Here is a 57,578-nt window from a genome sequence, read left to right on the forward strand (position 1 = left end):
CTCAATGGGGCTCCGCCCCAAACCCCTGGGTGTGCTTCGCACCCCCGGTGCTGGGAGGATGAGTGCATGTCTTTGAGCTTCGAGCGCACCCAGAGCGTCGCGATCATCGGTGGCGGCCCCGGCGGATATGAGGCCGCACTCGCCGCCGCTCAGCTGGGTGCTGAGGTCACGGTGGTCGAACGCGCCGGGATCGGCGGCTCGGCCGTGATCACGGATGTCGTTCCGTCCAAGACGCTCATCGCCACCGCGGACGCGGCAGTCGCGATCAAGGGGGCCGGTGACCTCGGGGTGCAACTGTTCGCCCGCGGTGCCGAGGGCAAGCCGCTCAAGCCCGAGATCGCGATCAACCTGGGCGCGGTCAACAAGCGGCTCCTGTCACTGGCGCGGCAGCAGTCCGACGACATGCGCGCTTCGCTCGTCGAGGCGGGCGTCCGCATCATCTCCGGGTTCGGACGACTCGACAGCGACAACGCCGTCGTCGTCTCGACCGGGCCCAAGGGAACCGACTTCGACCGGATCGAGGCGGACACGCTGCTGGTCTCGGTGGGCGCATCCCCGCGTGAGCTGCCCTCGGCGAAGCCCGACGGCGTGCGCATCCTCACGTGGACGCAGCTGTACGACATGACCTCGCTCCCCGAGCACCTGATCGTGGTCGGGTCGGGTGTGACCGGCGCCGAGTTCGCGTCCGCCTATATGAACCTCGGTGCGAAGGTCACGCTCGTCTCGAGCCGCGAGCAGGTCCTGCCGGGCGAGGACAAGGATGCCGCATCCGTACTCGAGAAGGTCTTCAAGCGCGGCGGCATGACGGTGCTCTCGAAGTCGCGCGCCGACAAGGTCCAGAACACCGGTGACGGGGTGCTGGTCACGCTGGCGGACGGGCGGACGGTCGAAGGCAGTCACTGCCTCATGGCGGTCGGATCGGTCCCGAACACGGCAGGCCTCGGGCTCGAGGACGCCGGCGTGCAGATGACGGAGTCCGGACACATCCAGGTCAACCGCGTCGCGCGCACGTCGGTTCCGAACATCTACGCGGCCGGAGACTGCACGACCTTCATGCCGCTCGCGTCGGTGGCATCGATGCAGGGTCGCACCGCGGTCTTCCACGCGCTCGGCGACGTCGTGATCCCGCTCGAGCGCCGCCGGATCACCTCGAACATCTTCACCGCACCCGAGATCGCCACGATCGGCTGGCAGGAGCAGGACATCTCCGACGGGCTCATCAACGGCGTCGTCCACAAGCTGCCACTGGCCTCCAACCCGCGCGCCAAGATGATGGGCTTCAAGGACGGCTTCGTGAAGCTCCTGGCCAGGCAGGGCAGCGGCACCGTGATCGGCGGCGTCATCGTCGGACCACGCGCGTCCGAGCTGATCTACCCGATCGCGATCGCGGTCGAGCGCCGGCTCACGGTGGACCAGCTCTCGCGCGTGTTCGCGGTGTACCCCTCGCTCACCAGCAGCATCACGGATGCCGCGCGGGCGATGCACATCGTCGACCGGGCGAACGAAGACGGCTGATCACGTCCAGGATGCCGTGCCGCGGCATCCCGCGCCCCGTTCGTCCGTCACCGGCGTACGCGAAACGGCCGTCCGCGCGAGCACGGGTGACGGATGAACCGAGGTCGTCGTGCGTCTCGGCCGCTAGCTGATCGTCAGCAGCTGGTGACCGGCCGAGACCGTCGTGCCGGCGGTCGCGTTGATCGCGCCGATCACGCCGTCCTTGTGGGCCTGGATCGGCTGCTCCATCTTCATCGCCTCGAGCACGACGACCAGGTCGCCCTTGACGACCTGCTGGCCGTCTTCGACGGCGACCTTGACGATCGTGGCCTGCATGGGACTCTTCACCGCGTCGCCGGACGCCCCGGCGACCACGGTGGGCGCGTGGGAGCGTCGTGACGGGGGAACGGCCGCGGGGCGCGCCGTCGCGCCGGGCGCGGCGACGATCCGGTCGGGCAGGCTCACTTCGAGCCGCTTGCCGCCGACCTCGACCACGACCGTGTGGCGGGCTTCGGCCGGTTTCGGTGCCTCGAGCTCGCCGTCCCACGGCGGGATGTCGTTGACGAACTCGGTCTCGATCCAGCGCGTGAACACGCCGAACACGCCGTCCTCCGCGGTGAAGGCGGGGTCGCGCACGACCTTGCGGTGGAACGGCAGCACGGTCGGCAGACCGGCGACCTCGAACTCGTCCAGCGCGCGACGCGCACGCTCGAGCGCTTCGGCCCGGTCGCGGCCGGTGATGATGATCTTGCCGAGCAGGGAGTCGAACGCGCCGCTGACCGAGTCGCCCGCCGTCACGCCGGAATCCAGACGGATGCCGGGACCGCCGAAGGTCTTGAACACGTGGATCGGACCGGGCTGGGGGAGGAATCCGCGACCGGGATCCTCGCCGTTCACGCGGAACTCGATCGAGTGGCCGACGGGCACGGGGTCCGGGTAGTCGAGCGTCCCGCCCTCTGCGAGGCGGAACTGCTCGCGCACCAGGTCGACCCCGGTGATCTCCTCCGAGACCGGATGCTCGACCTGCAGGCGGGTGTTCACCTCGAGGAACGAGATCGTGCCGTCGGCGCCGATGAGGAACTCGCACGTGCCGGCCCCGACGTATCCCACCTCGCGCAGGATCGCCTTCGACGCCTCGTACAGCGTTCGGTTCTGTTCCTCGCTGAGGAACGGTGCCGGGGCCTCTTCGACCAGCTTCTGGTGGCGTCGCTGCAGCGAGCAGTCGCGCGTGGAGACGACGACGACGTTGCCGGCCGCATCCGCGAGACACTGCGTCTCGACGTGACGCGGCTTGTCGAGGTACTTCTCGACGAAGCACTCGCCGCGGCCGAAGGCGGTGATCGCCTCGCGCGTGGCCGACTCGAACATCTCCGTGATCTCGTCGTACTCGCGGGCCACCTTGAGGCCGCGCCCGCCGCCGCCGTACGCGGCCTTGATGGCGATCGGCAGGCCGAACTCCTCCGCGAACGCGACGACCTCGGACGCGTCGGCGACGGGGCCGGGCGTGCCGGGCGCGAGCGGGGCGCCGACCCTCTCGGCCACGTGGCGTGCGGTCACCTTGTCGCCGAGCGCTTCGATGGCCTCGGGCGACGGGCCGATCCAGATCAGCCCGGCATCCATGACCGCGCGCGCGAATACGGCGTTCTCTGCGAGGAAGCCGTATCCGGGGTGCACCGCGTCGGCGCCCGAACGGCGTGCCACCGAGAGGATCTTCTCGATCGACAGGTACGTGTCGGCGCTGGTCGCGCCCTCAAGGGCGTACGACTCGTCGGCGAGACGGGCGTGGAGCGCGTCGCGGTCCTGGTCGGCGTACACGGCGACCGAGGACTTACCGGCATCTCGCGCGGCGCGGATGACGCGGACGGCGATCTCGCCGCGGTTGGCAACGAGCACCTTGGCGATCTGAGGCATGGATGCCAGCCTACCCACGCGCCGGAGACCCCTTTTGAGTCCTTCGCACAAGAAAGCCCGCCAAACGTGTGGGGAGTCTACGAGCCATCCCGAGCGGTTGTGTGCGGTTCCGAGCAGTCAGCCGCGATTCCAAAGATCCGGCCATGCGAGACCGAGCTCCACCGCCAGCCGGCGCACCGTGGAGAGGGACATGCCCACGACCGTCGAGGGGTCGCCCACCACCCGATCGATGAAGGGGCCGCCCAGGCTGTCGATCGTGAACGCGCCGGCGACCTTCAGCGGCTCGCCCGACGCGACATACGCCTCGATCTCGGCATCCGTGACGTCCGCCGCGAAGCTGACGGATGCGGCGGCCACCGCATGAGCCTCTCGATCGGCCGCGCCCGGAGTCACCCGGATCACGCTGTGGCCGGAGTGCAGCACGCCCGTGCGCCCGCGCATCGCCCGCCAGCGCCGGGTGGCGACCTCGGCGGTATGGGGCTTGCCAAGGATCTCGCCGTCGATCTCGAACATCGAGTCGCCGCCGATCACGATCCCGGCGAACGCGGCGCCCTCGGCTGCGAGTCGGGCCGCGACATCCGCGGCTTTGCGGCGAGCGAGGAGGAGCACGTGCTCGTCCGCGTCCAGCCGGCGACGTTCCGCCGCCTCGACCTGCGCGATCACCGCGTCCTCATCCACATCGGGTGCCAGCGTCCGCGGTTCGATCCCCGCCTGACGCAGCAGCATCAGCCGGGCGGGGGACGTCGAAGCGAGGCAGACCTGCATGCGTTCACGGTAGCCGCGTCCCGCCCGCCCTGTGGAATGCTCGGTGGGTGGATGATGCGACAGGCGCAGCGGCGGCCGGTGACGAGCTCGAGCTCGACATCACGAGCGTCGCGCACGGCGGGGTCTTCGTCGGACGGCACGGGGCGGTCGACCCCGAGACCGGCCGCGGCGGCAGGGTCGTGTTCGTCCCCGATGCCATTCCCGGCGAGCGCGTCCGCATCCGTCTCACCGACGTCGGGAAGAAGTCGTTCTGGCGCGGGGACGTGCTCGAGGTTCTGGATGCGTCGCCGCACCGCAGGATGCACATCTGGCGGCAGGCCGACGTCACCGTTCCGCCGCATCTGCGCCCGGGCGGCGCCGACTTCGGCCACATCGAGCTCTCTCACCAGCGCGAATTGAAGCTCGACGTCCTGGGCGACGCCCTGCACCGCTTCGGCGGGGTCGAGCCGCCCGTGGCGATATCCGGTCCGGCACCGACGGTGACCCCGGACGGCCGCGTCGTGGACGAGGAGAGCGCGGACGGCGGTGGCTGGCGAACCCGCCTCAGCCTGCACGTCGATGCCGACGGCTACGTGGGGCCGTTCGCAGCGCGCAGCCATTCGGTCATCGCGGTCGAGGACCACCCGCTCGCAACGCCCGAGGTCGAGCGCGCGGCGCTCGCGCTCGGGCACGGCCGGGCGGGCCGCATCGATCTCGTGCAGCCCTCGGACGGTCGGGTGCGCGTCATCCCTCGGCCGGATGCGGCCAAGACCGGCCCGCGGGAAGCCCGTGAGGTGGTGCACGAGCTCGTCGGGGCGCGCGAGTTCCGCGTCGACGCCGGAGGCTTCTGGCAGGTCCACCGGCTCGCTGCGGCGACCCTCGACGGCGCCGTGCGCGCCGCGATCGGCGATCTCGCACGGGACGGCGCCGCACTGGAGACCGATGCGTGGCACCTCGACCTCTACGGCGGGGTGGGGCTGTTCGCGGCCGCGATCGCCGATCTCGGTGGAACGCATGTCACCTCTGTCGAATCGGACGCCCGCGCGACGGAGCACGCGGGGGAGAACCTCGCCGAGTGGGTCGGCGCGCGCGCCGAGACCGCGCGCGTCGACCGGTTCGTGTCGCGCCTGGTCTCCGACGCGACCGCTCGTGACCGTGACCGGCTCGCACGAGGGGTCACCGTCCTCGATCCGCCGCGGTCCGGCGCCGGCCGCCAGGTCGTCGAGGCGGTCGCAGCGCTGCATCCCTCGGCGGTGGTCTACGTCGCATGCGACCCGGTCGCACTCGCCCGTGATGTGGCGACGTTCCGTGACGCCGGCTACGACCTGCGCGCGGTCGCGGCGTTCGACCTGTTCCCGAACTCGCACCACATCGAGGCCGTCGCGACCTTCGTGTGCTGAGGCCCGTTTCGAAGGGCCTGCGTGGCTAGGCTTGCGGCATGACGCGCGTAGCCCTGATCGATGATCACGAGTCGGTCCGACTCGGGCTGGAAGCCGCCTGCGCACGCGCGCAAAAGGTGGTGGCCTTCTCGGGCAGCAACGTGACCGCCTACCTGGACTGGCGTGCCTTCAGCGGCGCCGCGCCGGCCGACGTCGTCGTGCTCGACCTGACGCTCGGAGACGGGACCACCGTCACCGAGAATGTCCGCCGGCTCGTCGCCGACGGCTCCAGCGTCATCATCCACAGCGTCGCCGACCGCCCCGCCGCCGTGCGCGAGGCGCTCGCCGCGGGAGCGGCCGGCGTGGTCAGCAAGGCATCGCCGATCGGCGACGTGATCGCTGCGATCAGCACCGTCGCGGGGGGCGAGCCGCTCAACAATGTGGAGTGGGCCAGCGCCGTGGACGGCGATCGCGCGTTCGCCGACGCGCAGCTGTCCGCCCGGGAGCGCGACGTCCTGCGGCTGTACGCGGCGGGACTGCCGCTGAAAGTCGTGGCGGACCGGCTCGGAGTCGCGTACTCCACCGCGAAGGAGAACATCACACGGGTGCGGGTGAAGTACGTCGAGGTGGGCCGGCCCGCGCCGACCAAGGTCGATCTCCTGCGCCGCGCGATGGAGGACGGCATCCTCGCCGAGCCGAGCGACCGCGAAGGTGCCGGTGGTGTCGGAGGCTGAGAGCACCCGCGCCATCCTCGATGACGCGTGGGGCCACATCCCGCAGTCCCGCGAGACGACGGCGGGCCTCGGATCCTTCACGAGGCTGCGCATCGAGCGCATCATCTCGCTCGTCGTCGGCCTCGGCAGCCTGGTCCTGGGCACCCAGGCGTTCCTGACCGCTCTCCTGCCCTACCAGGAGAGCCCGGCCTGGCACGTGCCGCTCATGCTCATGACCTTCGTGCCGCTGACGGCGATGCTGATCGCGTGCGGTCTCGGCCGGGCGGTGCGGCTGTGCGCCGGCATCTTCGCGGTCGCCTATCCCCTGGCGCTCCTCCTGTGGCCCGCCGCCACGGCGGGCGGCACCGCGGACTCCACCGCCGAGCCGTGGATCTGGTACCTCGTCAACGTCGCGACCGTGGCGAGCGTCCTCGCGTTCCCCCTGTTCCTCCAGGTGGTCTGGACCGCGTTCGTCCCGATCCTGTTCGGGGTCGTCCGCCTGATCCAGGGCGAGTTCACTCCCGAGTACTGGTACAACGTGACCCTCGACGTGTCGTTCGCCCTCATCCTCGGCGGGATGCTCGTCACCCTCGGCTGGGTGTTCCGCGCGATCGCGGCGAACGTGGACGAGGCCCGGGCACGCGCCGTCGAGTCGTACGCGGCCGCCGCGGCGGCGGATGCTGCGGAGCAGGAGCGCATCGCCGTGGCGGCGCTGATGCACGACAGCGTGCTGGCCGCGCTCATCGCGGCGGAACGGGCGCACACGCCGCGTGAGCGGACTCTCGCCGTGACGATGGCCCGGGAGGCGCTGACCCGTCTCGCGAACACCGAGCAGGACTCGGAGGAGGGGAGCGACGAGCCGCGGGATGCCGCGAGCCTGGCCGATGACATCGAACGGTCCGCCGCCGAACTGGGCGTCGACATCGGCGTCCAGCGCTCGATCGTGCCGCGGACGCCTCCCATGCCCGGACGGATCGCCCGTGCCCTGGTGCTCGCGGCGACGCAGGCGATCGCCAACGCGGCCCAGCACGCCGGGGGATCCGGCCTCGCGGTCATCGTCGACGGGAGCGCCGACCCTGCGCGCGTGCGCATCACCGTGCGCGACACCGGAGCGGGCTTCGACCTGGACCGGGTCCCGCACGACCGGCTCGGCATCCGCGCATCGATCTTCGCCCGGGTCGCCGCCGTCGGCGGCACCAGTTCGATCGACTCCGACCCCCACGGCACGACAGTGCGGCTCGAGTGGCGGGAGGGGACGCCGTGATCAGCGTGCGGCAGATCATCGTCGCGCTCGGGCTCGCCTTCACGGCCTATCTCGCGGCCCGCGGCCTGTGGTGGACCGCTCCGGTGCCGCAGCCGCTCGTGGTCATCGCCGCGCTCAGCCTTTATCTGTTCACCACGTGGCTCTGCATCTTCTGGGAGGCGCGCCGGGCGGCCCCCTCCGCGGCGGACGGGTCCGCGCGGAGAACGCTCACCGCGACCCGCACCGAGCTGCCCTACTGGGCGGGCGTGCTCGCGCTCGCGTCGGCGTTCATCGTGCCGAGCGCGATCGCCGTGGCCGTGGGCGCCGAAAACCGCACCGAGCCGTTCGCCACGTGGTACCTCGGCGGAATCGGCGCTCTCATGACCATAGTGATGGTGCGCCGGCGCCCCTGGATCGCCTGGATCGGCATCGGCGCGCTGGCGGTCGCCTCGATGGCGTGGATGGGTCCCGTGGATGCGCTCGCGCTCGGGCTCGTCGGCTCGATCGTCTGGGTGGCCGCGACGCAGCTGATGCTGCGGTCGATGGACCGCGCGGCCCGCGACACGGCGAAGCTCGCACAGCTGCAGCGCGCGGCGTCGGCGTGGCAGGCGTCGCAGACGGGCCGTCAGCGGGAGCGACGCATCCAGGTGCAGCGCGCGCTCGCCGTGGCCGGTCCGGTCCTCACACGCACCGTGTCGACCGGCGGCTCACTGGACGAGGAGGAGCGAACCCAGGCGCGTCTGGCGGAAGGCCGCCTGCGCGACGAGATGCGGGGGCCGCGGCTGCTCGATGACGCCGTGCACGCCGAGCTCGAGCGGGCCCGCCGCCGCGGCGCCAACGTCACGGTGCTCGACGAAGGCGGCCTGGACGGACTGGACGAGGCGACGCTGTCGATCATCCGCACCGAGCTGGCCGAGACCCTCCGTGCGGCGCGATCGGATCGCCTCTACATCCGGACCTCGCCGGACGAGCGCGTCGCCGTGACCGTGGTGGGGCGCTCGGCATCCGGGCCCGGCCTGTCGGACGAGGACGCCGTCGATCTCTGGCGCGAGATCGGCCACCCCGGCGCAGCCTGAAAAGGTTCTCGCTCCCCGTCCCGGCGGGGGAGGGGAGCCGGGGCGGGGAGCGGAGATCGGAGGAGGTGAGGGGCGGCGAAGCCGCCCGCCCCTCACCTGGCGGACAGTTACCCGAAAACCGTCCGCGTGGCCGAACCTGAGCTCTCCACGAATGGTGAGCAGGTCAGCCGAACGCAAAGATGCGTTCCAGCTCCTCAAGTATGTGTCGGGGTCAACCCCCGCGTCTGTAGGTATTTCGGGGGACACGCATGCACGCGCATGCGATGGTGCGAAACCCCGTGTCTCGGAGCGCCGCGAGGAGCTTCCCGACCATCGGACTCGGTAGGTCAGCCCCCGAATCGACCCCACCCGAGGTCGCGCCGAAGGGGCTCGCGGAGCGAGCGCTGGGACAGCGCCCAGCCGGTGCGCTCCGAGGCGTCGTCGGCGGTCGCGCCGGCGGACTCCTCGGCATACGCCTCGGTGACGACGGCGATCAGCGCGGCCAGCTCGTCGCTCGTGGGAGAGCCTCCGAGCACGTCCACGCGCATCGCGCCCGCGGCATCCGCCGAGTCGGCCGGGCCCGTCATAGCGGGATGTTCCCGTGCTTCTTCGGCGGCAGGCTGGCACGCTTGCCGCGCAGTGCGCGCAGCGCCTTCGCGATCGCGACGCGGGTCTGCGCAGGCTCGATGATCCCGTCGAGCTCGCCGCGCTCGGCGGCCAGGAAGGGGGATGCCACGTCGTAGGTGTACTCGTTGGCCAGGCGCGTGCGCACGGCTGCGACGTCCTCGCCGGCCTCTTCGGCCTTCTTGATCTCGCCGCGGTACAGGATGTTCACCGCACCCTGCCCGCCCATGACCGCGATCTCGGCCGTCGGCCAAGCCAGGTTCACGTCGGCGCCGAGCTGCTTGGAGCCCATCACGATGTACGCGCCGCCGTACGCCTTGCGCAGGATGACCGTGACGAGCGGCACGGTGGCCTCGGCGTACGCGTAGAGCAGTTTCGCGCCGCGGCGGATGACGCCCTCCCATTCCTGATCGGTGCCCGGCAGGTAGCCCGGGACGTCGACGAGGGTGAGGATCGGCACTGAGAACGCGTCGCAGAAGCGCACGAAGCGGCTGGCCTTCTCACCGGCCTGGATGTTCAGCGTTCCGGCCATCTGCGACGGCTGATTCGCGATGATGCCGACCGTACGACCCTCGACGCGTCCGAAGCCGATCACGATGTTCGGCGCGAAGAGGGGCTGGACTTCGAGGAAGTCGCCGGAGTCGACGATGTGCGAGATGACCTGGTGGATGTCGTAGGGCTGGTTCGGTGAGTCGGGGACGATCGTGTTGAGGAAGCGATCGGCATCCGTCGTCTCGAACTCGAACCCGCTCTCGTAGATCGGCAGCTCCGACATGTTGTTGTCCGGCAGGAACCCGAGCAGGGTGCGCGCGTAGTCGATCGCGTCGTCCTCGTCCTCGGCGAGGTAGTGGGCGACGCCCGAGCGCGTGTTGTGCGTGTACGCCCCGCCGAGCTCCTCCATCCCCACGTCCTCGCCGGTCACGGTCTTGATGACATCGGGGCCGGTCACGAACATCTGGCTGGTCTTGTCGACCATGATCACGAAGTCGGTGAGCGCGGGGGAGTACACCGCCCCGCCGGCCGCCGGGCCCATGATGAGCGAGATCTGCGGGATGACGCCGGAGGCCCGGGTGTTCAGGCGGAAGATCTCGCCGTACTTGCCGAGGGCCACCACGCCCTCCTGGATGCGGGCGCCACCGGAGTCCAGGATGCCGATGACCGGCATCCCGCCGCGGAGCGCGAACTCCATGATCTTGATGATCTTCTCGCCGGCGACCTCGCCGAGCGATCCGCCGAAGGTCGAGAAGTCCTGCGCGTAGACGGCGACGGTGCGGCCGTGGATCGTGCCGACGCCCGTGACGACGGAGTCGCCGTACGGGCGGGACTTCTCCATGCCGAACGCGGTGGTGCGGTGGCGCACGTACTCGTCGAACTCGACGAAGCTCCCCGGGTCCACGAGCATCTCGATGCGCTGCCGCGCGGTGAGCTTGCCCTTCGCATGCTGCTTCGTCTGCGCGGCCTGCTCGGCGTCGACGACGGCCTCCTGGAACCGCGAGCGGAGGTCGGCGATCTTGCCGGCGGTGGTCGAGAGGTCGGGCTGATCGGTCACGGGTTCCACCCTATCGGCGGGGTTCCCGGTGAGCTTGGAGAGATCGCACAAGTGCGCGCACGATCCGCTGTCTGTCTGTGCAATCGCCGCCGGGCGTATCGTGAGCGCATGTCGATACCGCTCCAGGGATACCCGCTGGCCGCCGCCGTCTCTCCGCGCCTGCAGGTCGCCGAGTCGACCGGGTCGACGAACGCGGATCTCCTGAAGGCGGCGGCCGCCTCGCCGGAGCAGTGGCCGCACCTGTCGGTGGTCCTGACGACCGACCAGCGCGCCGGACGAGGGCGCCTCGATCGCACCTGGACGGCGCCTCCCGGCACGGGCCTGGCCGTCTCGGTGCTCGTACGCGTCGAGGGCATTCCGACGCGGTCGAGGGGATGGATCCCCCTGATCGCGGGCGCCGCCATGACACGCGCCGTGATCGAACAGCTGCGTGGGACGGGTCACAGCGCGTCGCTCAAGTGGCCGAACGACGTCCTCCTCGACGGAGGCAAGCTGTGCGGGATCCTCGCCGAGGTCGTGCCGGGACATCCCGAGGCGGTCGTCATCGGCGCCGGCGTCAACACCCTCATGACCCGCGCGGATCTGCCGGTGGACACGGCGACCTCGTTCGCCGCGGCCGGGCTCGACGTCGACGAGGACCGGCTGCTGGCCGACTATCTGGTCGCCCTCGACGCCCAGCTCGCCGCGCTCGCGCTCGCGCGCGGGGATGCCGCCGCGGCGGGGATCCTGGGGGAGATCGAGGCCCTCTGCTCGACCGTCGGCTCGGATGTCGTCGTCTCGCTCCCCGACGGCGCTCGGCTGCACGGCCGGGCGCAGCGGATCGACCCGGAGGGCCGTCTGGTCGTCGTCGCGGGCGACACCGAGACCTCCGTCTCCGCCGGAGACGTCGTCCACGTGCGCTGAGGGTGGGCGTGGCAGCCCCCGCTGTCGGCCGTGAGGCCCACAATGGGAGCATGACCCAGCCGACCACGTATGGCGGCAGGCCGCCGATGGTGGTTCCCGGCGCGCCGACGCCGGAGCTGCGTGTCGCACGCTTCCGCAGGCACGCCCGCAGGCTGGTCTGGTCCGCCCTCGTCCTGATCCTCGTCGCCGGGGCGTTCGGCTACTTCTTCGGCAACCTGCCGGCTCCGCTCGAGAACTGGATGCTGCTGACCGCCGCCGCGACGGTCGTGCTGTTCCTGGTGCTGCTGCCGTTCCTGTCCTGGTGGGCGCATGTGTACACGGTCACGACGCGACGCGTGCTCGAGCGGTCGGGGATCTTCGGGGTCCGCCGGCGCGAGCTCAGCCACGTCCGCGGCTACACGATCCAGGAGCGCCGCGGCATCCTGCAGCGCATGTGGGGGGCCGGCACCCTGGTCCTGTCCAACGGAGTCGACCAGCCGATGCGGCTGGTCGACGTCCCGAGCGTGGGGCTCGTCCACGAGGCCCTCGTCGACCAGGTCGAGGTCAATCAGATCCTGGCGCACCGCGACGCCCAGGCCCTCCCGCCCGCGCCACCGCCCCCGCCCGCGCGCTGACCCAGACGTCTCATGCCCGAGGGCGCGTGCGCGATGATGGGAGCGCAACAGGCGACGGAGGGATGTTCATGGCGCTGCGAGTCGGAGTGGTCGGGGGCGGTCAGCTGGCGCGCATGATGATCGCGCCCGCGGTCGAGCTGGGCATCGACCTGCGCGTGCTCGCCGAGAGCGACGGCATGTCGGCCGCGCTGGCTGCGACCGCCGTCGGCGACTACCGCGACGCGCAGACCGTCCTCTCGTTCGCGCGCGACGTCGACGTCGTCACGTTCGACCACGAGCACGTGCCGCAGGATGTGCTCTCGGCGCTCGTCGATGCGGGTGTCGCCGTGCGACCTGGTCCCGAACCGCTGCGCCACGCACAGGACAAGCTCGTGATGCGGGGCCGGCTGCAGGAGCTGGGGATGCCGCAGCCGGAGTGGGCTGCCGTCGCCGGCACCGCCGACCTCCAGAGCTTCCTCGACGCGCACGGCGGACGCGCGGTCGTCAAGACGCCGCGTGGCGGCTACGACGGCAAGGGCGTGCGGGTGGTCTCGTCGGCGACCGAGGCCGACGACTGGTTCGCCGCGCTCGCCGAGGACGCCCGCGGCGGTGCCCTGCTCGTTGAGGAGCTGGTCGACTTCACACGCGAGCTCGCGCAGCAGGTCGCGCGACGCCCGTCGGGAGAGCTGCGCGTCTACCCCGTCGTGGAGACCGTGCAGCGCGGCGGCGTCTGCGCCGAGGTGATCGCCCCCGCGCCGCGCGCCCGCGGCCGGCTCGCCGACGTCGCGGCCCGCATCGGGATCGGGATCGCCGAAGGCCTCGATGTGACCGGGATGCTGGCCGTCGAGCTCTTCGAGACGACTGACGAGCGACTCCTCGTGAACGAGCTCGCGATGCGCCCGCACAACAGCGGCCATTGGACCCAGGACGGAGCGGTCACGAGCCAGTTCGAACAGCACCTCCGTGCGGTGCTGGACCTGCCGCTGGGCGAGACCGAGCCTCGCGCCGAATGGTCGGTCATGGTGAACATCCTCGGCGGCCCGGCGGAGGGCACGATCGACGAGCGGTTCGAGGCGGCGATGGCGCAGCATCCGTCGGCGAAAGTGCACACGTACGGCAAGGCTCCCCGTCCGGGTCGGAAGGTCGGGCACGTCACCGTGGTGGGCGAGGATCTCGACGAGGTCGCCTACGAGGCCAGGGCCGCCGCATCCGTCTTCCTCGACTGAGCACCCCGCAGCAAGGGCCGCATCGGCGTCCGAGGCATTCGAGGTCCGGGCCGCGCCGTTGCGGGTTTCTTCCAGCCTCGCCCCCTAGCCTGGTCGGGTGACCCGGCCGCTGCATTCCTCGGACGCGCCCCTGGTCGGCGTCGTCATGGGCTCCGACTCGGATTGGCGCGTGATGAGCGACGCGTCGCAGATCCTCACCGATTTCGACGTGCCCCACGAGGTCGAGGTCGTCTCCGCGCACCGCACGCCCGACAAGCTTGTCCGCTACGGCCGCGAGGCCCGGTCGCGCGGGCTGCGTGCGATCATCGCCGGTGCAGGCGGCGCCGCGCACCTGCCCGGGATGCTGGCATCGGTCACCTCGCTGCCGGTCATCGGCGTGCCTGTTCCGCTCGCGACGCTCGACGGCCTCGACTCCCTCCTGAGCATCGTGCAGATGCCGGCGGGCATCCCGGTCGCCACAGTCTCGATCGGCGGAGCGAAGAACGCGGGACTCCTCGCGATCCGCATCCTCGGGGCCACCGACGCCGCGATCGCGGATCGCGTCGAGGCCTACGCCGGCGAGCTGGAGTCGCAGGTGGAGGACAAGAACCGGCGGCTCAAGGAGTCCCTGTGAGCGTCGCCAGCCCGCCGCGCCCCACTCAGGCGCGCCTTCCCTCGCGCAAGGTGGTCGAGGATCGACCGCTCCGGTACCCGGACGCGTCCTCGCGCGAGGTGATGACCCGCCGCGGATGGTGGCTGGTGCTGCTGAACTTCCTGCTGCCGGGTTCCGCCCAGGCGGTCGCCGGCAACCGACGGCTCGGCAAGATCGGCCTCGGCGCGACCCTGACCATGTGGGTGCTCCTGATCCTCGGCGTGCTGAGCGCGATGCTGTGGCAGCAGGTGTTCCTGACGATCGTCACCAACTGGTTCGCCCTGCTGCTGATCCAGGGGATCCTGCTGGCCTACGCGATCCTGTGGTTGGTCCTCACGGTCGACACGCTTCGGCTGGTGCGGCTGGTCAAGACCGGCACCGGCGCGCGGTTCGGCATCCTGGGCCTCGCGATCGCCCTGCTGGTCGCCTCCAGCGGGGGAGCCGTGTACGCATCCCAGGTGGCCGCGACCACGCGCGACACGCTGGGCGCCATCTTCGGCGCGAGCGGACCCTCGGTGCCGCCGAGCGACGGGTATTACAACATCCTGCTGCTCGGTGCGGACAGCGGCGAGGGCCGCGACTCCATGCGCTTCGACAGCATCTCCGTCGTGTCGGTGAACGCCGAGACGGGCGCCACCACGATCACCGGCATCCCTCGCGACATGCCGAACGTGCCGTTCTCGGCCGGTCCGATGCAGGATCGCTATCCGAACGGCCACGAAGGGCACGCGGACGCAACCTGCGGGTGGGGGAGCGGGATCAACCAGCTGCGCACCGAGGTCGAGGTGTGCCAGGACGGCAACACGCTCTACCCAGACGCGGTCGCGAACGGCTCGGAGCCGGGCATCGAGGCGACCAAGGATGCCGCTGAGGGCATCCTCGGCATCGAGATCCCGTACTACGTGTTCGTCGACATGCACGGCTTCGCCTCGCTCGTCGACGCGCTCGGCGGCGTGGACATCACCGTCGAGGAGCGCCTCCCCGAGGGTGGCGGTCCGGCCTACACCGGCCAGCCCCCCGAGGAGTGGGCCACCGGCTGGATCGAACCGGGCGCCCAGCACATGGACGGCGACACCGCGCAGTGGTATGCGAGATCGCGCTACACCACTTCCGATTTCGACCGCATGAAGCGTCAGCGCCAGCTCCAGGAGGCGATCCTCGCGCAGTTCACGCCGCAGGCCGTGCTCACTCGCTTCCAGGACGTCGCGGCCGCGGGTCAGGACCTGATCCAGACCGACCTGCCGCAGTCACTGCTGCCGTTCCTGGCAGAGCTCGCGCTGAAGGCGAAGGAGGAGCCGGTCACCACGATCGAGCTCACGCCCGAGGGCGGCATCGACGAGTACGAGCCCGACTTCGCGTACATCCAGCAGCTCGTCCAGCAGGCGCTGCACCCGCCGACGCCGACGCCGACCCCTGAGGGCTGAGCGGCATGACCGCAACGCTTCGGGTGATGCTCGACCAGCTCGTCGCGCCGACCGAGCCCGATCTCGAGACCGCAGCGCGGGAGCTCACGCGCGGACTCATCGCCGGAACACCGGCGGGCTGCGAGGTCGAGGGGATCGCGCCGGCCGGACCGGCGGATCGCTCCCCGGAGATACCCGGACTCGCGGGCGTCCGACGCACGGCGCTCGCGCGTCGCGAACTGTCCGCCGCGCTGCAGCTGGGGGTGGCGACCGGCATCGGCGGCGGAATGATCCATTCGCCGACGCTCCTGGCGCCGCTGGTCCGACACGACCGGGTGCACGACAACGACCAGACGGTGGTCACCATCTGGGACCTCGGGCCGTGGGAAGCGCCGCGCGAATGGCCGAAGTCGGTTGTCGGCTGGAACCGCGCCATGCTCAAGCGCGCCGTCAAGCACGCCGACGCGGTCGTCGTCCCGACCCACTCCATGGCCGTGCAGCTGGCCGGCCACGCGGGTCTCGGCGAGCGCATCAGGGTGATCGCCGGCGCTGCCCCGCAGGGCTTCGCCGTCCCCACGGACGAGGTCGGCAGGCGGCGCGCGCTGGATCTGCCCGAAGGGTTCGTGCTGCTGGCAGGGCGCGCCGCGCCCACCGATGCGCTCGCGCTCGGATTCGCCGCAGTCGCGCGGGCGGGCATCGACCTCCCGGTGGTCGTGATCGGCGCGGGCGAGGGCGAGGAGCCGGTGATCGCGGATGCGGCTGGTGCGGCGGGCATCCCCGAGCGGAGCGTGCATGTGCGGGGCGCGCTGGAGGCCCAGGACCGCGCGGCCGTCTTCGGAGCCGCCGTCGCGTTCGTCGCTCCTGCGCGGCGCTCCGCGCTCCCGTGGCGCGTGCTCGAAGCCCTCGCGCTCGGCGTGCCCGTCGTGGCGGCATCCTCCCCGGTGCACGACGAGGTGATCGTCGACGGCGGGATCCTCGCCGAGGCGGAAGCCGACGCGCTCGCGGACGCGCTGGAGCGCGCGCTGGCCTCGACCGCGTCGGTGGACCGGCTCGGGGTTCTGGCCGCCGACCGGGGTCGCGCGTTCTCGTGGCGGGAGTCCGCCGACCGGGTGTGGCAGCTGCACGCTGAGCTCTGAGGGGCCACTGCGCGTCGGCCTGAAAAGCGACGCGCCGATTCGGAAAAGTCCTGGCTACGAGGATTCATCTGTCACATCCGTCACACTGTTCACATGACGAGGGACATGGTCGGGGACTCGGCGTGCGTCCGGTGAGGCGCGCAGCGGCCTGGGTGACGGCCGCTCTCCTGGTCGTCGGCGTGCTCGCCGCAGGCGGTGCGGCGCGCGCCCAGCCGACATCCGACCGGGCCGCCTCGGCATCCGCGTCCATGATCGAGCAGTCGATCGTCAAGGCAGCCGACCTGTCGAAGTTCCAGGCCGGGAACATCATCAGCGACGCGGCGTTCTTCAACCGCAGCACGATGACCGAAGGGCAGATCCAGGCCTTCCTCCAGGAGAAGGTCCCCAACTGCCAATCGGGCTACGTCTGCCTGAAGGACTGGTACGACACGTCGCGCACGACGGCAGCGGACCCGATGTGCAGCGCATACTCGGGCGGCATCCGCGAGCGCGCCTCGACGATCATCTACAAGGTGGCGCAGGCGTGCGGGATCAACCCGCAGGTCCTGATCGTGATGCTCCAGAAGGAGCAGGGCCTCGTCCTGCACACCTGGCCGAGCGACTGGCGGTACACGATCGCGATGGGTCAGGGATGCCCCGACACCGCGGCCTGCGACACCCGGTACTACGGGTTCTTCAATCAGGTGTACGGCGCGGCGTGGCAGCTCAAGCGCTACGCGAACCCACCCGGGACCAGCCAATACTTCACCTGGTATGCGCCCGGCAACACCTGGAACGTGCGCTGGCACCCGAATGAGGGCTGCGGCAGCTCGCCGGTCTACATCCAGAACCAGGCGACGGCGAACCTCTACTACTACACGCCCTATCAGCCGAATGCGGCGGCGATCCGCGCCGGCTACGGCGAGGGCGACGGATGCTCGAGCTACGGGAACCGCAACTTCTACCAGTACTTCACGGATTGGTTCGGCCAGGCCGCACTGCCGGTCATCTCGTCGGTCGACACCTCCACATACGTTCAGGCGCTGGACTCGGCCGGCACCCTGTGGGGGTATCCGTTCCTGGCCGGCGGATCCTGGGGGACTCCGATCCAGTTGGCATCGATGTCCGATACGCGCCGGGTCCTTTCGGTCGGCGACCTCGACGGCGACGGGCACCGGGATGTGGTCGGCGTGAGCGCGACAGGGGCCACGACCCTCTACCGCAGTGACGGCGGGCTGATCTACTCGCAGTCCCGGCCGCTCGGCGTGGACTGGTCCGGAGCCGTCTTCGCCACCGCGGCCGGGGACTTCGACGGCGACGGCGCCCCGGACGTGTTCACGACCGACGCATCGGGCAACCTGTGGCTGTGGCGCAACACCGGAGCGGGCGGGCTGCGTGCGCCGATCCTGGCCGGAACGGGATGGGCCGGGATGGGGCTGCTGTCGGGCGGCACCGACATGGACGGGGACGGCGTGCCCGATCTCATCGCCCGGCACTCGAACGGCAATCTCTACCTGTACTCCGGCAACGGCACCGGCGGGTGGCGCGCCTCCACGCAGATCGGCAGCAACTGGGCCGGAATGACCGCGCTGCTCAGTCCCGGAGACTTCTCAGGCGACTCCGTCGCCGACATCCTCGCGCGCGACGCCGCCGGCGGCCTCTGGCACTACTACGGCACCGGCGGCGGGCGCATCGCCGGCGGGACCCGCGTCGGGACGGGCTGGCAGGGGATGCTCGGCATCGTCGGCACCGGCCCGGCGACCGCCGGCGTGCGCGTCTTCCCGGCGGGTGCAGGCGACATCGATCTCGATCGCGCACGGGATGTGGTCGCACTCACCTCCGCGGGCCAGCTGCTCGCATATCGGGGCGACGGCGCGGGCGGGTGGCGCGGATCGAGCGTGATCGACGCCGCGTGGGGAGCCGGCAACCGGTTCGTCAGCATCGGCGACTTCTCGGGCGACGGACTGGCCGACTTCGGGCGGATCCTCGCCGACGGCACCTTCGAGATGCGCAGGGGACGCGGAGACTCGACCTTCGAGGCCCCGACGGTGATCGGCAACGGCTGGAACACGCTGCAGCTGGTCACCGGCGGCATCGACTTCGACGGGGATCGCAACGTCGACGTCGTCGGCCGCGACGCCGCGGGAGCCCTTCTGCTGTATCGCGGCAACGGCAAGGGCGGGTGGATCGGCGGCGCCGTGCCCATCGGCAACGGCTGGGGCAGCATCTCGACACTGCTCTACGCCGGCGACTTCGACGGCGACGGCGCGGGCGACTTCCTCGCGCGACTGGCCGACGGCTCGCTCTGGCTGTACCCGTCATCCGGGCAGAACGGGTGGCGCACGCCGCGATCGATCGGGGTCGGATGGGGTGGGTTCACCTCGATCATCGGTCCCGGCGACTTCGACCGCTCGAACGGACCCGACGTGATCGCCCGCACCTCGGGCGGACTGCTCTACCTCTACCGCGGAGACGGTCGCGGCGGGTGGTCGGGCAGCTCGGTGATCGGTCAGGGGTGGAGCGGCATGGTCCAGCTGGGCTGATGCAGAGCGTGCCGGGCACCCCTTCGCATCTGCGGTGCAGGGCGCTGTCGTAGAATCGCAACCTGTGTGCCGAATCGGCCGCTTCGACTGACCCGATGAGTTGAGCAGTGACCCAGATCCAAGATCCCTTCGCGCAGGTGCCGCGGTCGTCGTTCGACGTTCCCGGCCGAGCCGGAGGACTGCTGGACGTCTTCCGCTGGCACTATCTGCTCCGTCTGCTCGTTCGCACCGGGGTGACCACCCGCTACCGAAACTCCGTGCTCGGCTGGACCTGGTCGTACGTGCGTCCGGCCGCCCAGTTCCTGGTCTTCTGGGTGGTGCTCGGGCTGTTCCTGAACCTCGAGCGCGGCATCCCGAACTACGCGGTGTACCTGTTCTCGGGAATCGTGGTCATCAACCTCTTCAGCGAGGCGTTCAAGAACGCCACCACCTCGATCGTGGGCAACGCCCCGCTCGTGCGGAAGGTGTACCTGCCGCGTCAGCTCTTCGCGGTCTCGGCGGTCATCGTCGCGTTCGTCCACTTCCTGCCGCAGGTGGGGCTGCTGCTGGTCGTCTGCCTGTTCCTCGGGTGGATCACGCACATCTCGGTCCTGTCCATCCTCGCGATCGTGGCGGGAGTGGTGATCGTGATGGTCTTCGGGCTCGGCCTGGGACTGCTGTTCGGCGCGATGAACGTGCGCTATCGGGATGCGGAGAACATCGTCGAGCTGCTCCTGCTCCTGGCCACATGGGCATCTCCGGTGCTGTATTCCTGGACGATGGTGCAGGACGCCTTCGAGCAGCTCGGCTGGCCGTCATGGCTGCTGGAGCTGTACCTGCTCAACCCGATCACGCAGGCCGTCGAGCTGTTCCACTACGCGTTCTGGCATCCGGTGACCGAGACGTCGCTGGCCCTCCCGCCCGGGCTCGCGATCAACACGCTCTGGACCTTCCTGATCTCGGTGGCGGTGCTGCTGATCGGGCAGGCGGTCTTCCGCCGCCTCGAGGGAAGGTTCGCGCAGGACCTATGAGCAGCCCCACCACGGCCGAACTGCGGCCCAGCATCGTCGTCGAGGACGTCCACAAGACGTTCACGCTCAACCACGCCTTCTCGCTGAAGGACACGATCGTCTCGTGGATCCGCGGTCGAAAGCTGACCAGCCAGTTCGAGGCGCTCAAGGGCCTGGACATCGTGATCAACGAGGGCGAGTCGGTCGCCATCCTCGGGCTCAACGGCTCCGGCAAGTCGACCCTGCTCAAGCTCGTCTCAGGTGTCATGCAGCCGGACGGCGGCACGGTGCTCACGCGTGGGCGGGTCGCCGGGCTGATCGAGGTGGGTGCGGGCTTCCACCCCGAGCTGTCCGGGCGGGAGAACGTGTACCTCAACGCCGCGATCCTCGGGATGAGCCGCAAGGAGATCGAGGCGCGCTACGAGGAGATCGTCGCGTTCAGCGAGATCGAGCAGTTCATCGACCAGGAGGTCAAGCACTACTCCTCGGGCATGTTCATGCGCCTCGCGTTCTCGGTCGCGATCCACGTCCAGCTCGACATCCTGCTCGTCGACGAGATCCTCTCGGTGGGGGATGCGCCGTTCCGCGAGAAGTGCCGCATGAAGTTCGAAGAGCTCATCGCGGCGCAGAAGACGCTGGTCGTGGTCAGCCACGACATGGAGATGGTGCGTGAGCTCTGCACGCGGGCGATCGTGCTCGACAAGGGCGATGTGATCTACGACGGCGACGTCGAGGGCGCGATCGCGATCGTCGAGGGCTGAGCGATGGAGTGGCTCGCGGCGTCGGGCGCCGTCCTGGCCGCGGCTGCGTGGATCCTCCTGCCCGGCGTCGCCTTCGGGGTCGCCGCCCGGATGCGGGGTCTCGCGCTGCTCGCCTTCGCGCCCGTCGCGAGCACCGCCGTCCTCGCCGTCACCGCACTGGTGTTCGGCATGGCCCGCATCCCCTGGTCCCCGTGGTCGGCCGCCGCCGCTGCGATCGTGATCGCACTCGTCGTGTGGATCATCCGTCGCCTGCTGCGCCCGTCGCCGCCGCCGCAGGCTGAATCGACGGGGCCGCGATGGCTCGTCCCGGTGGGCGTGACGATCGGGACGGTGCTGGCGACGCTTCGGCTGGCGCTGTACATCGGGGTCCCGCAGAACGTGTCGCAGACCAACGACGCGGTGTTCCATCTCAACGCGCTCAGGTACATCCTGCAGTCCGGCTCGGCGTCGTCATTCGACATCAGCGGGATGCTGGGCGTATCGAACTTCTACCCGGCCGCGTGGCACGCCCCCGCGTCGCTCGTGGCGATGTCGACGGGCGCGGATGTCGAGATCGTCGCCAACGCGATGAGTCTGGTGGTCGGCGGGCTGGTCTGGACGACCGGGATCGCCTGGCTCACGCTCGTCGCGACCCGCGGCAACAGCCTGGCCGCGGCGAGCGCGGCAGCGCTGTCCGCGGCGCTCGCGGCGTTCCCCCTGCTCATGATCCAGTGGGGCGTTCTGTACCCGTCGATGCTGGCGATCGCGCTGATCCCGGCATCCGTCGCGCTCGTGGTCGATCTGCCCGCCCGGCTCGCCGGGTCGGGGCGCACCGCGCGCGACGCCGTCTGGGGCGCCCTTCTGATCCTCGTCGGTCCGGTCGCGATCGCACTCTCCCAGCCCTCCCTCCTGATCGCGTGGGGCATACTCGCGGGGTCGTTCGGACTCTGGTGGGTGATCTCCGCGTGGCGCGCGGCCACCTCACGCCGGCGGATCGCGATGGCCTCGGCATCCGTGGTTGCGGCGCTGGCGTTCGCCGGCGGCTGGGTGCTGATGGGGCGGCTCGTCAGCAACGTGTGGCCGCCCTCGCGGGGGCGCGTGCAATCGCTGATCGACATCGCCGTCAACGGACAGCTCGGCTATCCCGCCGCATGGGGCGTGAGCATCCTGATGATCATCGGGCTGGTCGCGAGCGTCAGGACACCCTCGCTTCGATGGCTCGCCACCGCGTGGGCCGTCGTGGCCGGCCTGTACTTCGTCGTGGTCGCGGTCGGCAACCCGACGGTGCGGGCGATCCTGCGCCCGTTCTACGAGGATCCGTACCGCATCGCGGCGCTCTTCCCGCTGGTGGTGATCCCGCTCGCCGGCATCGGCGCCGCGTCAGTCGCGGCATGGGCCGGAGCCCGCATGCGCACCGGTCGCGCGGCGCCCGGCACCGGGTCGGCCACCGCGGCCTGGACGCTCGGCATCCTCGCCGGATTCGGCGTCGTGTCGCTCGCGGTTGCTCCGGTCATCCAGTGGCGTGACGTGTGGAGCGGGGTCATCGACCGGGTCACGTGGTATCAGATCGACGACTCGTCGTATCTGAGCGTCGACGAGCGCGCCCTGCTCGAACGACTGTCGGAGAGCGTGCCTGCGGACGAGCTGATCGTCGGCAACCCCTCGACCGGCATGGCGTTCGGATACGCACTCGGCGATCACGCCGTGTACCCGATGACCTGGCAGCCGCCGCAAACCGAGGCGTACGACGTGCTGGCGAGCAGCCTGAACGACGCCGCCAGCGACCCGCTGGTCTGTCCCGCGCTGGATGCGATCGGCGCGCGATACGTCCTGGACTTCGGTCCCGGGGACGGCGAATACGGACACTACGTCCTCCCCGGCTTCACCGATATCGACGGCCGGCCGGGCTTCGAGCTGGTCGACCGCGAGGGCGACGCGTCGCTCTGGCGGATCACCGCCTGCGATTAGCCGCGGGCGTCCGTGCGGTCCGGCGGGACGACGGTGTCGGACGCGTCGGTCGCCGCACCCTCCTGCGCGGAGGCTCGCTCGCTCTCACGGGCCTCCAGCAGTGCGACGTGGCGCGCGAGCTGGGTGATGCGCCGATTCTGCTCGACGTTCGTGCGGTACTGGGTCGTGATCACGACGAGCACCACCACGACGAGGGCGTACAGCACGAGGTCGGTGCCGCGGCCGACGCCGATCAGCGAGGCCACCCACGACAGCCACTGCGGGAACAGCACGGACAGCACCGCGGCGACGACGAACGCGAACAGCAGGAGTCGCCGGATGGCGAGGTGGCTGTCGCTGCCGGGGTTGCGGATCACGAGGAAGCCGATCACCACGATCGCGCCGATGAGGATGATCTGGATCAGCATCAGCGCACCACCAGGTCGACCAGGATGTTGACGGAGTTCAGCACGCTCTGCCCCTTCGCCTTCGAGTAGTCCGTGTACAGCAGCTCCACCGGATACTCCGCCCACGGCAGGCGGGTCTGCCCCAGCTGGAGCACGATCTCGGTGGCATGCGCCATCCGATCCTGCTTGAGCCTGATCCGGCCGGCGGCGTCGCGGCGGATGACGCGCAGTCCGTTGTGGGCATCGGTCAGACGCAGTCCGGTCGTCTGATTCGTGACCCACACGGCGGTCTTGAGGATCACGTGCTTCATCCACCCCGGCCGCGTCCGGTCGTCGAGGAACCGTGAGCCGAAGACGATCGCGAGATCGGAGTGACGGGCCTCGGCGACCATTCCGACGGCATCCGGCACCCTGTGCTGACCGTCTGCATCGAACGTGACGATGTACTCGGCGGTGGGATGCTCGAGCGCGTACTCGATCCCGGTCTGCAGCGCCGCCCCCTGGCCGAGGTTCACCGGGTGCGACACCACGGTCGCGCCGGCCGTGCGGGCGACCTCGGCCGAGCCGTCGGAGGACCCGTCGTCGATGCACACGATGTTGGCGAAATAGGGCCGCAGCCCCGTCACGACGTCGCCGATGACGGTCGCTTCGTTGTACAGCGGGATGACCACCCAGGCCCCCTCGTCGGGAGTCGGCGCTCCCGCGGGGCTCTCGGTGCTCATCGTTCCATTCTGACAGAGGCAGGTAGACTTGACGGTGCGCTCCGCGGTCCGATGCCGGAGTCGCGAGGAGCCCCCGAACGTGAGTGACCATCCTGCCGTGCGCGTCACGGCATCCGCCGACGTGTCCGCCGATGCCACGATCGGCGACGGGTCGTCGGTCTGGCACCTCGCCCAGGTGCGCGAAGGCGCCGTGCTGGGCCGCAACTGCGTGATCGGGCGCGGCGCGTATATCGGCACCGGCGTGGTGATGGGCGACAACTGCAAGGTCCAGAACTACGCGCTGGTCTACGAGCCCGCGCGCCTGGGCGACGGCGTCTTCATCGGCCCCGCCGTCGTGCTCACGAACGACACCTATCCGCGGGCCATCAACCCCGACGGCTCGCTCAAGAGCGCCCATGACTGGGAGCCGGTCGGTGTCACGATCGAGACCGGAGCCTCCATCGGAGCCCGTGCCACGTGTGTGGCCCCCGTCACGATCGGAGCCTGGGCGACCGTCGCCGCCGGCGCCGTCGTGGTCAAGGACGTTCCCCGATTCGCCCTGGTCGCCGGGGTTCCTGCCCGCCGGATCGGCTGGGTCGGCCGGTCCGGACACCCCCTCGTCGAACGCGACGGACGTTGGCACTGCCCCGCCACTTCGGACGTCTACGAAGAAATCGACGGCGAACTGAGAGAGGTCACGCTGTGACGTTGGAGTTCATCCCGCCCGCCAAGCCGATCATCGGAGACGACGAGCGCGAGGCGGTCGACCGCGTACTGCGCACCGGCATGGTCGCTCAGGGCCCGGAGGTCGCCGCATTCGAGCGCGAGTTCGCCGAGCACTTCGTCGACGGTCGTCCCACTGTGGCCGTCAACTCCGGCACCGCCGGCCTGCACCTCGGGCTGCTCGCCGCCGGCGTCGGCCCCGGCGACGAGGTGATCGTGCCGTCGTTCACCTTCGCGGCGACCGGCAACTCGGTCGCCCTCACCGGCGCGACCCCGGTCTTCGTCGACATCGAGCCCGAGACGTTCTCGCTCGACCCGGCCGCGGTCGAGGCGGCCATCACGGCCAAGACCCGCGGCATCCTGCCGGTGCACCTCTACGGTCACCCGGCGCGGCTGCGCGAGCTCTCGGCCATCGCGGAGAAGCACGGCGTCGCACTGTACGAGGACGCCGCCCAGGCCCACGGCGCATCCCTCGACTCCCGCCCCGTCGGCACCTGGGGCGCGTTCGCGATGTTCAGCCTCTATCCGACCAAGAACATGACCAGCGGTGAGGGCGGCATGGTCACGCTCGCCGAGGACGCGGTCGCGCGTCGCGTGCGCCTGCTGCGCAACCAGGGCATGGAGAAGCAGTACGAGAACGAGGTCATCGGGTTCAACGCCCGCATGACCGACATCCACGCCGCGATCGGACGCGTCCAGCTCACGAAGGTGGATGCCTGGACCGCCGCCCGCCAGTCGAATGCCGCGTTCCTCGATGCGAACCTTCGCGGGGTCGTCGTTCCGCCCGTCGCCGACGGCGCCGTGCACGTGTACCACCAGTACACGATCCGCGTCGCGGAGGACCGCGACGGATTCGTCAAAGCGCTGAAGGACGAGCACCAGGTCGGCAGCGGCGTCTACTACCCGATCCCGAACCACAGGCTTCCGTCGCTCGCGCCGTATGCTCCGGGACTCGACCTCCCGGTGACGGAAATCGCTGCGCGCGAGGTCGTGTCGCTGCCCGTCCACCCGTCGCTGACACAGGCTGACCTCGACCGCATCGTCGCGGCGATCGACGCCGTCGTCGGGGCGGGTGCCTGATGGTCATCCCGGCTTCCGCGGCGCGTCCCGCCGACGCGCCCATCCTGCGGGCGGGGCTCCTCGGCGTCGGCATGATGGGCCGCCACCACGCTCGTGTGCTGCGCGAGATCGACGGCGTGCGACTGACCGCGATCGCCGATCCCGGAGGCGACCCGCACGGAGTCGCCGGCGACCTGGATGTGCTTCCCGACATCGAGGCGCTCATCGAATCGGGCATCGACATCGCCGTGGTCGCGGTGCCGACGCGGTTCCATGAGGATGCTGCGCTGAAGCTCGCCGCCGCGGGCGTGCACACGCTCGTCGAGAAGCCGATCGCCGACAGCACCGCGGCAGGACGGCGGATGGCCGACGCCTTCGCCTCGCAGGGGCTGGTCGGCGCCGTCGGCCACGTGGAGCGGTTCAATCCCGCGCTGCAGGAGCTGCGGCGCCGCCTCGAAGCAGGCGATGTCGGCGAGGTCTACCAGATCGCCACGCGCCGCCAGAGCACGTTCCCGCTGCGCATCGCGGACGTCGGCGTCGCGAAGGACCTCGCCTCGCACGACATCGACCTGACCGCCTGGGTGGCGCAGAGCGACTACGCCAGCGTGTTCGCGCAGACGAGCTTCCGCAGCGGACGCGAGCACGAGGACATGATCGCGGTCTCCGGACGGCTCGCGAACGGCATCATCGTCAATCACCTGGTCAACTGGCTGAGTCCGATGAAGGAGCGGGTCACCGTCGTGACCGGCGACCGCGGCACCTACATCGCCGACACGGCGACCGGAGACCTGACGTTCTACGCGAATGGGACCATCCCGCTCGAATGGGAATCGGTCTCGACGTTCCGCGGCGTGTCCGAAGGCGACGTGACCCGCTTCTCCTTCGCCAAGCGAGAACCGCTGCGTGTCGAGCACGAGGCCTTCCGCGACGCCGTCCTGGGGCTGCCGAGCGAGGTCGTCACCATGGAGCAGGGGCTCCACACGCTCCAGGTGGTCGAGGGTGCGCTCCAATCCGCCGCGACGGGTCACTCGGTCGCGTTCTGACATGAAGGTCCTGCTCGTCACGCGGATCTTCTCACCCGAGGCCGCGGCCGCATCTTTCCGTCTCAGCGCCCTCGTGGGTGAGCTGGCGCGCAGGGCGATTCCGGTGACCGTGCTGACCTCCACCCCGCCGGCGAGGCTGAAGGTCCCGGCCGCGCCGGCCGGCGTCACCGTGCGACGCGCACGCGTGCTCCGCGACCGGACCGGCTATCTGCGGGGCTATCTGCCGTATGCGAGCTTCGACATCCCGGCGTTCTTCCGGGTGCTGTTCGCGAGGCGGAGCGATGTGGTCGTCGTCGAGCCGCCGCCGACCACGGGTTTCGCGGTCAGACTCGCGAGCGCCCTGCGTCGCACGCCGTACGTGTACTACGCCGCCGACATCTGGTCGGATGCCGCGTCGTCGACGGGTGCGCCCGGGATCGTCATCGCCTTCGTGCGATGGGTCGAGCGGCGTGCGCTGCGGGGGGCGCGCGCGGTGATCGCGGTGAGCGCCGGCGTGGCTGATCGTGTGCTCGCGCTCGCGCCGCACGCGCAGGTCGAGGTCGTTCCGAACGGGGTCGACACCGACGTGTTCACCGCGCAGGGCCCGATCGTCGAGGACGCCGCGTGGGGTGTCTACGCGGGCACCGCCAGCGAGTGGCAGGGCGCGGACGTGTTCATCCGCGCGATGCCGTCCGTGCGGCGTGCTCTGCCCGACGCGACGATCGCGTTCATCGGGCAGGGGAGCGCGTGGGCCGAACTGCGCGCCCTCGCCGATCAGGTCGCCCCCGGCGCCGTGCGCTTCATCGATGCCGTGCCGGCAGCGGATGCCGCGTCGCACCTGCGCTCGGCGCGCGCCGGCCTCGTGAGCCTGCGTCCCGGCCAGGGCTACGACTTCGCGGTTCCGACCAAGATCTTCGCGGCCGCCGCGACCGGAACCCCGGTGCTGTTCGCGGGACCCGGGCCCGCGAACGCCGTGATCGCCGATGCCGGACTCGGTGTCGCGGTCGCCTTCGACGAGGATGCCGTCGCGCATGCGATGGTCGACCTGTTCGGGGCGCCGGCATCGGCGGACGATCGCGCTCGGCGTGCCGAGCGGGTCGCGACGGAGTTCTCATCGGAAGCTCGAGCCGCCGACGCCGCGGACGCCGTGATCGACGCCGCGCGGGCGACGTGACGATGGATTCATCGAGCGCAGTGGGACGCGCGGTCCGATCGCTCCGGACCGCCGCAGGACGAGCCGTGCTGGCGATGCCCGAGTGGGTCAAGGTCCGCATCGTCCCGCAGACGATGGGGTACCGCGCCTCGGACATCCCGCCCCCGATCGTGGCGCCGGCTGAGCCGGTGCGACTCCTCATCGCGCCGGCGAACTATGCCGCCCAGGGGAGGCTCTGGGCCCGCGCTGCCGAGACGCTGCCTGGCGTCGGTGCCAGGAACCTCGTCATCACGAGGCCGGGCGCGTTCGGATTCGCGAGCGACTTCACGGTCACCGAACACGTCGCCACGGTCTCCCCGCGCTGGGCGCGCGGGCAGCGGCGCGCCGTCGGCTCGTTCACACACGCCCTGATCGAGGCCGAGCGGCCGATACTCGGAGGCGCTTTCGGGGGCGACATCGTGCGCGAGGCTCGGGCGCTGCGTGCCGCAGGGGTGAGCGTGGCGTACGTCTCCCACGGCAGCGACCTGCGGCTTCCCAGTCGGCACGCACCGCTGGAGCCGTGGTCCCCCTTCCGCGACGAGGACTGGCCGCTGCTGCCGGCTCTCGAGTCGCAGGCGGCTGCGAATGCCGAAGCGCTGCGCGCGATCGGAGCACCGGTGTTCATCGCCACGCCCGAGCTCCTCATCGACTACCCCGAGGCCACCTGGCTGCCCAACGTCGTCGACCCCCAGCGCTGGCACACCGACGCGCCGGTGCTGGCGGGTCCCACCCCGGTGGCGCTGCACATCCCGACGAGCGAAGTGATCAAGGGCACCGCCCTGATCGAGCCGGCCATGCGCGCTCTGGAAGCCGAGGGTGTCGTGCAGTACGAGCAGCCGACGGGCATTCCACCCGCCGAGATGCCCGCGCTGCTGGCCGGGGTGGACATCGTGCTCGAGCAGTTCCGGCTCGGCATCTATTCGACGACCGCGATCGAGGCCATGGCGGCCGGGCGGATCGTCGTGGCCCACGTCTCCGAACGGGTCCGCGCACACGTCGCCGAGACGATCGGCGTCGCCGTGCCGATCGTCGAGGCGACCCCCGACACCGTCGGGGCGGTGCTGCGGGAGATCGTCGCCGACCCCGACCGGTACCGTGAGATCGCCTCCCGCGGTCCTGAGTTCGTTCGTGCCGCCCACGACGGGCGATACTCCGCCGGCGTCCTGAAAGACTTCCTCACCACCACATGAAACCGTCACTGCTGATCCTCTCCTTCTCGCCGATCGCGAGCGATGCCCGAGTCCTCAAACAGGTCGAGGCGTTCCGCGACGACTACGCCGTGACGACCTGCGGCTACGGGCCGACGCCGGACGGAGTCGCCCGCCACGTGCGGATTCCCGATGACGTGCTGCACAACGTGCTCCACGACGGCCGGATCACCCGCAAGGCGTACAAGCGCGCGTACTGGAGCCTGTGGTCGGTGAAGTGGGTCAGAAAGCACCTGAAGCGCGGCGCCTACGACATCGTGCTCGCGGACGACGTCGAGGCCGTGCCGCTCGCCCTTCGGCTGCGCCCCAAGTACGGCACGCATGCGGATCTGCACGAGTACTCGCCGCTGCTGCACGAGGACTGGGAGGGATGGCGCGCCAAGATCACCCCCTACGTCGAGTGGCTGTGCTCGGAATACGTCGCCCACGCCGACTCGTGGTCGACGGTCAGCGGTGGACTGGCGCGGGAGTACGAGCGCAACTTCGGCTTCCGCCCGGTCGTGGTGACCAACGCGGCGCCGTACGTGGATGCCGAGCCGCGGCCGGTCGGGGACCCCATCCGGCTCGTGCACTCGGGCGCCGCGCTCCACGATCGCAAGCTCGAGGATCTCGTGGCGGGCGTCGCCGCATCCACCTCCGGCGCGACGCTGGACCTGTATCTGACCCCGAACCAGCCGGCCTTCGTCGAGGTGCTGCGCGGACTCGCCGCCGAGACCGACGGCCGCGTGCGCGTCAACGATCCGGTGCCGTACGCGCAGCTCTCCGAGACTCTGCAGGGATACGACGTGGGCGTGCACATGCTCGCGCCGACCAACTTCAACAACCGGTGGGCCCTGCCGAACAAGCTGTTCGACTACGTCCAGGCGCGCCTCGGGGTGATCATCGGCCCCTCGCCGGAGATGGCCGAGTACGTCCAGCGCTACGGCCTCGGCGCGGTCACCGAGTCGTTCGAGCCGGCCGCCCTCGCAGCCGTGCTCGACGGACTGACCGTCGCGGATGTCGAGCGCTGGAAGAAGGCGGCCGACGCGAGTGCGCGAGAGCTGTCCGCGGCCACGCAGGTGCAGCTGTGGAAGGACGCGATCGACGCCCTCGCCCGCAGGGGCGGGGCCTCGGCACCCAGGAATCCCGCACCCCCGGCTGGTAGTCTCGGGCCTCGATGAAGCTCCTCTGGTCGACCCTGCGCCGCCTGCTCCCGCTCCTTCCGGCCGGGGCGCGACGCTTCTTCGCCATCTACATCGTCTCCACCAGCGCGCTGACCCTCCTGGACGTCGGGGCGATGGCGCTCCTCGCCCTCGTGATCACTCCGATCGTGACCGGTGCGCCGATCACGCTGCCGATCATCGGGACCTTTCCGGCCTCGACCGCGCCCTGGCTCGTGCTCGTCGCGTGTCTCCTGATCATCATCAAGGGCGTGCTGTCGGTCCTGCTGCACTGGATCGCGACGCGCACGTTCGCCCGGTACGAGCTGGAGATCGGTCAGCGACTCTTCCGCGCGTACATCCATTCCTCGTGGGAGGAGCGCTCCAAGCGCACCGTCGCGGAGATCACCCGGATCGCCGACGGCGGCATCGCCAACACGATCATGGGGTTCATCCTGCCGCTCGCCCTGATTCCAGGGAACGTGCTGACCTTCGCGCTCATCCTCGCGATCCTCGTCGTCGCCCAGCCGCTCACCGCGGTCATCGCATTCGTCTACCTCGGCCTCGTCGCGTTCGTCGTGAACCACTTCGTGACGCGACGCGCTCTGCTGGCAGGCCGCGTCAACCGCGATGCGAGCTACCGTGTGGCGATCTTCATGACCGAGATGGTCGAAGCGCTCAAGGAGATCACCCTGCGCAACCGGCTCGACCAGGTCGCGGGCGTCGTCACTGAGGAGCGCAAGCGCGCGGTCCGGGCCAGGGCGAACTCGTCCTTCCTCGGCATCATCCCCAAGTACGCGTTCGAGGCCGCGCTCGTCGGCGGGTTCCTGCTCATCGGCGCGGGGTCGTACCTCATCGCCGGCCCGGAGGCCGCGATCGTGTCGATCGCGCTGTTCGCCGTCACCGGATTCCGCCTCATCCCCGCGATCAACGGGATCCAGAGCGGGATCGTCCAGGCATCCGCGACCATCCCCTCCGCGCTCGACGTCATCGGCGACATGACCAACGCCGAGCGCGACATCGCCGAGAAGGACATCGGCGCGGATCGCGCGCCCCTTCCCGAGCATCCCGTGACGCTGACGCTGCGCGATGTACGGTTCCGCTACCCCGACGCGCAGGCGGAGGCCCTCCAGGGTCTGGACCTGGAGATCCCGTTCGGCGGATCGCTCGGCATCGTGGGCCCGTCCGGAGCGGGCAAGTCGACCCTGATCGACATCCTCCTCGGTCTGAGCACGCCGACCTCTGGCCTCATCTCGATCGACGGGATGCCGCTGACCGACGTGCTGCGCGCGTGGCGCCACCGGGTCGGCTACGTACCGCAGCGGGTCGCCCTGTTCGACGGCTCGATCGCACAGAACGTCGCACTCACCTGGGATCACGACTTCGACGTCGAACGGGTCGAGCGTGCGATCGAGATGGCGCAGCTGACCTCGATGGTCGCCGAGCGCGAGCACGGCATCCACTCCCGCATCGGCGAGCGCGGGCGTGCCCTCTCCGGAGGCCAGCAGCAGCGCATGGGCATCGCCCGTGCCCTCTACACTGACCCCCTGATCCTGGTGCTCGACGAGGCGACGAGCTCCCTGGACACCAAGACCGAGGACGACGTGTCGCGCGCGATCCGCGACCTGCAGGGGCAGCTCACGATCATCTCGGTCGCCCACCGGCTGTCGACCGTGAAGGACTACGACCGCATCTGCTATCTCGCCGACGGCCGGGTGCAGGGCCTCGACACGTTCTACGCGCTCGCGCGATCCCTGCCGGCGTTCGGCGAGCAGGTGGCGCTCGCCGGGCTCGCCGAGTACCGGACGTCCGCGGCGTGAACGCCGGCGCTCCGGTGCCGTTCGCCGATGTGGTGATCGCGGCGCACGATCCGCAGCGTGCCGTCGGTCGCGCCGTCGCCTCTGTGCTGGATGGGGGCGGTGATGACGTGCGGGTCACCGTCGTCGCGCACGGCATCGATCCCGATCTCCTCGCGCCCGAGCTGGGCGTGCTCTCGGAGGATCCCCGGCTTCGCGTCGTGCGGTTCGACGACGGCGTGCGATCGCCCGCCGGTCCGTTCAACCACGGGCTCGGACTCGCGACCGCCGTGTACGTGGGCGTGATGGGCTCCGACGACTTCCTGGAGCCGGGAGCGATGGGGGAGTGGATCGCGCATCTCCGCGCGCGCGGATCGGACTATCTGATCGCGGCGCTGCGCAATCAGGACGGCGCCGTCTGGCGCGATCCGCTGACCCGCCGGGGGCGCCACGGCGACCTCGACCTCGTCCGCGACCGCCTGGCGTACCGGGCCGCACCGCTCGGCCTCATCCGCCGTGATCTGCTGCCGCCCGACAGGCCGGCGCTGACGCCGGGGCTCGCGACAGGCGAGGACATCGAGTGGGGCCTCGAGCTGGCTGCCCTCGACGGCAGGATCGATGTCGGCGTGGGTCTGGGTGCCTACGTGATCGGAGCGGATGCGCCCCAGCGCATCACGCTCGAGGCCCGCTCCCTGGATGCCGAACTCGAGGCGCTCCGCCTCCTTGCGAGGCGTGAGTGGCTGCATCGCCTGAGCAGCCGTCGGCGCCGGGCGATCGCGATCAAGCTCTGGCGGATGAATGTGGTCCCCGCGGTCATCGTCCGCGCCGACGCGCCGTGGTCGCCCGAGGCGCTCGCCGCCCTGGCTGAGGTCACCGCGTGGCTGGAGGCGCTCGCTCCGCGCGCGCGGCGCTCGCTGGGGCGCTCCGAGCGGTGGATCGCGGATGCCGCGCTGCAGCCCACGGCTGCGTCGCTCGACGCGTCCGTCGCCAGGGCGCGCCGGGCCGGCACGATCGACCGCGTGCTCACCCGCAACCCCCTGCGCGCGCTGGGGACCGACGCGCCGCTGCGCCGCGTGCTCCGCCTGCGCACGCCCGCCTGAGCCGCGCCGCTGCGGATGGGACAATAGGAACACCATGGGGATCGGCAGCCGCGTCACGCAGTCCATGCGGTCTGTGGTCGATGCCGTGCTCCGGCATCGCGACCGACTGCCCGGGTTCGTCAATCGCGGGATCGATCACATCGCCGACTCGCCGGACGGGTTCTTCGGGCGGCTCGCGGCCCGGTCGCTCGGATCGTTCGACGATGCGGACATCCCACCACCGACCTCTGTTCCCGACGCATCGCTCCGCGTGTACATCGCACCCACGAACTACGCGGCTCAGGGCTGGGCGTGGGCTCGCGCCCTCGACGCGGCGCCCGACGACGTCGGCGCGCGGAACATGGCGGTCGATGTGCCCGGAGGGTTCTCCTTCGAGGCGGACACCGTCGTGCCGGTCCCCGTCTACACCTCGTCGGAGCTCTGGCAGCGCGCCGAGCTCGAGGCCGTCGGGCGCTTCACGCATGCGCTCTTCGAGGCCGAGCGGCCGTTCTTCGGACGGCTCTTCTCCCGCGACGTGGCGACGGAGCTGGAGGTGCTCGCGGCGCGCGGCGTGTCGACGGCCTTCATGTGCCACGGCTCGGACATCCGCCTTCCCAGCCGCCACCTCGACTTCACTCCGTGGTCGCCGTTCGGCGAGCGCAGCGCGTCGAACGACAAGCTCGAGCGGGATGCCGCACGCAACAGGGCCCTGCTGGACGCCGCAGGACGACCGGTCTTCGTCTCGACACCCGACCTGCTCGCCGACGTGCCATACGGGCTGTGGTGCCCCGTCGTGGTCGATCCGGCACGGTGGGCCGCCGTGCGTGAGACCGGCCCGGCATCCCAGGTCAGCGTCGCGCACGCGCCGAGCAAGTCGCAGATCAAAGGCACACCGCTCATCGAGCCCGTCGTGGAACGGCTCGCCGAGGCGGGAGTGATCCGCTACCGTCGCGTCTCAGGCGTGCCGTCCGCCGACATGCCCGCGGTCTACGCGGAAGCCGACATCGTGCTCGACCAGTTCCGCCTCGGCTCCTACGGGGTCGCGGCGTGCGAGGCGATGGCGGCCGGCTGCGTCGTCGTCGGGCACGTCGTGCCCGCGGTGCGCGACGCGGTGGCGCAGGTGAGCGGACTGGAGCTGCCGATCGTCGAGGCCGACCCCGACAGCCTCGACGACGTGCTGCGCGGACTCGCCGCCGACCCCGGCCTTCGCGCGACCATCGCCGAACGCGGACGGGCGTTCGTCGCCGAGGTGCACGACGGCGGGCTCAGCGCGCGCATCATGCTCGATCGGTGGATCCTCTCGTGACGCCTTCGACCCTCGACGCCTGGCGCCGCCTGCCCCCGTGGGTGCAGGACCCGCTGTCGATCGCGATCGCCACCGCGCGCGGCGAGCGGGTTCCGCCTCCGCCGAGGCTGCGCGACGCCCGCGTGCGCCTGATGATCGCCCCTGCCAACTATGCCGGACAGGGTTTCCGCTGGGCGCGCGCCGTGGAGGCGAACCCGGATGTCGCGGCGATGAACATGGTGTACGACTCGATCAATCCGTTCGGCTACCCCGCCGACTACCCGGTGCCGGGTCGCATCGCCGGGCACTCGCACCGCTGGCAGCGCAACCAGCTCGAGGCGCTGCGGACCGGGTTCACCCACATGCTGATCGAGGCCGAGATGAAGCCGCTGGGCAGCATGCTCGGTGGGGACGTGCTTGCCCAGGCGCGCGCCATCCGCGACGGCGGGGTTCGCATCGGGATGATCTGCCACGGATCCGACGCGCGTCTGCCGTCGCGCCACGCGGCCGCCGACGAGTGGTCGCCGTTCCACAACGACGACTGGGTGCCGGTGGCCCAGCTCGAGGCTGTCGTGCAGGGAAACCTCGATGTCCTCGCCGAGCTCGCCGCACCCACATTCGTCTCCACTCCGGGGCTGCTGCTGGATGTCCCCACGGCGCACCTGCTTCCCGTCGTGATCGACCCCGAGGCGTGGGCGACCACGGCACCGGTCCTCGAACGAGACCGCCCTCGTGTGGTGCACGTGCCCTCCAATCCGCTGGTGAAGGGCACCGCCGAGATCACCCCCGTCCTGGAGCGGCTGCACGCCGACGGAGTGATCGAGTACGTCTCGGTCTCGGGCGTCGGCCACGCTGAGATGCCGGCGATATTCGCGGGCGCCGACATCGTCGTGGATCAGTTCCGGCTCGGCGACTACGGGGTCGCGGCCTGCGAGGCCATGGCCGCCGGCCGCCTGGTGGTCTCGCACGTCAGCGAACAGGCGCGTGAGGCCGTGTGCGCCGAGACCGGTCAAGATCTGCCGATCGCCCAGGCGACCATCGCGTCGCTCGAGACCGCGCTGCGCGGCATCCTGGAGGACCGCATGTCGTGGCGCGCGTACGCGGCACGCGGCCCCGCGTTCGTCCGCGCCGTCCACGACGGCGCCGCGTCGCGTCGCGTGCTCGAGCAGCGCTTCCTGTTTTCTGACTGATCAGCGCAGCATCGCCGCAGACGCTGCGGCGAAGCGCAGCGGCCCCTCCCGATCGAGCAGGGCGAGCGGATGCCGCGGCACGAGGTTGCCGGGAGCGGCCCGGCGCAGGCGCCGTTGCGCCAGCGAGATGAGCGTCGCCGGCGCCGAACCGCGGTCGGCGCACGCGTCGAGCAGCCGGCGGTCGATGATCGACAAGGACTGCTCTGCGCTCGGCGCGCCGCGCCGCAGCTCCTCGACCGTGCGTGCCAGGGCTGCGTGATCCTCCGGAGTCCACTCCGCAGGATCCCGCCGATTGGCGACGGCGCCGAACACGTGGATGCGGATTGTCTTGATCACGATCGCGCGCCTCGCGTCCGCGTTCAGCCCGGCGAACCACTCCCCGCCGATCAGCAGGTTCACCGCGGCGAGGTCATCCGCAACCGGACGGGTCGCGAGCGTCGCACGGGAGCGGGCATCGCCGTGCACGATGTACGCAGGCAGGCCGCCGCCGTAGGCGATGGTCCGTGCGGCGAACCAGGCGCGGACGCCGTACTCGAGGTCCTCGCCGCTGGCCAGGCCGGGCGTGAACCGCAGCGAGCCGAGCGCGGAACGATCGACCAGTCCGAGCGGTGCGGTGCGGTACGCGAGCCGGTCCGCCACCGGGAGCAATCTGCGCCGGTGGGGCACCCGCACCGGCGGGGTCGGGATCGCCCGCCCGCCCGCGTGGCGCAGGCGCGGGATCACGGCATCCGCGCCGGATGTCTCCGCCAGGTCCAGCCATGCATCCAGCGCCCCCGGCTCGAGCTCGTCGTCGGAGCCCATGACGGACGTGAAGCGTGCCGTGGCGGCGTCGAGCCCGGCGTTGAACGGGCCGGCCGGGCTGCGGATGCCGTCGTGCAGCAGCAGGATGCGCAGGCGAGGGTGGTCGACGAGCGGGCCGAGGGCTGCCGCGATCCCGTCGACCGGCGTGTCGTGCGCGACGACCGTGACTCGCACCCGATCCGACGAGCCGGCAAGGGCAGAGCCGGCAGCCCGAGGGACCGGGCGCTCCGGGTCGTGCGCGGCGATCACGAGGTCGACGCCGAGCGCGGCGCTCATGACCGGTGCCCGCTGCGCATGCTGTCACGCTACAGGGCGGTCCGGGCGGACGCCCCCCCACCTAGACTCGGTATCCGTGAAGGTGCTCAGCGTGGTCGGCGCACGACCCCAGTTCGTCAAGCTCGCCCCGATCGCGAAGGCCGCGAAGGCGGACGGCGTCGATCACGTGATCGTCCACACCGGCCAGCACTACGACCCGCTCCTGTCCGATGTCTTCTTCGACGAGCTCGGCATCCCGGAGCCGGACGTCCACCTCGGCGTCGGATCCGGTTCGCACGGCGTCCAGACCGGGGCGATCCTCGCCGCTCTCGACGGCGTGATCGACGCGCAGCGACCCGACTGGGTGCTCGTCTACGGCGACACGAACTCGACGCTGGCCGCAGCCGTGAGCGCGGTGAAGATGCACATCCCCGTCGCGCACCTCGAGGCGGGGCTCCGCTCGTTCAACCGCCGGATGCCCGAGGAGCACAACCGCGTGCTCACCGACCACGCATCCGACCTCCTGCTCGCCCCGACTGAGACGGCGATGCGCCACCTCGCGGCCGAGGGACTCGCCGACCGGGCGGTGATGGTGGGCGATGTCATGACCGACGTCCTGATGCAGGTCCGGCAGGGCGTCGCCGCGCACACAGGCGATCTCGCGGCGGAACTCGGCCTCGAGCCGGGCCGCTATCGGGTCGCCACCGTCCACCGAGCCGAGAACACGGACGACCCCGACCGCCTGCGCGCCATCATCGCCGCGCTCGCCGGCCTCGACCAGCCCGTCGTGCTGCTGGCCCATCCGCGGCTCGTGGCACGCGCGGCGGCGGCATCCATCCCCCTCACCGCCGGCTCGCTCATCGCGCACGCGCCGCTCGCGTATGCGGACCTGATCGCGGCGGTATCCGGCAGCGCGGGCGTGATCACCGACTCGGGCGGCCTGCAGAAGGAGGCGTTCCTGCTGCGGGTGCCGTGCATCACGGTGCGCGAGGAGACCGAGTGGGTCGAGACCGTCGACCTCGGCTGGAACGTCCTGGCGACGGATGCCGCGGCCATCGCTGCGGCCGTGGGTCGCACCCCGTCACCGACGGACGCGGCCCCCTACGGCGACGGCCACGCGGCCGAGCGGGTCATAGCGTCGCTTCGCCGGGCGCACTGACGACGGGCGCGGCCGCTGCGACGCGCTTGGCCTCGCGCCGACGACGCCACTCCACCTCGCGCACGCGGAGGCGGGACTCCACGGGACGTTCCAGCCACAGGTGCAGGGCGGCCGCCATCGCGATCGCGATCACCGCGAGAACGGCGAACCAGCCCAGGTTCTGCCAGCCCGCGGGCTGCAGGCCGAAGATCGTAAGCGCCGTGTAGATCACCGTCGCGTGGATCAGGTAGAACGCGAACGACCACTCGCCGAGGGCCACGAGCGGGCGCCACCGCATCCATCGCGCGGAGCCGGCCATCTCGCGCGTGGATGTCGAGACGATCAGCACGCCGAAGAGGATCGTCATCGCCGCCGGCAGCCCGGTCGCCACGATCGCGAACAGCCGTGTTCCCGGCATGTAGTGCTCGGTGAGCACGAACGTGGCGCACACCGCGGCGATCGCCAGCGTGGGGACCAACGGGTGCAGCCGCAGTCGCCACCCCTGGCGGCACGCCCATGCGAGGCACATTCCGAGGATGAACTCGTTGACGCGCAGGATCGGCAGGGGCAGCCACGCCACCCATCCGCTCGGATCCAGGAGGATGTCGATCCGGATGCCGATCGTGACGAGGGCGACGACGCCGGCGGCTATGAGTGCGCCGCGACGCGAGAGCGGCGTGAGCGCCTTGGCGAGGAACGGATGCAGTGCGTAGAAGAACGCCTCGACGGTGAGCGTCCACGCCGCGGGGTTGCCCGAGAACAGGATGACGGGATCCCTCGACCAGCCCTGCAGCAGCACGAACGAAAGCGCGAGGATGCCGATGTTGACCGGCTTCACCCACCAGTCGGCGGGATCGGGCGTGAAGCTGTAGAACACCGGGATCGCGAGCAGCAGGGTGACGAAGTGCAGCGGGTAGATGCGCGCGAACCGTCGCCAGTAGAACGTCGACTTCAGCGTTCCCGGCTTGAGGGACCAGGTGAGCACGAATCCCGAGAGCACGAAGAAGAAGGCGACGCCGTAATCGCCCAGGCGCAGCACGGAGTCCACGGCCGGCACGAGCGGGGCGAAGACGAGCATGTGGAAGCCGAAGACGGCGAAGGCGGCCCACCACCGCAATCCGGTGATCGCGTCGAGCCGGGGGGCGTGAGCGGCCTCGCGGGGGTTCGCTGCAAGGTCCACGGGCACCGAGTCTACCGGCGGTGCGTCCGCCGCCCTGGCGGCGCCGGGGCGCGGTGCGCCGCCGCCTAGACTTGTCCGATGCGTATCGCAGTCGTCGCGCTCGGCAAGATCGGGCTTCCCCTCGCAGTTCAATTCGCCGCATCCGGTCACGAGGTGATCGGCGTCGACGTGTCGAAGGCGACGGTGGATGCCGTCAACGGGCTCACCGAGAGCTACCCCCACGAGGCCGGCCTCGCCGACGGCCTCCGCGCGGCGCGCGAGACGGGCAGGCTCCGGGCGACCACGGAGTACGGCGATGCGGTGCCCGGTGCCGATGTGGTCGTGGTCGTCGTGCCGCTCATGGTCGATGACACGACCTGGGAACCCGATTTCACCTGGATGGACGACGCGACGGCCTCGATCGCGCAGCACCTCACCGCGGGGACCCTGGTCTCGTACGAGACCACCCTGCCCGTGGGCACCACGCGTGGGCGGTGGAAGCCCATGCTCGAGCAGGGTTCCGGGCTGGCCGAGGGCAGCGACTTCCACGTCGCCTTCTCGCCCGAACGGGTGCTCACCGGCCGGGTCTTCGCCGATCTGCGCAAGTACCCCAAGCTCATCGGCGGACTCACCGAGGCGGGCGCCGCACGGGCCAGGGACTTCTACGAGGCTGTCCTGGAGTTCGACGAGCGCCCCGATCTTCCCCGCGCCAACGGCGTGTGGGATCTGGGCACCGCCGAGGCCGCGGAGATGGCCAAGCTCGCCGAGACCACGTACCGCGACGTGAACATCGGTCTCGCCAACCAGTTCGCCCTGTTCGCCGGCTCGAACGGCATCGACGTCTACCAGGTCATCGAGGCGTGCAACTCGCAGCCGTTCAGTCACATCCACCGACCTGGCATCGCCGTCGGCGGCCACTGCATCCCGGTCTATCCGCGGCTGTACCTCACGACGGATCCGGACGCCGACATCATCCGCACCGCGCGCAACCTGAACGCCTCGATGCCCGAGCGACTGGTTTCGCAGGCCGCCGGCATCCTGGGCGATCTGTCGGGCATGAAGGCCGTCGTCCTGGGCGCCTCGTACCGTGGGGGCGTGAAGGAGACCGCGTTCTCGGGTGTCTTCCCGACGGTCGAAGCCCTCCGCTCCCGCGGAGCCGAGGTCCGCGTGCACGATCCGCTGTACTCCGACGACGAGCTCGTCGCGCTGGGGTTCGCTCCGTACGGGCTGGGGGAGCAGGTCGACCTCGCGATCGTCCAGACCGACCACGCCGCGTACCGCGCTCTCGAGCCTGCCCAGCTTCCCGGCATCCGGCTGCTCGTCGACGGTCGCAACGCGACCGATGCCGCCGCATGGACCGGAACCCCGCGACTGGTCGTCGGGGCGGGCTGATCGCCGCGGCTAGAGTCCGGCGCGTGCGACGTAGGTCGCGAGGGAGGCGTCCCAGTGCTCCGGTGTGAAACCGGTTGCGCTGATCTTGCCGTTCTCCAGCTCGCTGTTGCGCGGGCGTGGAGCCACCGGCGCGGTCGCGGCGGCGAAATACTCATCGGTTGACACACCGGTGACGCGGCCCGGGTCGTGGCCGGCCAGCTCGAAGACGCGGCGCGCGATGTCGGCCCACGACGCCCTCGCGCCCGTCCCGCTCAGGTTGTAGACGCCGTAGGCGGCGCCCGAGTCGACGAGGTGACGGATGCCGGCGGCGATGTCGGCCGTGAACGTGAGGCGACCGAACTGGTCGTCGACGACCTTCGGATCGACGCCTCGCTCGGCGAGCGAGAGCATCGTCGCCACGAAGTTCCTGCCCTCGCCGATGACCCACGAGGTCCGCACGACGTAGTGCCGTGGCACGGTCGTGGCAGCCGCGTCGCCGGCTGCCTTGGTCTGTCCGTAGACGCCGAGGGGGCAGATCCGGTCGTCCTCACGGTAGGGGCGATCGAGCGTCCCGTCGAAGACGTAGTCGCTCGAGACGTGGACGAGCGTGATCCCGTGCGCCGCTGCGACGGCTGCCAGCGCCGATACCGCTCCGACATTCGCCGCCCAGGCGTCGCGTCGGCCTTCGGGCGTCTCGGCCGCGTCCACGGCCGTGTATGCCGCGGCGTTGATGATCGTGTCGTAGTCGCGCCACCGCCGCGCGGTGCCGAGCGACGCGGACGACACATCCAGGTCGGCCCTCGTCGCGTACTCCACCGATCCGCCGTCGCCGAACTCCGCCCGCAGCGCCTTTCCGAGCTGTCCTGCCGCACCCACCACGAGCGTCTTGCGCGGCGGGATCGGCGTCACGTCGGCCAGGCGCGGGTGGGCGAGGTCCTTCGGCGAGATCTCGACATCCGAGAGGGGGATGGGCCACGGCACGGCCACCGTCTCGTCTGCGAGGTTCAGGAACGAGTAGGTCGCATCGGGTGACCAGTGATCGTTGACGAGGTAGGTGTACGCCGTATCGGGCTCGAGGGTCTGATACGAGTTCCCCACGCCCCTCGGCACGTAGATCGCACGCGACGGGTCGAGCTCGGTCGTGAAGACCGCGCCGAACGTCGGCCCCTCGCGAAGATCGACCCACGCGCCGAAGATCCGGCCCGTCGCGACGGAGACCCACTTGTCCCACGGCTCTGCGTGGATGCCGCGGGTCGTGCCGACCGCGTCGTTGAACGAGACGTTGTTCTGGACCGGGCCGAAATCGGGCAGACCGAGGGCTGTCATCTTCTCGCGCTGCCAGTTCTCCTTGAACCAGCCGCGCGAATCGCCGTGGACCGGCAGATCGAACACCACCAGCCCGGGGATCGGAGTGTCGGTGCGGGAGAGCGCCTTGCCGAAATCCGTCATCGGCTACTGGCCCTTCGCCGCGTAGAACGCCTCGGTGGCGTCCTTCGCGGGTGCCCACCATTCCTCGTTCTCGCGGTACCAGTCGATCGTCGCGGCCAGGCCGGTCTCGAAGTCGCCGTACGAAGGCAGCCAGCCGAGCTCGGTGCGCAGCTTCGTCGAGTCGATCGCGTAGCGCAGGTCGTGTCCGGCGCGGTCGGTGACATGGTCGTAGGCGTCGGTCGGCTGTCCCATGAGCGAGAGGATCAGCTCGACGACGTCCTTGTTGTTTCGCTCGCCGTCGGCGCCGATCAGATACGTCTCGCCGATCTCACCGCGCTCCAGGATCGTCAGCACCGCCGAGGAGTGGTCATCGGCGTGGATCCAGTCGCGGACGTTCTCGCCGGCCCCGTACAGACGCGGACGGACGCCGCGGATCACGTTGGTGATCTGCCGCGGGATGAACTTCTCGATGTGCTGGTACGGCCCGTAGTTGTTCGAGCAGTTCGAGATTGTCGCGCGCACGCCGAACGAGCGCACCCACGCCCGCACCAGGAGGTCGCTGCCCGCCTTGGTCGACGAGTACGGCGACGACGGGTTGTAGGGCGTCTGCTCGGTGAACCGCTCCGGGTCGTCCAGCTCGAGGTCGCCGTACACCTCGTCGGTGGAGATGTGGTGCAGTCTCGTGTCATGACGGCGGGCCGCCTCCAGCAGCGTGTACGTGCCGACGATGTTCGTGTCCAGGAACGGGCGCGGGTTGTGCAGGGAGTTGTCGTTGTGCGACTCCGCGGCGTAGTGGATCACCGCGTCGGCGCCCGCGAACAGCTCGTCCACCAGGGGCGCGTCGGTGATGTTCCCGACGATCAGACGCACCCGATCGTCCGGCAGCCCGTCCAGCGACGCGCGGTTGCCCGCGTACGTCAGGGCGTCCAGCACCGTCACGTGGTGGTCGGTGTGCGCGACGACATGGTGGACGAAGTTGGAGCCGATGAACCCGGCGCCGCCGGTCACGAGCAGATTCGCCATCAGCGTCCTCTTTCCAGAGTCTCCAGCAGGTAGGTGCCGTAGCCGGACTTCACGAGCTTCTCGGCGCGCGCGCGCAGGTCGTCGTCGCCGAGGAATCCCTGTCGCCACGCGACTTCCTCCGGTACGCCGATCCTCAGTCCGGTCCGGCGTTCCATCGTCCGGACGTAGTCGCCGGCATCCGTCATCTGATCGAACGTGCCCGTGTCGAGCCACGCCGTGCCGCGTGGGAGGACCTCGACCTGCAGCGTCCCGCGCTCGAGGTAGGCCCTGTTGACGTCGGTGATCTCGTACTCGCCGCGGGGGCTCGGCTGAAGCTCGCGCGCGATCTGCACCACGTCGTTGTCGTAGAAGTACAGTCCGGGCACCGCGTAGCTGCTCTTGGGGTGCGCGGGCTTCTCCTCCAGCGAGACCGCCTTGCCGTCCGCATCGAACTCGACGACTCCGTAGGCCGTGGGGTCGGCGACCCAGTACGCGAAGATCGCGCCGCCGTCCACGTCGGCGTACCGCTTGAGCTGCGTGCCCAGGCCCGGACCGTAGAGCAGATTGTCGCCGAGGACCAGCGCGACCTTCTCGTCGCCGATGAAATCCGCCCCGATCGTGAACGCCTGGGCGAGTCCGTCGGGCGACGGCTGGCGCGCGAAGGTGAGGTTCACACCGAACTGGGAGCCGTCGCCGAGCAGCCGCTCGAACTGCTCCGCATCGTGCGGAGTGGTGATGATCAGGATGTCGCGGATGCCGGCGAGCATCAGCGTCGAGAGCGGGTAATAGACCATCGGCTTGTCGTAGACAGGGATCAGCTGCTTCGAGATCCCCAGGGTGATCGGGTGCAGTCGTGTGCCTGAACCGCCGGCGAGGATGATGCCTTTCACAATCCAATGGTGTCATAGGCCCGGCATCACGATTTTCCCAGCAGGCTCCTCGGTATCCTGGATCGTCCGTCCCGTCCTGTGCGGGTCTCCGAAAGGTGTCCATCCGTGCAGTGGCTCACATTCACGTCGGCGGTCGCGGCGACCGTGCTGCTGCTCGCCGTCATCGGCCTCCCGCTGGCCCGGATCATCGGGCTGCGCGGGTACGCGATGATCGCGGCGTCGCCGGCGTTCGCGGTCACGATCGTCGCGATCACCGCCGTCGCGGCACCGTGGATCGGCCTCTCCTGGTCGGTCCTGCCCGTCATCCTGGTCGCGGTCGTCGTCGGGCTGGTGCTGTTCCTCATCAGGCGCGCGACCCGCCGCGCGACTCCTCCGCCGGCACCGCGCCGCCGATTCGACGGCTGGCTGCTGTTCGCGTTCCTCGTCGCGGCCGCACTGCTGGCGTACCGGGTCGTGGCAGTCTTCGGCAGCCCCGAGAACATCTCCCAGACCTTCGACAACATCTTCCATCTGAACGGCGTCCGGTTCGTTCTGGACACCGGCAACGCATCGTCGCTGTGGCTGGGCCGGATGACCAATCCCAGCGGCGGCCTCGGCTTCTACCCTGCGGCCTGGCATGGGCTGGTTGCACTGATCGTCCAGCTGTCGGGTGCGTCCATCCCCGCCGCAATCAACGCGGCGACACTGGTCATCTCCGCTGTGGTCTGGCCGCTCGGTGCGCTGCTGCTGACGCGCACGCTGTTCGGGCGCTCGCCGGTGCTGTCGGTCTCCGCGGGGCTGCTGGCCGCCTCGCTGCCGGTGTTCCCCATCCTCCTGATGGACTACGGCGTCCTTTACCCGTACCAGCTGGGACTCGCACTGCTGCCGGTGGCCCTGGCCGCCACACTGCGCGCGCTCGGACTTGCCGGAGGCGTCGCGACCGCGCCGGGACGCGTGTGGTGGGCGGTCGCCGTGCTCGGGTGCCTTCCCGGACTCGCACTCGCCCACCCGGGCTCCCTCGTCGGATGGCTCGCCCTGACCGCCCCGATGGTCGCGGTGTTCGGGGTCCTGCGACTCCGCGGCGCGCGCACGGTCGGGCGCCGCTGGCTCATCGTCGGGGCCTTCGTCGCGTATCTGGCTGTCGGCGCCGTGCTGCTGGACACCCTCCGGCCGCCGGCGGAGGCGCGCGGCTGGCCGCCGCAGATGGGCATCCTCGATGCGGTGATCGACGTCGTGACGATCTCGGCCTGGTACGAGGTCTCGGCGGTCATCGCCGCGGCGGCCGTGCTCGCCGGTGTCGTCTGGGCGTTCATCGCACGGTCGGCGCGCGGGTACGTCGCGCTCGGCATGTACGCCGTGACCGCGCTTCTCTACGTCGCGGTCGCCGCGCTGCCGCTCCTCGCCCTCCGGGACGCGCTGACCGGCGGGTGGTACAACAACCTGCCCCGGCTCGCCGCGGTCCTGCCGATCGTGCTGGTGCCGCTCGGCGCCTACGGTGCGGCGTGCACGTGGTCGTGGCTCGCCCGCCGGTCGGCGGTGCACCGGGTCACGGCGCGCCGGCCGCGGTGGATCGCCGCCACGCTCGCCGTCGTCGCGACGGCTCTGGTCGCGCTCGGGATGCAGGCGCCGCTGCTCTCGCCGATCCCGACCGCGGAGCGTTGGGCGCAGAGCCCGTTCGTCCTGGGTCCGGCATCGGCCCTGCTGACGTCGGACGAGGCGGCCCTGCTGTCCCGGCTCGACGAGCACGTGCCGGAGGGCGTCGTGGTCGCGGGCAGCCCCTGGACCGGGGCATCCCTCGCGTACGCGCTCGCGGACCGGCCCGTCCTGATGCCGCACACGCTGATGGAGATCGGCGATGAGCTCGAGACGATCAACGACGGACTCGCCGACGCGTCAGCGGGCGACGAGGTGTGCGACGCCCTCGAGGATCTCGGCGTCGGGTTCGTGCTGGATTTCGCGGGTCGCGAGGTGCACCCCGGCGAGCACCCCTTGCCCGGACTGCAGGGTCTGGCCGATTCGGATGCGGTGCGTCTGGTGGACGAGCAGGGCGACGCCCGGCTGTACGAGATCGTCGCGTGCGCCCCCTGACCCCCGCCTCCCTCCTCGGGGGCGGCCGATGCGCCGCCGATAGACTGGGCGGACTATGACCGCAACGTCCAATCGCGTGCTGATCATCGTCCCGGCCTGGAACGAAGCCAAGAACGTCGGCACCACGGTCCGCGAGATCCAGGCTGCGAGTCCGGCCTACGACGTCGTGGTCATCGACGACGGCTCCGCCGATCAGACCTCGCGCATCGCACGCGAGGCGGGCGCCAGGGTGCTCACGCTTCCGTTCAACCTCGGCGTGGGCGGTGCGATGCGCACCGGGTTCACCTATGCGCAGCGTCACGGATACTCCCGCGCGATCCAGGTGGACGCCGACGGGCAGCACAACCCGGCCGACATCGATCTGGTGCTGTCGGGTCTCGATCACGCGGACATCTCCATCGGGGCCCGGTTCGCGGACGTCGGGGACTACACCGTGCGCGGCCCCCGCCGGTGGGCGATGATCTTCCTCGCCCGGGTGCTGTCCCGAGTGGCCAAGACGCGGCTCACCGACGCGACCAGCGGGTTCCGCGCCGCCGGACCGCGCGCGATCGACCAGTACGTCCGCTACTACCCGTCGGAGTACTTCGGCGACACCCTCGATTCGCTCGTCGCGGCGTGCCACGCCGGCCTGACGGTCACGCAGGTTCCCGTCGCGATGCGCGCCCGGATGCACGGCACTTCGACGCAGGGAACGGTCGGTGCGACGCTCTACCTGCTGCGTGCCGTGTTCGCGCTGAGTCTCGCGGTCATGCGGCGAGCTCGGCCCGTGCGTCCGACCACGGCAGTGGAGCCCGCCGCATGATCGTCTTCGTCGGGATCACCCTGGCGCTGGTCATCCTGATCATCGTCGTGTGGATGCTGCTTGCCCGAAAGCTGCGCGAGAAGTACGCGGTGATGTGGCTCGTGATCGGGTTCGCCGTCCTGATCCTGGGGATCTTCCCGCAGCTGCTGCTCTGGCTGACCGAGGTCCTCGGTGTCGCGGTTCCTGCCAACCTGCTCTTCTCGCTCGCGATCGTGCTGCTGCTCGGCGTCGCGCTGCACCTGTCGTGGGAGCTCTCCCAGGCCGAGGAGGAGATCCGTCGCGTCGCCGAGGAGGCGGCGATCTCACGGGCCGAGATCGACGAGCTCACCCGCCGTGTGGAGCGACTCGAGGCGGGTCCGGCGTCCTCCGAGTCGACCGGGACCGATGCCGCGGCATCCGGCTGAGAACGCCGCTGATTCGACCTCGGGCTGAGACGACCGGTCAGGCGACCTCGGGCTCCGGCGCCGCCGGCGGGATCTCTCCCCGCCGCAGGGTCAGCCGCAGGATCACGAGCTGGTAGATCGTCACGACGAACTCCGACAGGGCGACCGACCACGCGATCAGCTCGAGGCTGTGCAGCGACGCCGAGATCAGGATCAGGGGCGCGCCGACGGCCGCGGCCATGATCGATGCGATGGCGACATGGCGGACCTGGCCGAGGAGGATCAGGCACGCGTACCCCGCGATCGCCGACCCCGAGACGAACAGGAACGCGATTCCGAGGGGGATGCTGAGGCTGAGCGGGACCAGGACCGCCCCACCGCTGAGCAGTGCGGAGGCGAGCGGGCTGAACCCGGCGATGAGCGACCCGCCCACGAACCCGAAGGCGAGCCCGATGACGACGGCGCGCACGCACCTGCGCGCGATGTGCGCCGGGCCGTCCTCAGGAACCCATCCCTGCAGGAACTGCTGGACCGGCGCGAGGGCGAGCGAGCCGAACTTGAAGAGCCGGTCTGCCATCGCGTAGACCGGCACCTGCGCGGGGATGAGCGCCTGCACGGTGACGAGCGGCAGTGACACGTACAGGCTGCTGACAAGGGATCCGGTCACGGCGTGGCGCTGCGTGCCCAGCAGGGCGAGGACCGCACGCAGGCTGTACCGCGCGTGCTCGCCGGGTGGGAGGGTGGCCAGGATGTGCCGGCGCTCCAGGAGGATCGCGACGAGGTAGCCGAGCGCCTGAATCAGCAGGAAGGCGGTGATGCTCGAGGTCAGCCAGGTCGCCAGGAGCCCGACGAGGGTGCCGACGACGGCCGGGATCGTGTTCAGGACGAACAGCCGACCCGGCTGCGCCTGACCGACGAAGTACCAGGGTGATGCCACGTAGGGGAGCAGGTATGCGATCGTGCCCAGCACGGAGAGCGGCACATCGCCGCGTGTGAGCAGCAGTGAGATGACGATCATCGTCGGGGCGGCGACGGCGTACAGGGTCAGCCGCGCCGAGAGCGACTCGCGGAAGATGTACGGCCGCTGCTCCCGTGTGGCACCGGCGATCATCGACGGTCCGGTCGCGCCCCACCCGAAGGCGACGATCACCCCGAACACGCCGGCAAGCACCTGGATCACCGTCAGCTGAGCCCACACCTCCGCACCGACCGAGGCGATGAGCACCGGGATCGCGAGCACTCCGACCACCGCCACGAGGCCGACCGTGGCGGAGAAGCTCAGGATGCGCTGGATGAAGGGAATGGTCGGATGCCGATCTGCGGTGTCGTCGTCGCGCAATGCTATTGGGTCGGCGGCAGACGCCGGCCGAGCCACGGATGCAGGATCCTGCCGGCGGCGAGCATGATGGCATTCGACGTGCCGTGGATGGATCCGCGAGTGAGGTAGCTCAGCGCGTACGCGGGCCGCGTCGCCCTGCCGAACACCCGCTGAAGGCGGCTGAGCGGCGCTGTGGCGGGCGTGATGCGGGCCGAGAGGGTCGCGGTCATCTGTGCGCGCCAGCCGTAGCCCATGTCGTACAGGGCGCGCAGGAGGGCGATGGGACTGCTCGACCCCTCGTAGCGCCGGCCCGCTGCCAGGAGGGTCCGGACGGCCGAGGCCGGCCGGACGCGTCCGGACTGATCGGCGACCTCGCCCAAAACGTTCCCGCCGTGCTGCACGTAGTCCTGGAGCACGTCACCGACGACCGCTGTGCCGCCGAGCATCGCCGAGCAGACGGCGATCCAGTGATCGTGCACCTCGACCCGCGTCGGCATGGCGGGGAACGGCATGGCGAGATCGAGCACCGCGCGCCGGAACACGCTCATCGCGCCCGAGAACTGATTCACGGCGACCAGCGCCAGCAGGTCGGAGTCACGCCGATGGGTCGACGGCTCGATCACCCGACCAGAGGGGAACTCCACGACCCTCGCCTGCCCCGACACGATCATGTGATCCTGCAGGAGCGGAAGCAGGCGTTCCAGCTTGTCGGGGTTCCACAGATCGTCCTGGTCGCTCAGGGCAACCCACTCCGCGTCATCGGGCACTGCGCGCAGCGCCCGCTCGAAGTTGGCGTAGAAGCCGACCCGATGCTCGTGCCCGATGACGGTGAACCTGGGGTCCCCTCCGGTCACCTCGGCGACCAGCTTCCGCACCCGCTCGGGCTCGCCGTCCGAGGAGATGATGCAGACGAAGTCGCCGACGCTCTGGCGCTGGATCGAGGTGAGCTGCCGCGCGAACAGCACCGGGTCCGGCCGATACGCCGCGAGGGCGATCGCACCGAAGCCCGCGCCGGGGTGAGCGGTCATTGCGGCACCCGCCAGTCGATCCGCGCGGCCACCTCGGCGACGGCATCCGGGATGCGGCCCATCCGGCCGGCTCTCCCATCGGCTCGTCCGGCACGCAGGATTCGAGTGAACTCGCGTCGATCGCGGACCGCGAGCCACACGATGACGTAGTGGCGCATCTCGAGAAGCGTCGCGCGGGCGACGGTGAGCGGCAGCCGCCGTCGGTAGATGCGGTTCACGGCCACCCGATTGCGTGCGCGGTAGTAGTACCGGAACGGGGCGCTGACCGTGAAGCCCATCGGCCGACCGGACGGCGTGCGCAGCACGCGGCGGAGCACTCGGATGCCGACGCGGCGACCGAGCTCGTGCGGCAGGTCCAGACCGCGGGCGGCGACCATGATGAAGCCGCGGACCTCGGCCCGCATCGAGAACTCGGTGTCGACCAGATCGATGAACAGGTCCTCGCGGAACGGACCGATCGCCCGGAGGGCGACCGCGGCGACGAGCATCCCCGACTGGATCGGCCGTCGCGCTATCAGATGCGGCCCCTGCTCACCGTGGACCTGAGACACGTCGGCGAAGAACTCGGGGACGGCCGCGGCGACGGGCAGGCCATCTCGGGATGCCGCGACGTGCGCGTCGGCGACCGCGCGGACGAAGCCCGGTCCGACGCGCGAATCCTGGTCGAAGAACACGATGCCGTCCGGTGCGGGTGCCGATCCCGATGCATCGTCCAGCAGTGCGCGCACGCCGGCGTTCAGCGCGGCGGCGATTCCGAGATTCCGCGGGAGACGCACCACATCGACGCCCATCGCGGCCGCGTCGGCGAGCACCGCGTCGTACGCGGGACCGCTGCCGTCGTCGACCAGGACGATGCGGTCGACCTGGCCGGTCAGCGCGCGCAGGTGGTCAAGCAGATCGGCCGTGGGCGCGAAGGCGGTGACGACGCAGCTCACCGCGAAACGGGGAGCGTCCGGGGCGGCGTCGGGGCGGTCTCGCGGTGCGGGCATGGCCCTGACAACCTACCAGTGCAGTCTCCGCGACCCCCGTGGGCGGAGGCGGCCGTGGCGCTCGGAAGCCCCGACATAGGATGGACGGCGATGTCCGGCGAGCGTGCGAAAGGCCTGCCCTGTGAGTGATCCCACCCGGGTCAGCGTGTGCATGGCCACCTACAACGGGGCCGAGTACGTCGAGCACCAGCTCCGGTCGATCCTGGAGCAGCTGGAGCCCGACGACGAGGTGATCGTGGTCGACGACGCGAGTGCCGACGCCACGGTCGCCGTCATCGAGGCGGTCGGCGACTCCCGCGTGCGGATCATCCGCCAGAAGGCCAACCGGGGTTATGTGCGCACGTTCGAAGCCGCGCTCCTGGCCGCCGAGGGCGATGTCCTGCTGCTGGCCGACCAGGACGACGAGTGGGTGCCGGGCCGACGAGACGCGCTCGTGGAGTCCGCTCGCGCAACCGGGGTCGCGGCGTCCAACCTCGTGCTGCTGGAGAGCGGCGAGCCGCTGCGCTCGCCCATCACCGGTCGGCCATGGAGGCTGCGTGCATCCACCTCCCGCCATCGGCTTCGCAACGAGCTGCGGATCCTCGCCGGAGTGGCGCCGTACTTCGGCTGCGCGATGGCCGTCCGGCGCGACATGCTCCCCGCGATCACCCCGTTCCCGGCGTTCCTGACCGAATCGCACGATCTCTGGATCGCCACCGTGGCGAACGCGTCAGGCCGTATGAGCCACGTCGAGACGGCGACCGTGCGCCGCCGCATCCACGAGGCGAACGCGTCGTCGTCGCGGCCGCGAGGAATCCGGCGGGCGCTCGCATCGAGATGGATGCTGGTCCGCGCGTGGGCCGAGGCGCGACGACGTGCACGGATGCTGCGCTAGCGTCACGCTTCCTGGATGTCGCCCGGCGGGCCGACCGGCTGGGGCCTCAACTGGTTGCCCTTGGGCCGGGCCAGGAACATCGCCGGCCGCTCGATCAGCACCCAACTGAGCCACGCCAGGCCGAACGTCACGACGACCGTGATCAGGATGTAGAGGGGCATTCCGAGCACGCCGGCGCCCACGAGGATCACGAGCTGCTGGACCGGCCACGCGTAGATGTAGAACCCGTACGAGACGTCGTTGCGCGCGATCCACGCCGGCTGCGGGATCCAGGTCGACAGTGACAGCAGTCCGTAAGCCAGCAGCGGTGCCGAAGCCTGGCCGCCCCAGCGCGGGATCAGCCAGATCATGACCACGGCCGCGACGAGCGCGCCGATCCCGAGGAGGCGACTGACACCCCACTTCTCGACGAGGAAGTAGATGAGCGACCCGCCGAGGAAGAAGGGCAGCAGCCTCGCGAACAGCTCGAAGCTCACGTCGAGCCCGATCCGCTGGGCACCCCCGATCAGGGCGTACAGCGCGACGCTGAGGACCCAGAGTACGCCCACCAGGATCGGCGATCTGCGGAAGACGGCGACGAAGCCCAGGACCCAGATGACGATGTAGCAGAGGAACTCGTAGAACAGCGTCCACAGCGACCCGTTCCACGCGCCGGGGTAGGGGACCCCCTGCAGGGTCGCGCCGATACTGTAGTGGTCGATGTAGAGCGCGAGATTGCCCCAGACGTACTGGAACGGCGTGATCGGGGTCGTGAAGAAGCCTGCGAGCGATCCCTGCTCGATCAGCAGCGCGATCGGGGCGAAGACGAAGGCGGTGACCAGGAGCACGACCACGAACGCCGGGTAGATGCGCGCGACGCGGTGCAGGAGGTACTCACCGGGCGAGGTGCGCAGCCGGCTGCGCGTGATCAGGAATCCGCTCAGGACGAAGAAGCCGGCCACCGCCCACCCGCCGAGGTTCTCGCCCTGGATCGACGGACCCGACCCCTGTCCGGCGATATACCAGCTGTGTGCGAACAGGACGAGCGCGGCCAGGATGAGCCGGAAGAGGTTGAGACTGTTCTTTCGATAGGGGTACGGCGTGCCGCGAAGGGCCTCGGGCAGGCTCACTTCAGCAGGTTCCGCGACGACATCTCTTCGAGGGAGCGCTCATAGCTGTCGCCCTCGATCGGCTCGGACAGGACCCACTCGGCGAACCGAGACACACCCTCGCGGAACTGGACCGCCGGCGTGAAGCCGAGGATCTCCCGCAGCCGGGTGGTGTCGGCGATGTTGTGACGGATGTCGCCCAGGCGGTAGTTGCCCGACACCCGCGTCGGGACCTCCGTTCCGAACGCGGCGAACAGGGCGGCGACCACCTCGTTCACCGTGGTCGCGACGCCGGATCCGACGTTGAACACCCCGCCGGCGGCAGCCGGGTGCGTCGCACCGAGGAACGTCGCCTCGACGATGTCGTCGATGTAGACGAAGTCGCGGCTCTCGAGGCCGTCCTCGAAGATGTTGATCTCCTTGCCCTGCCGGATCAGCGTGGAGAAGATCGAGAGGATGCCGGTGTACGGGTTCTTGAGGGACTGACCGGGACCGTAGACGTTCTGGTAGCGCAGAGAGACCGGCTCGATCCCGATCGTCGGCGCGACCGTCAGGATGAGCGACTCCTGCATCTGCTTGGTGATGCCGTAGACGGATGACGGATGCAGCTTCGCGTTCTCATCGGTCGCGATGACCGACAGAGGTCCCTCTCCGGGCATGTGCACGTCGAAGTCGCCGGCCGCCATGGACTCGTCGTCGCGGTGCCCCGGGTGCACCACCACTCCCGACTCGGTCAGGTACGAGCCCTCGCCGTAGATCGAACGGGACGATGCGATCACCAGCCGCCGCACGCTGTGCGGTTCGTTCGCGAGCAGGTCCAGGAGCGCAGCGGTACCGCCCACGTTCGTCTCGGTGTACCGGGCGATCTCGTACATGGACTGACCGGTGCCGGTCTCGGCAGCCAGATGCACCACGATCGTCGCGCCGGCCAGCGCCGCGCGCAGATCTTCGGTGGACGTCACGGTGCCGCGGACGACGTCGGCCACGCCGTCGAGCGAGCGCAGCAGCGGGGACGTGGTGTCGGGGTCATCGCCGTGCACCTGCGGGATGAGGGCGTCGAGCACCGTCACGGTGTTCCCGGCCTCGACGAAGCGGCGGGCGAGGCGCGTGCCGATGAAGCCGGCGCCGCCGGTGATGAGCACGTGATCGGACATGCGGGTTTCTCCTGTGGTGGGGACCCGCGGGCGGGGTCAGAGGGCGACGATGTGCGCCAGCGTCGATTCTATCCCGGCGCGGTTTCCGCCTCGGAGGACCTTCGGCAGCTCGGTGACGGCGTGCAGGCGCGACATGAGGCGCGCTCGCGCGGTGCGCGAGGTGCGTGCCCAGCCGTGCGAGTCGGCGAGTCGGCGCGCCTCGGCGTAGTAGGTGCGCTCGTCGCGGAACCGTCGACCGTCCAGGAGGGTCTTCTGCGATGCGCTGGCCGAGTGACGGCGGTACGAGAACGCGAGCGCCGGGTTGTATGCCAGCGTTCCGCCGTCGAAGGCGATGTCCATCAGCAGCGCGAGATCCTGGATGATCGGCAGACCCTCCCGGAAGTCGATCCGCTTGAGGGTCTCTGTGCGGAACGCGAGCGAGGGCCAGTACAGCCAGTCGCCGCGGATGAGGCTGGTCGCCATCCGCTCGCCGGTGAGCACGGCGATGCCCGAACCGCCGCGCGGAGCGAGGAGCCCCAGCTTCACCCGATCCGCGAGCGGCGCGACCACGGCGCCGTGCTCGTCGATGACCTGCACGCCGGGCTGGATCACGTCGGCGTTCGGCACCCGCGCAGTCGTACGCGCGATCAGGTCGACGTACGACGGATGCAGGAGGTCGTCGCAGCCGAGGATCGCGATGTATTCGGTGGTCGCCCTCCGGATCGCCTCGCGGTAGTTCTCGGTGATGCCGAGGTTGGTCGCGTTGCGGGTGTAGGAGATGCGCTCGTCATCGATGGCGGCGAAGTATGCCGGCACCGATTCGTCGGGGTAGCAGTCGTCGATGACGATCAGCCGCCAGTCCGGATTGCGCTGCGCGCGCACGGAACCGACGGTCTCGTACAGGAGCGCGGGGTCGCCCCAGAAGGGCACGAAGATCTCGAGTGTCATAGCCGCTCCAGCGTAGGGGAGAGGGTCCGTGCAACCGCTGGGAGCCCGATCCGGCCCCACCGGATTCTCAGGCCTCGCCGATAGACTGGTGACGCGGCGGTGCGCTCAGCCCGCCGCGTCGCCGTGTCTGCGGCGACCATGACTCAAAAGGGCTTCATCCATGGATCTTCTCGTCGTCGGCTCCGGCTTCTTCGGCCTCACGATCGCCGAGCGCGCGGCATCCGTCGGTCGCAAGGTGACCGTCATCGACCGCCGCCACCACATCGGCGGCAATGCCTACAGCGAGAACGAGCCCGAAACCGGCATCGAGGTGCACCGCTACGGAGCTCATCTGTTCCACACGTCGAACCCCACCGTCTGGGAGTACGTCAACCGCTTCACGACGTTCACGAACTACGTGCACCGCGTGTACACGAACCACAAGGGCGTCGTCTTCCCGCTGCCGATCAACCTCGGCACGATCAACCAGTTCTTCAACGCCGCGTACAGCCCAGAGCAGGCGCGCGCACTCGTCCACGAGCTGGCCGGTGAGTTCGACGCGAAGGATGCCGCCAACCTCGAGGAGAAGGGCATCGCCCTGATCGGGCGGCCGCTGTACGAGGCGTTCATCCGCGACTACACCGCGAAGCAGTGGCAGACCGACCCGAAGAACCTCCCGGCCGAAGTGATCAGCCGCCTCCCGGTCCGGTACAACTACGACAACCGGTACTTCAACGACACCTGGGAGGGCCTGCCCACCGACGGCTACACCGCGTGGATCGAGCGGATGGCCGACCACCCGAACATCGAGGTCAAGCTCTCGGTTGACTTCTTCGACGATGCGCAGCCGCTGAACAAGGCTGCGACCGTCGGACAGGTGCCGATCGTCTACACGGGTCCGATCGATCGCTACTTCGAGGATGCCGAGGGCGCCCTGTCGTGGCGCACGCTCGACTTCGAAGAGGAGGTCATGAATGTGGGCGACTTCCAGGGCACCCCGGTGATGAACTACGCCGACGCCGACATCCCCTACACGCGCATCCATGAGTTCAAGCACTTCCACCCGGAGCGGGCCGAGCGGTATCCGGCCGACAAGACCGTGATCATGCGCGAATACTCACGGTTCGCAGCGCGCGAGGACGAGCCCTACTACCCGGTCAACACGGCTGAGGATCGTGCCGGCCTGCTGGCGTACCGCGAGCTGGCCAAGGGCGAGAAGGATGTGTACTTCGGCGGCCGGCTCGGCACCTATCAATACCTCGACATGCACATGGCGATCGGCTCTGCGCTGTCGATGTGGAACAACCAGCTCGCCTGAGCGCGCGCCCATAGACTCAACTCCGTGACCACCGCCGCCGTCGGCGCACCGGGCTCCCCCCGGCGCTACCTCCACTCGCTGTGGCTCCTTTCGGCGCGCGACCTCCGTGTCCGGTATGCGACGAGCGCGCTCGGCTACCTGTGGTCGGTGCTCGACCCGCTGGTGATGAGCCTGATCTACTGGTTCGTGTTCACGCAGGTCTTCGGCCGCGGAGTGGGCGAGGAACCGTACATCGTGTTCCTGATCACGGCACTCCTGCCATGGGTGTGGTTCAACGCGGCCGTCTCCGACTTCACGCGCGCCTTCAACAAGGACGCCCGGCTGGTCCGCTCGACGGCGATCCCGCGGTCGATCTGGGTGAACCGGATCGTGCTCAGCAAGGGGATCGAGTTCCTGTTCTCGATCCCGGTTCTCGCGCTGTTCGCGATCTTCTCCGGTGCCACGCTGGGATGGGGAATTCTGTGGTTCCCCGTCGCCGTGCTCCTCCAGACGATCCTCCTGCTGGGGCTCGGTCTGCTCGTCGCGCCGCTCTGCGTGCTGTACACCGACCTCGAGCGGACCACCAAGCTCATCCTCCGCGCGCTGTTCTACGCGTCGCCGATCATCTACGGAGTGTCCGACCTGCCGGCGCCGTTCCCGGAGGTCGCCGCGTTCAATCCGCTCTCCGGCATCTTCACGCTCTACCGCGTGGGCTTCTTCCCCGACCAGTGGGACACGTTCAGCGTGGTGATCGGGGCCCTCATGAGCTTCGCGTTCCTCGGCCTCGGCATCCTGGTCTTCGGCCGGCTCGAGCGTCCAGTCCTGAAGGAGCTGTGATGAGCGCGCTCGCCATCGAGGTGCGCGATCTCGGCGTGCGGTTCCGCCGCAACCGCCGCGGACGCCGCAGCTTCAAAGACCTCTTCTCGGACTCGTCGCGCCGATCCAAGCCCGGCGAGTTCTGGGCGCTGCGCAACGTCTCCTTCGATGTACGGCCCGGCGAGTCGATCGGCGTGGTGGGCCGGAACGGGCAGGGCAAGTCGACGCTGCTCAAACTCGTCGCAGGCGTGCTGCTGTCCGACGAGGGGACGGTCGCCGTGCATGGGGGAGTTGCCCCGCTCATCGAGATCACCGGCGGCTTCGTCGGCGACCTCACGGTGCGAGAGAACGTGCGCTTGACCGCCGGACTGCACGGGATGTCCCGCGCCGAGGTCTCACGCCGCTTCGACGGCATCATCGACTTCGCCGAGCTGCACGATTCGATCGACACCCCCTACAAGCACCTCTCCAACGGCATGAAGGTGCGCCTCGCGTTCGCCGTCGTCTCGCAGCTGGAGGAGCCGATCCTGCTCGTGGACGAGGTGCTCGCCGTCGGCGACAAGGCGTTCCGCGAGAAGTGCTACACCCGCATCGACGAGCTGCTCGCAGACGGGCGGACCCTCTTCTTCGTGAGCCACAACGAGAAGGATTTGCGTCGTTTCTGCACCCGCGGGCTCTACCTCGACAAGGGGCGCCTCGCGATGGACGCCCCGATCGGCGAGGTGCTGGACCGCTACAACGCGGACTACAACGCCGGCTGAGCCGCTACGCCGCGCGCTCGGCCAGCGGGGGCATCCGGCATGTTGCCCAGGTCCGGGACTTGCGGGCCCACCACGTTCGAACACTCGGCGAGCGCGCAACCTATTGCGTGTACTGGCCGAGTTGGGTTTCGACGGCTGGTGTGATGACGCCGACTCCGCCGAGTACCACGATCCGGGTGGGGTTGAGTCGGTCGAGTTCGTTCTTGACGGCTGCGGGCAGAGCCTCGGCGGGCGTGAGGAGGATGGGTGCGGAGTTCATACCTGCGACGGGGGCGCCGGAGAGCGCGTCGGGGTAGTTGGTGCCGCTGGCGATGTAGACAACGTCAGCGCCGTCGGGGAAGGACGCTGCGCTGATTGCGACGGACGTCTCGTACCGTCCTAGACCCGCCAGCCGCTCCACAGTCCCGTATTGGCCGAGTTGGGTTTCGACGGCTGGTGTGATGACGCC

The 57,578-nt window shown here is 70.1% G+C and carries 52 protein-coding genes; 34 read left to right on the forward strand and 18 right to left on the reverse strand.

Going from position 1 to position 57,578, the window contains the following annotated elements; genetic code table 11:
* Positions 1-66 precede the first annotated feature (66 nt).
* Complete coding sequence (locus BM349_RS05915) at positions 67-1,515, forward strand: NAD(P)H-quinone dehydrogenase (protein WP_091704369.1); 1,449 nt, start codon at positions 67-69, stop codon at positions 1,513-1,515.
* Between the two features lie 123 nt (positions 1,516-1,638).
* Here BM349_RS05915 and BM349_RS05920 read toward each other — a convergent pair whose 3' ends face one another.
* Both BM349_RS05920 and BM349_RS05925 read right to left on the reverse strand, forming a co-directional pair.
* Positions 1,639-3,405 (reverse strand): acetyl/propionyl/methylcrotonyl-CoA carboxylase subunit alpha, encoded by a 1,767-nt coding sequence (locus tag BM349_RS05920; protein WP_091704373.1) that lies wholly within the window; start codon positions 3,403-3,405, stop codon positions 1,639-1,641.
* 117 nt (positions 3,406-3,522) lie between these two features.
* On the reverse strand, positions 3,523-4,170 hold the full coding sequence (locus BM349_RS05925; RefSeq protein ID WP_091704376.1) for a Maf family protein: 648 nt from the start codon (positions 4,168-4,170) through the stop codon (positions 3,523-3,525).
* Positions 4,171-4,217: 47 nt separating this feature from the next.
* On the opposite strand from BM349_RS05925, the gene BM349_RS05930 reads away from it, so the two are divergent.
* Genes BM349_RS05930 through BM349_RS05945 form a run of 4 tightly spaced genes read left to right on the forward strand, consistent with a single transcriptional unit; the run spans position 4,218 to position 8,560 of the window.
* Positions 4,218-5,549: a class I SAM-dependent RNA methyltransferase gene (locus BM349_RS05930; RefSeq protein ID WP_091704380.1), complete on the forward strand. Its 1,332-nt coding sequence runs from the start codon at positions 4,218-4,220 to the stop codon at positions 5,547-5,549.
* Between the two features lie 38 nt (positions 5,550-5,587).
* Positions 5,588-6,262, forward strand: a complete 675-nt coding sequence (locus tag BM349_RS05935; protein ID WP_091704384.1) for a response regulator — start codon at positions 5,588-5,590, stop codon at positions 6,260-6,262.
* Positions 6,249-7,505 (forward strand): sensor histidine kinase, encoded by a 1,257-nt coding sequence (locus BM349_RS05940; RefSeq protein ID WP_254773747.1) that lies wholly within the window; start codon positions 6,249-6,251, stop codon positions 7,503-7,505. Before BM349_RS05935 ends, BM349_RS05940 begins: the two co-directional genes overlap by 14 nt.
* Positions 7,502-8,560 carry an MFS transporter gene (locus tag BM349_RS05945; protein ID WP_091705072.1) on the forward strand — a complete coding sequence of 353 codons (1,059 nt, stop codon included), beginning with the start codon at positions 7,502-7,504 and terminating at the stop codon, positions 8,558-8,560. Before BM349_RS05940 ends, BM349_RS05945 begins: the two co-directional genes overlap by 4 nt.
* Positions 8,561-8,886: 326 nt before the next feature.
* On the opposite strand, the gene BM349_RS05950 is transcribed toward BM349_RS05945, so the two are convergent.
* Both BM349_RS05950 and BM349_RS05955 read right to left on the reverse strand, forming a co-directional pair.
* Positions 8,887-9,126, reverse strand: coding sequence for an acyl-CoA carboxylase subunit epsilon (locus BM349_RS05950; RefSeq protein ID WP_091704389.1), 240 nt, complete (start codon positions 9,124-9,126; stop codon positions 8,887-8,889).
* On the reverse strand, positions 9,123-10,721 hold the full coding sequence (locus BM349_RS05955) for an acyl-CoA carboxylase subunit beta (RefSeq protein WP_091704393.1): 1,599 nt from the start codon (positions 10,719-10,721) through the stop codon (positions 9,123-9,125). Before BM349_RS05955 ends, BM349_RS05950 begins: the two co-directional genes overlap by 4 nt.
* A 99-nt stretch (positions 10,722-10,820) precedes the next feature.
* Here BM349_RS05955 and BM349_RS05960 point away from each other — a divergent pair, with 99 nt between their 5' ends.
* The 10 genes from BM349_RS05960 (at position 10,821) to BM349_RS06005 (ending at position 22,823) form a co-directional block, all read left to right on the forward strand.
* Positions 10,821-11,615, forward strand: coding sequence for a biotin--[acetyl-CoA-carboxylase] ligase (locus BM349_RS05960; RefSeq protein WP_091704397.1), 795 nt, complete (start codon positions 10,821-10,823; stop codon positions 11,613-11,615).
* A 50-nt stretch (positions 11,616-11,665) separates the two neighbouring features.
* Entirely contained in the window at positions 11,666-12,229 is a 564-nt protein-coding gene (locus BM349_RS05965; protein ID WP_091704401.1) for a PH domain-containing protein, read from the forward strand.
* Positions 12,230-12,297: 68 nt separating this feature from the next.
* Positions 12,298-13,434, forward strand: a complete 1,137-nt coding sequence (locus BM349_RS05970) for a 5-(carboxyamino)imidazole ribonucleotide synthase (protein ID WP_091705077.1) — start codon at positions 12,298-12,300, stop codon at positions 13,432-13,434.
* A 145-nt stretch (positions 13,435-13,579) separates the two neighbouring features.
* Positions 13,580-14,047: a 5-(carboxyamino)imidazole ribonucleotide mutase gene (gene purE / locus BM349_RS05975; protein ID WP_091705081.1), complete on the forward strand. Its 468-nt coding sequence runs from the start codon at positions 13,580-13,582 to the stop codon at positions 14,045-14,047.
* A complete protein-coding gene (locus BM349_RS05980; RefSeq protein WP_091704404.1) occupies positions 14,044-15,489 on the forward strand; it encodes an LCP family protein in 1,446 nt (481 codons plus the stop codon). The genes purE and BM349_RS05980 overlap by 4 nt, the downstream gene beginning before the upstream one ends.
* 5 nt (positions 15,490-15,494) lie before the next feature.
* Positions 15,495-16,604, forward strand: coding sequence for a glycosyltransferase (locus tag BM349_RS05985; RefSeq protein WP_091704407.1), 1,110 nt, complete (start codon positions 15,495-15,497; stop codon positions 16,602-16,604).
* A 152-nt stretch (positions 16,605-16,756) separates the two neighbouring features.
* Positions 16,757-19,126 carry an FG-GAP repeat domain-containing protein gene (locus tag BM349_RS05990; RefSeq protein WP_139230888.1) on the forward strand — a complete coding sequence of 790 codons (2,370 nt, stop codon included), beginning with the start codon at positions 16,757-16,759 and terminating at the stop codon, positions 19,124-19,126.
* Positions 19,127-19,242: 116 nt separating this feature from the next.
* Entirely contained in the window at positions 19,243-20,136 is an 894-nt protein-coding gene (locus BM349_RS05995) for an ABC transporter permease (protein WP_254773766.1), read from the forward strand.
* Positions 20,133-20,876: an ABC transporter ATP-binding protein gene (locus BM349_RS06000; protein WP_091704416.1), complete on the forward strand. Its 744-nt coding sequence runs from the start codon at positions 20,133-20,135 to the stop codon at positions 20,874-20,876. The genes BM349_RS05995 and BM349_RS06000 overlap by 4 nt, the downstream gene beginning before the upstream one ends.
* 3 nt (positions 20,877-20,879) lie before the next feature.
* Positions 20,880-22,823 (forward strand): DUF6541 family protein, encoded by a 1,944-nt coding sequence (locus BM349_RS06005; RefSeq protein ID WP_091704420.1) that lies wholly within the window; start codon positions 20,880-20,882, stop codon positions 22,821-22,823.
* Here the strand turns inward: BM349_RS06005 and BM349_RS06010 are convergent.
* Both BM349_RS06010 and BM349_RS06015 read right to left on the reverse strand, forming a co-directional pair.
* Complete coding sequence (locus tag BM349_RS06010) at positions 22,820-23,230, reverse strand: DUF2304 domain-containing protein (protein WP_091704424.1); 411 nt, start codon at positions 23,228-23,230, stop codon at positions 22,820-22,822. The two genes, BM349_RS06005 and BM349_RS06010, sit on opposite strands and share 4 nt — an antisense overlap.
* On the reverse strand, positions 23,230-23,931 hold the full coding sequence (locus BM349_RS06015) for a glycosyltransferase family 2 protein (RefSeq protein WP_091704427.1): 702 nt from the start codon (positions 23,929-23,931) through the stop codon (positions 23,230-23,232). Before BM349_RS06015 ends, BM349_RS06010 begins: the two co-directional genes overlap by 1 nt.
* A 79-nt stretch (positions 23,932-24,010) precedes the next feature.
* Between BM349_RS06015 and BM349_RS06020 the strand changes: the two genes are divergently transcribed.
* The 10 genes from BM349_RS06020 to BM349_RS06065 all read left to right on the forward strand — a co-directional run bounded on the left by BM349_RS06020 (position 24,011) and on the right by BM349_RS06065 (position 35,603).
* Positions 24,011-24,616, forward strand: a complete 606-nt coding sequence (locus BM349_RS06020) for an acyltransferase (RefSeq protein WP_254773748.1) — start codon at positions 24,011-24,013, stop codon at positions 24,614-24,616.
* Positions 24,613-25,713 (forward strand): DegT/DnrJ/EryC1/StrS family aminotransferase, encoded by a 1,101-nt coding sequence (locus tag BM349_RS06025; RefSeq protein WP_091704433.1) that lies wholly within the window; start codon positions 24,613-24,615, stop codon positions 25,711-25,713. Before BM349_RS06020 ends, BM349_RS06025 begins: the two co-directional genes overlap by 4 nt.
* Positions 25,713-26,735, forward strand: coding sequence for a Gfo/Idh/MocA family protein (locus tag BM349_RS06030; RefSeq protein ID WP_091704436.1), 1,023 nt, complete (start codon positions 25,713-25,715; stop codon positions 26,733-26,735). The genes BM349_RS06025 and BM349_RS06030 overlap by 1 nt, the downstream gene beginning before the upstream one ends.
* A gap of 1 nt (position 26,736) precedes the next feature.
* On the forward strand, positions 26,737-27,888 hold the full coding sequence (locus tag BM349_RS06035; RefSeq protein WP_091704440.1) for a glycosyltransferase family 4 protein: 1,152 nt from the start codon (positions 26,737-26,739) through the stop codon (positions 27,886-27,888).
* A 65-nt stretch (positions 27,889-27,953) separates the two neighbouring features.
* On the forward strand, positions 27,954-29,096 hold the full coding sequence (locus BM349_RS06040) for a glycosyltransferase family protein (protein ID WP_139230889.1): 1,143 nt from the start codon (positions 27,954-27,956) through the stop codon (positions 29,094-29,096).
* A complete protein-coding gene (locus BM349_RS06045; RefSeq protein WP_091704447.1) occupies positions 29,093-30,274 on the forward strand; it encodes a glycosyltransferase in 1,182 nt (393 codons plus the stop codon). The genes BM349_RS06040 and BM349_RS06045 overlap by 4 nt, the downstream gene beginning before the upstream one ends.
* Positions 30,271-32,073, forward strand: coding sequence for an ABC transporter ATP-binding protein (locus BM349_RS06050; protein WP_091704450.1), 1,803 nt, complete (start codon positions 30,271-30,273; stop codon positions 32,071-32,073). The genes BM349_RS06045 and BM349_RS06050 overlap by 4 nt, the downstream gene beginning before the upstream one ends.
* Complete coding sequence (locus BM349_RS06055) at positions 32,070-33,149, forward strand: glycosyltransferase (RefSeq protein WP_175525197.1); 1,080 nt, start codon at positions 32,070-32,072, stop codon at positions 33,147-33,149. The genes BM349_RS06050 and BM349_RS06055 overlap by 4 nt, the downstream gene beginning before the upstream one ends.
* 34 nt (positions 33,150-33,183) lie before the next feature.
* A complete protein-coding gene (locus BM349_RS06060; protein ID WP_091704458.1) occupies positions 33,184-34,434 on the forward strand; it encodes a glycosyltransferase family protein in 1,251 nt (416 codons plus the stop codon).
* A complete protein-coding gene (locus tag BM349_RS06065) occupies positions 34,419-35,603 on the forward strand; it encodes a glycosyltransferase (protein WP_091704463.1) in 1,185 nt (394 codons plus the stop codon). The genes BM349_RS06060 and BM349_RS06065 overlap by 16 nt, the downstream gene beginning before the upstream one ends.
* On the opposite strand, the gene BM349_RS06070 is transcribed toward BM349_RS06065, so the two are convergent.
* The gene (locus BM349_RS06070) at positions 35,604-36,680 is read right to left on the reverse strand and encodes a glycosyltransferase family A protein (RefSeq protein ID WP_091704466.1); all 1,077 of its coding nucleotides are present in this window, start codon (positions 36,678-36,680) and stop codon (positions 35,604-35,606) included.
* 76 nt (positions 36,681-36,756) lie between these two features.
* Here BM349_RS06070 and wecB point away from each other — a divergent pair, with 76 nt between their 5' ends.
* Entirely contained in the window at positions 36,757-37,818 is a 1,062-nt protein-coding gene (gene wecB, locus BM349_RS06075) for a non-hydrolyzing UDP-N-acetylglucosamine 2-epimerase (RefSeq protein ID WP_091704469.1), read from the forward strand.
* On the opposite strand, the gene BM349_RS06080 is transcribed toward wecB, so the two are convergent.
* Positions 37,790-38,977 (reverse strand): acyltransferase family protein, encoded by a 1,188-nt coding sequence (locus BM349_RS06080; protein ID WP_091704472.1) that lies wholly within the window; start codon positions 38,975-38,977, stop codon positions 37,790-37,792. The genes wecB and BM349_RS06080 overlap by 29 nt on opposite strands.
* Positions 38,978-39,055: 78 nt before the next feature.
* On the opposite strand from BM349_RS06080, the gene BM349_RS06085 reads away from it, so the two are divergent.
* Positions 39,056-40,348 (forward strand): nucleotide sugar dehydrogenase, encoded by a 1,293-nt coding sequence (locus BM349_RS06085; protein WP_091704476.1) that lies wholly within the window; start codon positions 39,056-39,058, stop codon positions 40,346-40,348.
* 9 nt (positions 40,349-40,357) lie between these two features.
* Here the strand turns inward: BM349_RS06085 and rfbD are convergent, their stop codons facing one another.
* From rfbD to rfbA, 3 genes are read right to left on the reverse strand one after another with little or no spacing between them, the layout of a single operon-like run.
* Positions 40,358-41,776 carry a dTDP-4-dehydrorhamnose reductase gene (gene rfbD / locus BM349_RS06090; RefSeq protein WP_091704478.1) on the reverse strand — a complete coding sequence of 473 codons (1,419 nt, stop codon included), beginning with the start codon at positions 41,774-41,776 and terminating at the stop codon, positions 40,358-40,360.
* Between the two features lie 3 nt (positions 41,777-41,779).
* Positions 41,780-42,778, reverse strand: coding sequence for a dTDP-glucose 4,6-dehydratase (gene rfbB, locus BM349_RS06095; RefSeq protein WP_091704479.1), 999 nt, complete (start codon positions 42,776-42,778; stop codon positions 41,780-41,782).
* Entirely contained in the window at positions 42,778-43,647 is an 870-nt protein-coding gene (rfbA, locus tag BM349_RS06100) for a glucose-1-phosphate thymidylyltransferase RfbA (RefSeq protein WP_091704481.1), read from the reverse strand. Before rfbA ends, rfbB begins: the two co-directional genes overlap by 1 nt.
* A gap of 105 nt (positions 43,648-43,752) precedes the next feature.
* On the opposite strand from rfbA, the gene BM349_RS06105 reads away from it, so the two are divergent.
* From BM349_RS06105 to BM349_RS06115, 3 genes are read left to right on the forward strand one after another with little or no spacing between them, the layout of a single operon-like run.
* Positions 43,753-45,714 carry a DUF6541 family protein gene (locus BM349_RS06105; RefSeq protein ID WP_091704484.1) on the forward strand — a complete coding sequence of 654 codons (1,962 nt, stop codon included), beginning with the start codon at positions 43,753-43,755 and terminating at the stop codon, positions 45,712-45,714.
* Between the two features lie 55 nt (positions 45,715-45,769).
* The gene (locus BM349_RS06110; protein ID WP_091704487.1) at positions 45,770-46,516 is read left to right on the forward strand and encodes a glycosyltransferase family 2 protein; all 747 of its coding nucleotides are present in this window, start codon (positions 45,770-45,772) and stop codon (positions 46,514-46,516) included.
* The gene (locus BM349_RS06115) at positions 46,513-46,920 is read left to right on the forward strand and encodes a DUF2304 domain-containing protein (RefSeq protein WP_091704492.1); all 408 of its coding nucleotides are present in this window, start codon (positions 46,513-46,515) and stop codon (positions 46,918-46,920) included. Before BM349_RS06110 ends, BM349_RS06115 begins: the two co-directional genes overlap by 4 nt.
* A 37-nt stretch (positions 46,921-46,957) precedes the next feature.
* On the opposite strand, the gene BM349_RS06120 is transcribed toward BM349_RS06115, so the two are convergent.
* Genes BM349_RS06120 through BM349_RS06130 form a run of 3 tightly spaced genes read right to left on the reverse strand, consistent with a single transcriptional unit; the run spans position 46,958 to position 50,234 of the window.
* A complete protein-coding gene (locus BM349_RS06120; protein WP_139230891.1) occupies positions 46,958-48,274 on the reverse strand; it encodes a lipopolysaccharide biosynthesis protein in 1,317 nt (438 codons plus the stop codon).
* The gene (locus BM349_RS06125) at positions 48,241-49,245 is read right to left on the reverse strand and encodes a glycosyltransferase (protein WP_091704498.1); all 1,005 of its coding nucleotides are present in this window, start codon (positions 49,243-49,245) and stop codon (positions 48,241-48,243) included. The genes BM349_RS06120 and BM349_RS06125 overlap by 34 nt, the downstream gene beginning before the upstream one ends.
* The gene (locus tag BM349_RS06130; protein WP_091704501.1) at positions 49,242-50,234 is read right to left on the reverse strand and encodes a glycosyltransferase; all 993 of its coding nucleotides are present in this window, start codon (positions 50,232-50,234) and stop codon (positions 49,242-49,244) included. Before BM349_RS06130 ends, BM349_RS06125 begins: the two co-directional genes overlap by 4 nt.
* Positions 50,235-50,355: 121 nt before the next feature.
* Here BM349_RS06130 and BM349_RS06135 point away from each other — a divergent pair, with 121 nt between their 5' ends.
* Positions 50,356-51,108: a glycosyltransferase gene (locus tag BM349_RS06135; protein ID WP_091704506.1), complete on the forward strand. Its 753-nt coding sequence runs from the start codon at positions 50,356-50,358 to the stop codon at positions 51,106-51,108.
* A 2-nt stretch (positions 51,109-51,110) separates the two neighbouring features.
* Here BM349_RS06135 and BM349_RS06140 read toward each other — a convergent pair whose 3' ends face one another.
* The 3 genes from BM349_RS06140 to BM349_RS06150 are packed head-to-tail and all read right to left on the reverse strand — an operon-like array spanning position 51,111 to position 54,277.
* Positions 51,111-52,217: an acyltransferase family protein gene (locus BM349_RS06140; RefSeq protein ID WP_091704508.1), complete on the reverse strand. Its 1,107-nt coding sequence runs from the start codon at positions 52,215-52,217 to the stop codon at positions 51,111-51,113.
* Positions 52,214-53,350, reverse strand: a complete 1,137-nt coding sequence (locus tag BM349_RS06145) for an NAD-dependent epimerase/dehydratase family protein (protein ID WP_091704523.1) — start codon at positions 53,348-53,350, stop codon at positions 52,214-52,216. The genes BM349_RS06140 and BM349_RS06145 overlap by 4 nt, the downstream gene beginning before the upstream one ends.
* A 36-nt stretch (positions 53,351-53,386) precedes the next feature.
* Entirely contained in the window at positions 53,387-54,277 is an 891-nt protein-coding gene (locus BM349_RS06150; RefSeq protein ID WP_091704529.1) for a glycosyltransferase, read from the reverse strand.
* A gap of 160 nt (positions 54,278-54,437) precedes the next feature.
* On the opposite strand from BM349_RS06150, the gene glf reads away from it, so the two are divergent.
* From glf to BM349_RS06165, 3 genes are read left to right on the forward strand one after another with little or no spacing between them, the layout of a single operon-like run.
* On the forward strand, positions 54,438-55,574 hold the full coding sequence (gene glf / locus BM349_RS06155) for a UDP-galactopyranose mutase (RefSeq protein WP_091704532.1): 1,137 nt from the start codon (positions 54,438-54,440) through the stop codon (positions 55,572-55,574).
* A 24-nt stretch (positions 55,575-55,598) separates the two neighbouring features.
* A complete protein-coding gene (locus BM349_RS06160; protein ID WP_091704535.1) occupies positions 55,599-56,390 on the forward strand; it encodes an ABC transporter permease in 792 nt (263 codons plus the stop codon).
* On the forward strand, positions 56,390-57,130 hold the full coding sequence (locus tag BM349_RS06165) for an ABC transporter ATP-binding protein (protein WP_091704538.1): 741 nt from the start codon (positions 56,390-56,392) through the stop codon (positions 57,128-57,130). Before BM349_RS06160 ends, BM349_RS06165 begins: the two co-directional genes overlap by 1 nt.
* A gap of 100 nt (positions 57,131-57,230) precedes the next feature.
* Here BM349_RS06165 and BM349_RS06170 read toward each other — a convergent pair.
* A partial coding sequence (locus BM349_RS06170; protein WP_139230892.1) for a cell wall-binding repeat-containing protein occupies positions 57,231-57,578 on the reverse strand: 348 nt, incomplete at its 5' end.

Origin of the sequence: Microbacterium sp. cf046, from assembly GCF_900114345.1 — a bacterium.
In the GTDB taxonomy this organism is placed as follows: Bacteria; Actinomycetota; Actinomycetes; order Actinomycetales; family Microbacteriaceae; genus Microbacterium.

Bases quoted from the DNA above. Each gene is read 5' to 3' on its own strand.
- BM349_RS05915 (WP_091704369.1), top strand. From the start codon at position 67: ATGTCTTTGAGCTTCGAGCGCACCCAGAGCGTCGCGATCATCGGTGGC.
- glf (WP_091704532.1), top strand. From the start codon at position 54,438: ATGGATCTTCTCGTCGTCGGCTCCGGCTTCTTCGGCCTCACGATCGCC.
- BM349_RS05960 (WP_091704397.1), top strand. From the start codon at position 10,821: ATGTCGATACCGCTCCAGGGATACCCGCTGGCCGCCGCCGTCTCTCCG.
- BM349_RS06110 (WP_091704487.1), top strand. From the start codon at position 45,770: ATGACCGCAACGTCCAATCGCGTGCTGATCATCGTCCCGGCCTGGAAC.
- BM349_RS06165 (WP_091704538.1), top strand. From the start codon at position 56,390: ATGAGCGCGCTCGCCATCGAGGTGCGCGATCTCGGCGTGCGGTTCCGC.
- rfbD (WP_091704478.1), bottom strand. From the start codon at position 41,776: ATGACGGATTTCGGCAAGGCGCTCTCCCGCACCGACACTCCGATCCCC.
- BM349_RS05925 (WP_091704376.1), bottom strand. From the start codon at position 4,170: ATGCAGGTCTGCCTCGCTTCGACGTCCCCCGCCCGGCTGATGCTGCTG.
- BM349_RS06035 (WP_091704440.1), top strand. From the start codon at position 26,737: ATGAAGGTCCTGCTCGTCACGCGGATCTTCTCACCCGAGGCCGCGGCC.
- BM349_RS06010 (WP_091704424.1), bottom strand. From the start codon at position 23,230: ATGCTGATCCAGATCATCCTCATCGGCGCGATCGTGGTGATCGGCTTC.
- BM349_RS06085 (WP_091704476.1), top strand. From the start codon at position 39,056: ATGCGTATCGCAGTCGTCGCGCTCGGCAAGATCGGGCTTCCCCTCGCA.
- BM349_RS05985 (WP_091704407.1), top strand. From the start codon at position 15,495: ATGACCGCAACGCTTCGGGTGATGCTCGACCAGCTCGTCGCGCCGACC.
- BM349_RS06125 (WP_091704498.1), bottom strand. From the start codon at position 49,245: ATGACCGCTCACCCCGGCGCGGGCTTCGGTGCGATCGCCCTCGCGGCG.
- BM349_RS06030 (WP_091704436.1), top strand. From the start codon at position 25,713: ATGGTCATCCCGGCTTCCGCGGCGCGTCCCGCCGACGCGCCCATCCTG.
- BM349_RS05970 (WP_091705077.1), top strand. From the start codon at position 12,298: ATGGCGCTGCGAGTCGGAGTGGTCGGGGGCGGTCAGCTGGCGCGCATG.
- BM349_RS06060 (WP_091704458.1), top strand. From the start codon at position 33,184: ATGGGGATCGGCAGCCGCGTCACGCAGTCCATGCGGTCTGTGGTCGAT.
- BM349_RS05935 (WP_091704384.1), top strand. From the start codon at position 5,588: ATGACGCGCGTAGCCCTGATCGATGATCACGAGTCGGTCCGACTCGGG.
- BM349_RS05965 (WP_091704401.1), top strand. From the start codon at position 11,666: ATGACCCAGCCGACCACGTATGGCGGCAGGCCGCCGATGGTGGTTCCC.
- BM349_RS06005 (WP_091704420.1), top strand. From the start codon at position 20,880: ATGGAGTGGCTCGCGGCGTCGGGCGCCGTCCTGGCCGCGGCTGCGTGG.
- rfbB (WP_091704479.1), bottom strand. From the start codon at position 42,778: ATGGCGAATCTGCTCGTGACCGGCGGCGCCGGGTTCATCGGCTCCAAC.
- BM349_RS06070 (WP_091704466.1), bottom strand. From the start codon at position 36,680: ATGAGCGCCGCGCTCGGCGTCGACCTCGTGATCGCCGCGCACGACCCG.
- BM349_RS06150 (WP_091704529.1), bottom strand. From the start codon at position 54,277: ATGACACTCGAGATCTTCGTGCCCTTCTGGGGCGACCCCGCGCTCCTG.
- BM349_RS06050 (WP_091704450.1), top strand. From the start codon at position 30,271: ATGAAGCTCCTCTGGTCGACCCTGCGCCGCCTGCTCCCGCTCCTTCCG.
- BM349_RS06000 (WP_091704416.1), top strand. From the start codon at position 20,133: ATGAGCAGCCCCACCACGGCCGAACTGCGGCCCAGCATCGTCGTCGAG.
- BM349_RS06015 (WP_091704427.1), bottom strand. From the start codon at position 23,931: ATGAGCACCGAGAGCCCCGCGGGAGCGCCGACTCCCGACGAGGGGGCC.
- BM349_RS05950 (WP_091704389.1), bottom strand. From the start codon at position 9,126: ATGACGGGCCCGGCCGACTCGGCGGATGCCGCGGGCGCGATGCGCGTG.
- BM349_RS06145 (WP_091704523.1), bottom strand. From the start codon at position 53,350: ATGTCCGATCACGTGCTCATCACCGGCGGCGCCGGCTTCATCGGCACG.
- purE (WP_091705081.1), top strand. From the start codon at position 13,580: ATGGGCTCCGACTCGGATTGGCGCGTGATGAGCGACGCGTCGCAGATC.
- BM349_RS06130 (WP_091704501.1), bottom strand. From the start codon at position 50,234: ATGCCCGCACCGCGAGACCGCCCCGACGCCGCCCCGGACGCTCCCCGT.
- BM349_RS05920 (WP_091704373.1), bottom strand. From the start codon at position 3,405: ATGCCTCAGATCGCCAAGGTGCTCGTTGCCAACCGCGGCGAGATCGCC.
- BM349_RS06115 (WP_091704492.1), top strand. From the start codon at position 46,513: ATGATCGTCTTCGTCGGGATCACCCTGGCGCTGGTCATCCTGATCATC.
- BM349_RS06045 (WP_091704447.1), top strand. From the start codon at position 29,093: ATGAAACCGTCACTGCTGATCCTCTCCTTCTCGCCGATCGCGAGCGAT.